This is a genomic window from uncultured Capnocytophaga sp. (assembly GCF_938029845.1).
Classification (GTDB): domain Bacteria; phylum Bacteroidota; class Bacteroidia; order Flavobacteriales; family Flavobacteriaceae; genus Capnocytophaga.
Map to the genome: position 1 here is coordinate 1 of NZ_CALHGG010000031.1, position 55,167 is coordinate 55,167.

At 38.1% G+C, this 55,167-nt stretch carries 48 protein-coding genes and 1 tRNA gene; 31 read left to right on the forward strand and 18 right to left on the reverse strand.

All coding sequences use genetic code 11. From position 1 onward, the window contains the following. Positions 1–76: 76 nt before the first annotated feature. Positions 77–463 (forward strand): VOC family protein, encoded by a 387-nt coding sequence (locus Q0625_RS02320; protein WP_298823285.1) that lies wholly within the window; start codon positions 77–79, stop codon positions 461–463. A gap of 12 nt (positions 464–475) precedes the next feature. Further along, a complete protein-coding gene (gene dnaG / locus Q0625_RS02325; protein ID WP_298823286.1) occupies positions 476–2,440 on the forward strand; it encodes a DNA primase in 1,965 nt (654 codons plus the stop codon). A gap of 1 nt (position 2,441) precedes the next feature. Here the strand turns inward: dnaG and Q0625_RS02330 are convergent, their stop codons facing one another. Genes Q0625_RS02330 through Q0625_RS02345 form a run of 4 tightly spaced genes read right to left on the reverse strand, consistent with a single transcriptional unit; the run spans position 2,442 to position 7,441 of the window. Beyond that, positions 2,442–3,623 (reverse strand): aspartate aminotransferase family protein, encoded by a 1,182-nt coding sequence (locus Q0625_RS02330; RefSeq protein ID WP_298823287.1) that lies wholly within the window; start codon positions 3,621–3,623, stop codon positions 2,442–2,444. Between the two features lies 1 nt (position 3,624). After that, the gene (gene aat, locus Q0625_RS02335) at positions 3,625–4,302 is read right to left on the reverse strand and encodes a leucyl/phenylalanyl-tRNA--protein transferase (protein WP_298823288.1); all 678 of its coding nucleotides are present in this window, start codon (positions 4,300–4,302) and stop codon (positions 3,625–3,627) included. A 45-nt stretch (positions 4,303–4,347) separates the two neighbouring features. Then, the gene (locus Q0625_RS02340) at positions 4,348–6,279 is read right to left on the reverse strand and encodes a putative porin (protein ID WP_298823289.1); all 1,932 of its coding nucleotides are present in this window, start codon (positions 6,277–6,279) and stop codon (positions 4,348–4,350) included. A 58-nt stretch (positions 6,280–6,337) separates the two neighbouring features. After that, the gene (locus tag Q0625_RS02345; RefSeq protein ID WP_298823290.1) at positions 6,338–7,441 is read right to left on the reverse strand and encodes a formimidoylglutamase; all 1,104 of its coding nucleotides are present in this window, start codon (positions 7,439–7,441) and stop codon (positions 6,338–6,340) included. A gap of 256 nt (positions 7,442–7,697) precedes the next feature. Between Q0625_RS02345 and Q0625_RS02350 the strand changes: the two genes are divergently transcribed. The 4 genes from Q0625_RS02350 (at position 7,698) to Q0625_RS02365 (ending at position 12,281) form a co-directional block, all read left to right on the forward strand. Further along, entirely contained in the window at positions 7,698–8,519 is an 822-nt protein-coding gene (locus Q0625_RS02350; protein WP_298823291.1) for a universal stress protein, read from the forward strand. A 225-nt stretch (positions 8,520–8,744) separates the two neighbouring features. Further along, positions 8,745–9,920 (forward strand): porin, encoded by a 1,176-nt coding sequence (locus tag Q0625_RS02355; RefSeq protein WP_298823292.1) that lies wholly within the window; start codon positions 8,745–8,747, stop codon positions 9,918–9,920. A 19-nt stretch (positions 9,921–9,939) separates the two neighbouring features. Continuing rightward, on the forward strand, positions 9,940–11,103 hold the full coding sequence (locus Q0625_RS02360; RefSeq protein ID WP_298823293.1) for a porin: 1,164 nt from the start codon (positions 9,940–9,942) through the stop codon (positions 11,101–11,103). A 26-nt stretch (positions 11,104–11,129) separates the two neighbouring features. After that, the gene (locus tag Q0625_RS02365; protein WP_298823294.1) at positions 11,130–12,281 is read left to right on the forward strand and encodes a THUMP domain-containing protein; all 1,152 of its coding nucleotides are present in this window, start codon (positions 11,130–11,132) and stop codon (positions 12,279–12,281) included. Positions 12,282–12,283: 2 nt separating this feature from the next. Here Q0625_RS02365 and Q0625_RS02370 read toward each other — a convergent pair whose 3' ends face one another. Genes Q0625_RS02370 through Q0625_RS02380 form a run of 3 tightly spaced genes read right to left on the reverse strand, consistent with a single transcriptional unit; the run spans position 12,284 to position 15,109 of the window. After that, positions 12,284–12,994, reverse strand: a complete 711-nt coding sequence (locus Q0625_RS02370) for a class I SAM-dependent methyltransferase (protein WP_298823295.1) — start codon at positions 12,992–12,994, stop codon at positions 12,284–12,286. A gap of 12 nt (positions 12,995–13,006) precedes the next feature. Beyond that, positions 13,007–14,437, reverse strand: a complete 1,431-nt coding sequence (locus Q0625_RS02375; RefSeq protein ID WP_298823296.1) for an LptF/LptG family permease — start codon at positions 14,435–14,437, stop codon at positions 13,007–13,009. A 30-nt stretch (positions 14,438–14,467) separates the two neighbouring features. Beyond that, positions 14,468–15,109: an outer membrane lipoprotein carrier protein LolA gene (locus Q0625_RS02380; RefSeq protein WP_298823297.1), complete on the reverse strand. Its 642-nt coding sequence runs from the start codon at positions 15,107–15,109 to the stop codon at positions 14,468–14,470. A 359-nt stretch (positions 15,110–15,468) separates the two neighbouring features. On the opposite strand from Q0625_RS02380, the gene Q0625_RS02385 reads away from it, so the two are divergent. The 6 genes from Q0625_RS02385 to Q0625_RS02410 all read left to right on the forward strand — a co-directional run bounded on the left by Q0625_RS02385 (position 15,469) and on the right by Q0625_RS02410 (position 24,328). Further along, positions 15,469–16,188, forward strand: a complete 720-nt coding sequence (locus tag Q0625_RS02385) for an ABC transporter permease (RefSeq protein ID WP_298823298.1) — start codon at positions 15,469–15,471, stop codon at positions 16,186–16,188. Continuing rightward, positions 16,185–17,846 carry a gliding motility-associated ABC transporter substrate-binding protein GldG gene (gene gldG / locus Q0625_RS02390; RefSeq protein WP_298823299.1) on the forward strand — a complete coding sequence of 554 codons (1,662 nt, stop codon included), beginning with the start codon at positions 16,185–16,187 and terminating at the stop codon, positions 17,844–17,846. The genes Q0625_RS02385 and gldG overlap by 4 nt, the downstream gene beginning before the upstream one ends. A 75-nt stretch (positions 17,847–17,921) precedes the next feature. Further along, a complete protein-coding gene (gene dnaN, locus Q0625_RS02395) occupies positions 17,922–19,049 on the forward strand; it encodes a DNA polymerase III subunit beta (protein WP_298823300.1) in 1,128 nt (375 codons plus the stop codon). Positions 19,050–19,125: 76 nt separating this feature from the next. Beyond that, the gene (locus tag Q0625_RS02400) at positions 19,126–20,382 is read left to right on the forward strand and encodes an aspartate kinase (protein WP_298823301.1); all 1,257 of its coding nucleotides are present in this window, start codon (positions 19,126–19,128) and stop codon (positions 20,380–20,382) included. A 133-nt stretch (positions 20,383–20,515) separates the two neighbouring features. Continuing rightward, a complete protein-coding gene (gene gyrA / locus Q0625_RS02405; RefSeq protein ID WP_298823302.1) occupies positions 20,516–23,032 on the forward strand; it encodes a DNA gyrase subunit A in 2,517 nt (838 codons plus the stop codon). A gap of 33 nt (positions 23,033–23,065) precedes the next feature. Then, on the forward strand, positions 23,066–24,328 hold the full coding sequence (locus tag Q0625_RS02410) for a tetratricopeptide repeat protein (RefSeq protein WP_298823303.1): 1,263 nt from the start codon (positions 23,066–23,068) through the stop codon (positions 24,326–24,328). A gap of 145 nt (positions 24,329–24,473) precedes the next feature. Here Q0625_RS02410 and Q0625_RS02415 read toward each other — a convergent pair. Then, positions 24,474–24,558, reverse strand: a tRNA-Ser gene (locus tag Q0625_RS02415). Between the two features lie 218 nt (positions 24,559–24,776). Here Q0625_RS02415 and pncB point away from each other — a divergent pair. From pncB to Q0625_RS02440, 5 genes are all read left to right on the forward strand, one after another. Next, on the forward strand, positions 24,777–25,964 hold the full coding sequence (pncB, locus tag Q0625_RS02420) for a nicotinate phosphoribosyltransferase (protein ID WP_298823304.1): 1,188 nt from the start codon (positions 24,777–24,779) through the stop codon (positions 25,962–25,964). 9 nt (positions 25,965–25,973) lie between these two features. Beyond that, positions 25,974–26,165: a hypothetical protein gene (locus Q0625_RS02425; protein WP_298823305.1), complete on the forward strand. Its 192-nt coding sequence runs from the start codon at positions 25,974–25,976 to the stop codon at positions 26,163–26,165. Positions 26,166–26,202: 37 nt separating this feature from the next. Next, positions 26,203–27,204, forward strand: coding sequence for a type I glyceraldehyde-3-phosphate dehydrogenase (gene gap, locus Q0625_RS02430; RefSeq protein ID WP_298823306.1), 1,002 nt, complete (start codon positions 26,203–26,205; stop codon positions 27,202–27,204). A gap of 84 nt (positions 27,205–27,288) precedes the next feature. After that, positions 27,289–28,143, forward strand: coding sequence for an N-acetylglucosamine kinase (locus Q0625_RS02435; RefSeq protein ID WP_298823307.1), 855 nt, complete (start codon positions 27,289–27,291; stop codon positions 28,141–28,143). Positions 28,144–28,164: 21 nt separating this feature from the next. Next, a complete protein-coding gene (locus Q0625_RS02440; RefSeq protein WP_298823308.1) occupies positions 28,165–29,214 on the forward strand; it encodes an FAD-dependent oxidoreductase in 1,050 nt (349 codons plus the stop codon). A gap of 60 nt (positions 29,215–29,274) precedes the next feature. On the opposite strand, the gene Q0625_RS02445 is transcribed toward Q0625_RS02440, so the two are convergent. Then, a complete protein-coding gene (locus Q0625_RS02445) occupies positions 29,275–29,577 on the reverse strand; it encodes a DUF1493 family protein (protein ID WP_298823309.1) in 303 nt (100 codons plus the stop codon). Between the two features lie 135 nt (positions 29,578–29,712). Between Q0625_RS02445 and Q0625_RS02450 the strand changes: the two genes are divergently transcribed. Further along, the gene (locus Q0625_RS02450) at positions 29,713–30,846 is read left to right on the forward strand and encodes a CapA family protein (protein ID WP_298823310.1); all 1,134 of its coding nucleotides are present in this window, start codon (positions 29,713–29,715) and stop codon (positions 30,844–30,846) included. Between the two features lie 36 nt (positions 30,847–30,882). Here the strand turns inward: Q0625_RS02450 and Q0625_RS02455 are convergent, their stop codons facing one another. The 3 genes from Q0625_RS02455 to Q0625_RS02465 are packed head-to-tail and all read right to left on the reverse strand — an operon-like array spanning position 30,883 to position 34,021. Next, complete coding sequence (locus Q0625_RS02455; protein WP_298823311.1) at positions 30,883–32,034, reverse strand: 8-amino-7-oxononanoate synthase; 1,152 nt, start codon at positions 32,032–32,034, stop codon at positions 30,883–30,885. Beyond that, positions 32,006–33,322 (reverse strand): branched-chain amino acid transport system II carrier protein, encoded by a 1,317-nt coding sequence (brnQ, locus tag Q0625_RS02460; RefSeq protein WP_298823312.1) that lies wholly within the window; start codon positions 33,320–33,322, stop codon positions 32,006–32,008. Before brnQ ends, Q0625_RS02455 begins: the two co-directional genes overlap by 29 nt. A gap of 21 nt (positions 33,323–33,343) precedes the next feature. Further along, positions 33,344–34,021 (reverse strand): DUF2461 domain-containing protein, encoded by a 678-nt coding sequence (locus Q0625_RS02465; protein ID WP_298823313.1) that lies wholly within the window; start codon positions 34,019–34,021, stop codon positions 33,344–33,346. Between the two features lie 118 nt (positions 34,022–34,139). On the opposite strand from Q0625_RS02465, the gene rbfA reads away from it, so the two are divergent. The 5 genes from rbfA to menD all read left to right on the forward strand — a co-directional run bounded on the left by rbfA (position 34,140) and on the right by menD (position 39,640). Further along, complete coding sequence (rbfA, locus tag Q0625_RS02470) at positions 34,140–34,532, forward strand: 30S ribosome-binding factor RbfA (RefSeq protein ID WP_298823314.1); 393 nt, start codon at positions 34,140–34,142, stop codon at positions 34,530–34,532. A gap of 4 nt (positions 34,533–34,536) precedes the next feature. Next, positions 34,537–35,745, forward strand: a complete 1,209-nt coding sequence (locus tag Q0625_RS02475) for an FtsX-like permease family protein (RefSeq protein WP_298823315.1) — start codon at positions 34,537–34,539, stop codon at positions 35,743–35,745. Between the two features lie 44 nt (positions 35,746–35,789). Next, entirely contained in the window at positions 35,790–37,187 is a 1,398-nt protein-coding gene (locus Q0625_RS02480) for a hypothetical protein (protein ID WP_298823316.1), read from the forward strand. 11 nt (positions 37,188–37,198) lie between these two features. Then, complete coding sequence (locus Q0625_RS02485; RefSeq protein ID WP_298823317.1) at positions 37,199–37,900, forward strand: DUF4197 domain-containing protein; 702 nt, start codon at positions 37,199–37,201, stop codon at positions 37,898–37,900. Positions 37,901–37,975: 75 nt separating this feature from the next. Continuing rightward, positions 37,976–39,640 (forward strand): 2-succinyl-5-enolpyruvyl-6-hydroxy-3-cyclohexene-1-carboxylic-acid synthase, encoded by a 1,665-nt coding sequence (gene menD / locus Q0625_RS02490; protein WP_298823318.1) that lies wholly within the window; start codon positions 37,976–37,978, stop codon positions 39,638–39,640. A gap of 169 nt (positions 39,641–39,809) precedes the next feature. Here menD and dusB read toward each other — a convergent pair whose 3' ends face one another. Genes dusB through Q0625_RS02510 form a run of 4 tightly spaced genes read right to left on the reverse strand, consistent with a single transcriptional unit; the run spans position 39,810 to position 44,559 of the window. After that, the gene (gene dusB, locus Q0625_RS02495) at positions 39,810–40,784 is read right to left on the reverse strand and encodes a tRNA dihydrouridine synthase DusB (protein ID WP_298823319.1); all 975 of its coding nucleotides are present in this window, start codon (positions 40,782–40,784) and stop codon (positions 39,810–39,812) included. 6 nt (positions 40,785–40,790) lie between these two features. After that, complete coding sequence (locus tag Q0625_RS02500; RefSeq protein WP_298823320.1) at positions 40,791–41,618, reverse strand: HAD family hydrolase; 828 nt, start codon at positions 41,616–41,618, stop codon at positions 40,791–40,793. Positions 41,619–41,640: 22 nt separating this feature from the next. Next, on the reverse strand, positions 41,641–43,050 hold the full coding sequence (locus Q0625_RS02505; RefSeq protein WP_298823321.1) for an alkaline phosphatase: 1,410 nt from the start codon (positions 43,048–43,050) through the stop codon (positions 41,641–41,643). A gap of 57 nt (positions 43,051–43,107) precedes the next feature. Continuing rightward, a complete protein-coding gene (locus Q0625_RS02510; protein WP_298823322.1) occupies positions 43,108–44,559 on the reverse strand; it encodes an ATP-binding protein in 1,452 nt (483 codons plus the stop codon). Between the two features lie 206 nt (positions 44,560–44,765). Here Q0625_RS02510 and Q0625_RS02515 point away from each other — a divergent pair, with 206 nt between their 5' ends. Continuing rightward, a complete protein-coding gene (locus Q0625_RS02515; protein WP_298823323.1) occupies positions 44,766–45,899 on the forward strand; it encodes a GTP cyclohydrolase in 1,134 nt (377 codons plus the stop codon). Positions 45,900–45,910: 11 nt separating this feature from the next. Here Q0625_RS02515 and Q0625_RS02520 read toward each other — a convergent pair whose 3' ends face one another. After that, a complete protein-coding gene (locus Q0625_RS02520; RefSeq protein ID WP_298823324.1) occupies positions 45,911–46,474 on the reverse strand; it encodes a hypothetical protein in 564 nt (187 codons plus the stop codon). A 17-nt stretch (positions 46,475–46,491) separates the two neighbouring features. After that, positions 46,492–48,033 (reverse strand): helicase HerA-like domain-containing protein, encoded by a 1,542-nt coding sequence (locus Q0625_RS02525; RefSeq protein WP_298823325.1) that lies wholly within the window; start codon positions 48,031–48,033, stop codon positions 46,492–46,494. A 176-nt stretch (positions 48,034–48,209) separates the two neighbouring features. Here Q0625_RS02525 and thiL point away from each other — a divergent pair, with 176 nt between their 5' ends. The 7 genes from thiL to Q0625_RS02560 all read left to right on the forward strand — a co-directional run bounded on the left by thiL (position 48,210) and on the right by Q0625_RS02560 (position 54,795). After that, positions 48,210–49,253, forward strand: a complete 1,044-nt coding sequence (gene thiL, locus Q0625_RS02530; RefSeq protein ID WP_298823326.1) for a thiamine-phosphate kinase — start codon at positions 48,210–48,212, stop codon at positions 49,251–49,253. Between the two features lie 93 nt (positions 49,254–49,346). Beyond that, positions 49,347–51,032, forward strand: coding sequence for an SPOR domain-containing protein (locus tag Q0625_RS02535; RefSeq protein ID WP_298823327.1), 1,686 nt, complete (start codon positions 49,347–49,349; stop codon positions 51,030–51,032). A 115-nt stretch (positions 51,033–51,147) separates the two neighbouring features. Continuing rightward, positions 51,148–51,912 (forward strand): alpha/beta hydrolase, encoded by a 765-nt coding sequence (locus tag Q0625_RS02540; RefSeq protein WP_298823328.1) that lies wholly within the window; start codon positions 51,148–51,150, stop codon positions 51,910–51,912. Positions 51,913–51,915: 3 nt separating this feature from the next. Further along, positions 51,916–52,515 carry a ribosome biogenesis GTP-binding protein YihA/YsxC gene (gene yihA / locus Q0625_RS02545; protein WP_298823329.1) on the forward strand — a complete coding sequence of 200 codons (600 nt, stop codon included), beginning with the start codon at positions 51,916–51,918 and terminating at the stop codon, positions 52,513–52,515. Between the two features lie 12 nt (positions 52,516–52,527). Then, entirely contained in the window at positions 52,528–53,829 is a 1,302-nt protein-coding gene (locus Q0625_RS02550) for an AMP-binding protein (RefSeq protein ID WP_298823330.1), read from the forward strand. Between the two features lie 133 nt (positions 53,830–53,962). Continuing rightward, a complete protein-coding gene (locus tag Q0625_RS02555) occupies positions 53,963–54,238 on the forward strand; it encodes a hypothetical protein (protein WP_298823331.1) in 276 nt (91 codons plus the stop codon). A gap of 26 nt (positions 54,239–54,264) precedes the next feature. Next, a complete protein-coding gene (locus Q0625_RS02560) occupies positions 54,265–54,795 on the forward strand; it encodes a hypothetical protein (protein ID WP_298823332.1) in 531 nt (176 codons plus the stop codon). Positions 54,796–55,167 lie beyond the last annotated feature (372 nt).

Here is a 55,167-nt window from a genome sequence, read left to right on the forward strand (position 1 = left end):
AATTTATTGCGTCTTAAAAAGTTAGCAAATAATATTTTAACTATTGATTCGAATTAATGATTAATGACAACTGAAAATGGAAATAGAAAAAATACACCATATCGCGATTATCTGTAGCAATTATGAGCTGTCAAAGCATTTCTATACAGAAATATTGCCTTTTAGCATACACGCGGAACATTATAGGGCAGAAAGGCAATCCTATAAGCTAGACTTGTGTCTCAATGGGGAATATGTATTAGAATTGTTTTCCTTTCCCTCGCCTGCTAAGCGTGTGAGCCGACCAGAGGCTTGTGGAGGTAGGCATTTGGCCTTAGCTGTGAGAGATTTGGAAAAATCCATAGCTTACATAGAAAGCCAAAAGGTAGCTTGTGAAGCCATACGACAAGATGAATATACAGGAAAGCGTTTTACTTTTTTGGAAGATCCCGACGGTTTTCCTATTGAATTATATGAAATATAACATCCAAAGAATGTGATTACTAAAGAGAGCATAGACAAAGTATATGATTCCATTCGTGTGGAGGAAGTCATAGGTGACTTTATCCAACTTAAGCGTTCAGGCTCTGGGTACAAAGGGCTGAGTCCCTTTACTAATGAGCGTACGCCTAGCTTTTCCGTATCTCCAGCCAAGCAAATATGGAAGGACTTTAGTAGCGGGAAAGGAGGCAATGCGATTGCTTTCCTTATGGAACACGAGCATTTTTCCTATATAGAGGCCATTCGTTATTTAGCAAAAAAATACAATATAGAGCTGGAAGAGACCCAGCAGAACGAAGAGGAAAAAAACAAAGCTAATGAGCGAGAGGGGTTATACTTAGTCAGCGAATTTGCTCGTGACTATTACCAACAAAACCTCCTATCTTCAGAAGAGGGCAAGGCCTTGGGACTTACCTACTTTAGGGAACGGGGCTTTACTGATGAGACTATCGCTACTTTCCAACTTGGTTATGCTCTTGATAGCTGGAGTGCACTAACCGATGAAGCCATAGCCAAGGGAATGAACATCACTTACTTAGAGAAAACGGGGCTTACTATCGCTACAGAAAAAGGTCGTAAGATAGATCGTTTCAAGGGACGAGTAATGTTCCCTATTCTCTCCATGAGTGGGCGGGTATTGGGCTTTGGAGGACGTATACTTTCCAAAGAGAAACAAAAAGAAGCCAAATACCTCAATTCCCCTGAGAGTGATATTTATCATAAAAGTAATGTATTATATGGCATCTTCCAAGCGAAACCCTTTATAGCCAAGGAAGACAATTGTTACCTTGTAGAGGGCTATACTGATGTAATACAGCTCTATCAAAGAGGCATCAAGAATGTAGTGGCCTCCAGTGGTACTGCTCTTACCCAGGAGCAGATACGCCTTATACGCCGGCTCACCCCAAATATTACCATTCTATACGATGGGGATGCAGCAGGGCTAAGAGCAGCTATTCGTGGGGTAGATTTGATCCTTGCAGAAGGAATGAATGTACGTATCTGTACCTTTCCTGAGGGCGAAGACCCCGATAGCTTTGCCAAAAGTAATTCCCTAGAAGAAATAGAAGTCTATTTCAAAGAACATACTCAGGATTTTATCCGTTTCAAGGCTACTTCACTGATACAGGAAGCACAGGAGGACCCTATGAAGCGCGCCGATACCATTCGTAATATGATTGAGAGTATTTCCAAAATTTCTGACCCTATCAAGAGAGAAATCTACGTGAGGGAATGTGCTAAAATTATGGAAATATCCGAGGAGGTACTTTTTGCTTCTCTTGCTCAAATGAATCAGCAACAGCTACTTAAGGCTGAACAAGAGTTAAAAAAGACAAAAAAGGAAGCTCCCATGACAGTGGTAAAAGCTCCTGAGCGGCTCTCCCCTATTGTATATTTAGAAAAAGACCTTATCAAGTACCTGTTACTCTATGGACCAAAGGAATGCGTATTCGAAGACAAATTCCTATACTATGACCCTGATACAGGAGAGGAAAAGGTACAAGAAATTACCCAAAAGGTAAAGGTATTTGAAAAACTATTCCTTGAACTCCAAGCCGATGAAATAGAGCTTTCTACGGCAGAGTTCAAGGAGATATATACTTTCTTTATAGACAAATATCAAAAAGGACTCGAGGATATCTCAACCATTATCAACGAACTTCCTGTCTCTATGGCCTCTATCATTGCCACTTTCCAAGCACAGGAGGAAGAAATCCGCCTACATAATTGGAGCAAAAAAGGAGTGGAGGTAAAACCCAAGGAGGCGGATCTATCTTATGCTATCAATGGAATCGTACTAAATCTTCGAAAGATGCTTATTGACAGAAAGATAGAAGAGCTTCGCTCAGAAATAGCCCAATTGGAAAGCCAAGATGGTGACCCTTCTTGGGCTATTCAAGAGGTAATGGAGTATAATGTACTGAAAAATACTATTTCTCGCCGTTTAGACTCCAATTAGTCTATTCTTTGTAATGATCGATGGCTTCTAATATAATTGCACAAGCCTTTTCTATCTCCTCCTTACTAATGGTAAGTGGAGGAGAGATTCTCACCGCTCTAAGTTCAAAGAGTAACCAAAAGAAGATATACCCTCTTTGGTGTGCATAAAGGATTATGTGATTGGCCAAGTCCTCACTCTCCATAATAGCCGCTAGCATGAGTCCCTTACCATTGACCGATTTTATCTTAGGGTGTTTGAGAAGCTTGCGGAAGAGCTGTTCCTTCTCAAGGGTCTCCTGCATAAGAGAAGTGGTAAGCAGCTCGTTAAGAGTAGCCAAAGAGGCGGCAGCCACCACAGGATTTCCTCCAAAGGTGGTGATATGGGACATTTTAGGATTATCGGCTAAAAGATGCATTAGCTCATAGGAAGCCACGAAAGCACCACAAGGCAATCCGCTAGCCATCCCCTTACCAATAGCAATAATATCGGGTACTACATTATAGTTCTGAAAACCAAAGAGCTTTCCCGTACGACCAAAACCAGGTTGTATCTCATCCAAGATAAGTAAGGCGCCTACCTCTTGGCAGCGTTGTTTTACCTTTGCCAAATAGTCATTCTCAGGAGTAATAAAGCCAGCTCCACCTTGGATTGTCTCCAAGACTACTCCTGCGGTTCGGGTGGTGATCTTCTCTAGTTCTGATTCATTGTTGAACTCAATCCATGCCACATCAGGCAAAAGTGGGCGAAAAGGCTGCTTGCGTAGTTCATAATCCATGATACTGAGAGAGCCTTGCGTATTCCCATGGTAGGCCTTGCGTGCAGCAATAATCTGTGAGCGTCCTGTAGCACGCTTAGCTAGCTTGATACTTCCTTCTATAGCCTCTGTACCAGAATTAACTAAATAAGTCGTTTCCAGAGGGTCGGGCAGGTTTTCTGCCAATCGCTTACAATATGTTATTGCTGGTGATTGGGCATACTCCCCATATACCATCACATGCATATACTTAGCGGCTTGTTCTTGTATAGCCTTAACCACCTTGGGGTGACAATGCCCTAAAGTACAGGCTGATACTCCTGCCACCAAATCCAAATAAGCCTTCCCTTGGGTATCATAGATATAAGACCCTTCGGCACGAGCCACCTCCAACCCTAAGGGATACAAGGAGGTAGGGGCTTGATAATGTAAAAAGTCTTCTTTCATTTTATAAAGCTTTCATTTTCTTAATTCTAAGGAGTATATTTCCTTGTAAAAGATATTTCATGTATTCAGAGCGAAGAATTTCATAGGCTCCTAAGCTCTCCAAATGTTCGTTATATACTTGGCAATCCAATAGCAGATAATTTTTTTCCTTAAGATCCTGCAAGAGAGTATAGAAAGCTACTTTGCTAGCATTGGATACCTTGGAGAACATACTTTCACCACAGAAGATACCATTGCCTATATCCACGCCATAGAGTCCTCCTACCAATTTTTTATTTTGCCATACCTCTACCGAACGGGCCAACCCCATCTCATACAGTTTGGTATATGCTTCCACTATTTCATCACTGATCCAAGTACCTTGTTGGTCTTTGCGATAGATATTTTTGCAGGTAGTAATCACCTGATAGAAATCTTTGTTAAAAGTCACATCAAATTCTCCTCTATTGAAGATATTGCGCATACTTTTATGCATTTTATAATATTTGGGTACCACTACCATGCGCTTTTGGGGAGCCCACCAAAGTATAGGTTCATCCTCGTTGTACCAAGGGAACACTCCACTCTTATAAGCTAGCAGCAAACGTGGTATGGAGAGGTCTCCTCCTATGGCAAGTATTCCCGTTTTGTCGGCTTGCTCCACTGGAGGAAAATAAAGATTTTGGGTTAATATATACATTGATAATGATGGTTAAGGGAATAAAAGTTTTTTAAAGGTATATTTCTATTTGAAGAAATACCATATAATACCTAAGCGTACTTTCCAGTCGCGATAAGGTTGGGAAGGAGCTGCGTAATAATTGTTATTACCGAGCAAAGCCTCAAGGTGTTCTACAGTAAAGAAGATACGCATAGTCCTCACCTTTGCATTAAGAAAGAAATCAGTTACCGAATAGTTTCCTATCTTTTCATCGGTCTGTACCTGAAAATCCGCAAGTAACGGATTATACTCGTTGGCATAATAGTTGGTAAAATATTTAAATGTAAATCCTGTCTGCAAATACATTGCTTTTTTGAACATATAAGAACTGAAATAGAGTGTATTGCGGGTAGTGAAGGTAGGAACATTGAAAATGTGCTGATTGTCTTGTAGCACTTGCTGATACATCAGTGTATTGTCCAAACCCCAGTACCCTAAGCGAAACTCTTTCTCACCTACAAGTTTTAAGTACTGTATGTTACCACTATATTGTTCAGGTTTAGGTTGTTTTTTTGTTCCATTGATATTGGTTTTAAGTTCAAAATAAGTATAGTTGTTAATATTAGTAATATCCAAAGAGAGATTTCCCCACTGAGAACGGATACCTCCAAAAATGGTTTGAATATTTTCTTTAGAAAAATCATCAAAGTGATACCAATTATAATTTTTGTAATCACTCTGATACAGTAAAAAATTAAAATTAGGTAGCTTAGAGGTGATATTGAGCCCTGCAAATAGCTTATTTTGCTCATCAAAGTTGTAATATAAGTCTCCTTGAAGCTTGGTACCTAGTATTTTTCCCAAAATCATTTGTTCTCCTTCAGCATTGATAAAGAATCCCTTGTAATTCTTTTTCCATTGGAGTCCCAGTCCATAATCAGTTCCCTTTATTTGGTGAGGGATAAAGCTACCTGATGTATCTATGAAAATTCCCTTACCAAAATAATTATAGAAATAAGATTTCCCATATACAAATGTTTTTCCTAGATAAGGTAAGGAAAGTTCTGCTCCCAACTTGTTAGTCAGTGTCCTAAGGGATAACTTATCATGGAGATTCTTAAGGGTAAAACTCTCTCCAAAAAAGCTATTGGAGGCAACTGCATTCTGGGTATAATAATAATTTTCTGTTTGATATTCAAATAAATGCTTTAAGAGTATTTCCGAACCTCCATCCTTGGATGGTCTTAGAAAATTATATTGTTGTTGCAAGAAATAACGCTTTAGGTTCTGCTGGGAAGTTACATCCGAAAGGGCTATATCCAATCGAGCACGATTGCGAAACTGCTCATTTCCTCCATGAAATTGCTCAGGGTATAGCAATCCCCCATTCTCTTGGCGATCAATCTCCTCATTGGCATAATGAGACATCACTAGGTACTTTCCATTCTTTGACAAATAAGAAAATCCCACAAAGAAATTTCCTATAGAGGAAAGAATATTCTTATAATCTCCTAAAGAACGTAAGGCATTATAGCGCACAAAAAAGTTAAATTCAGGCGAGAGATTCGCCGAGAAAAAGGACTGCAACATCTGCCCTTGCGAGAGTCCCGACTTAAAAGAGAACTCTGTCATAGGAGTGGGCACTCTATAATATAAAATATCCTCACCCGCTGAAAAATAAAAACTATTTCCTCGCATTCCCAATCTGGGGGAAAGTTCCGTCCGCTTGAAATCATAGGCAAGAGTAGTATAGGTCTGCCCCATATTTTGGAAAGGCACATAGGCAAACATATCCTTTCGTACAGGATTTTGTTTATACATGGCCTTAAGGGTAAGGGTGGTATCTATCTCAATGGTATCACGGGATATGGAAATATATTTGTAATCCCTTGAAGAGAGTATAATACTATCTTTTTTCTTTGGTAAGGGTCTTATAGATTTGAAACGGATACTATCCTGAGCTACTGCTCCTACGGATAGGAATAGGGCTATAAAGAAAAGTAGTTTTTTGAGCATACTTTTTATCAGTTGTTAATGGTTAGTGATTATTCACTATTCATTTTTCACTCTTCACTTAATTTAAGGATCTTTGATGGAGATTCCACCAACGCAGAGGAATTTCTCCTTCAAGAGCTTTCTGGTAATCTCGCTCAGTACAAGGAAGCATAAATGCCCCTTTGGAAGACTCACTGGGGAGTATCCACCAGCGTCCTGTACGATTGCTCTTATAGAACTCTATAGTGAAATCGTCCAAGAGTACAATATACTTGGTATAGTTTTTATCCTCAATGGAAGGAAATTCTTTTATGCGATAATTAATACCTTCTATAAAGTACCAAAGTACTTCTCCCACAAGCATCTTACCACGCTCGGAAGTAGGTGGATTGAAGATTCCCAATACAGTAGTCTGTGAACTAAGCCCCGCATAACGGCTTATTGCACAGATTTCTCTCGCGGTAAATCCATTGACAAATCCTTTAGGCATATCAATATCACAGGCTTGTACTGAAGTCATATCAATACTTACTAGATCTGTATTACGCAATATAGGTTCTACCTGCTCTATATAACTGGTAATCTCCCCCAATCGGTAACTTTCAAAGAACATTTTCTGAAGCAAATCAATAGACTCTTGCGGATTATAATAAGTCTGATAACCAATATTAGTAAAATGGTTCAATAATGTAGGAGTCTCCATAAGGATACGGCTCATGTAGCTATCTTCCGCAAAAATCTCATACTCATCAGAAAAACCAAAGAGTGCATTCACGCAGGCAAGATTTACCATTTGCTCCATAGTGTCAAATGCACGATAGAGAGCATAAGTATTCTCCACTCCCTCGGCCAAAAGTATAGGGATAATCCCTTGTTTAAGTAAATGAGTTGTGACCTCTTTTATCGCTACAAAGGTATCTTCTCGGGTTGTTCCTTCAGGAATATTCCCTAAATCAGCTAATACTATATCCCAATTACCATAATAAAGGCTGTAAAAAGCATCTCTGAAAGAGTTCTTTAGAATGTTTTCGCTATTGGAAAGTGAAAAAATAGCCACTTGTACCCCTTCAAGGTCTGGTAACCCCTCTTTTCGAGTATGTTTTCTTATCTTTCCACCAATAGTTTGGGATAGATATTTCTTCTGAACAAAAAAATCTTCTATAGGATATAAAAAATCTAACACTATTCTAAAAAATTAGGAAGCAGACGAAAAATTGTCCTCTGATTAAATCTTGTGCAAAAATACATATTAAAAACTGTACTATAACAAAATTAGGAGAGTTTGTGAATAACCTCTCTTTATTTTTGTCTATTTTAATGTTTGTTTCTCTATTTTTTTAAAATTTTTCACATACAATGTTTGTTTTTTATCTTGAAAAAACGTAATTTTACAGCGTAGAAATAAAAACATATTGTCTAACATATAACCTTCAATTACCATGAAAAACATTCTTGTACCTATCGATTTTTCAGAACATTCCAATTATGCAGTAGAGGTGGCCGTAGATTTAGCAAAGAAAAATGGAGCCACTATTCTATTGTTACACTGTGTAGAATTACCAAGACGTTTTGTTACTGAATCCACCTCTGCACTGCCTGAAGAACTTTTCTTCATGCGTGAAGCAGGTCTTAATGTAAAGAAACTCTCGGAAGAACTTAAAAGTAGAGGTGTTGCTGTAAAGACAGTAGTAGAAACCACAGCTCTTACTTATGCGGTAAAGCACTTACTTGAAGATGAGTCAGTGGACTTTATCGTAATGGGTTCCACAGGAGCCACAGGCTCTAAAGAACTTTTCTTAGGCTCCAATGCAGAGAAAATTGTACGTACTTCCTCTGTACCTGTTTTGGTTATCAAGGACAAAACAGACATTTCCAAAGTGAAAAAACTCACCTTTGCTTGCGACTTCTCTCAGAAATATATTGATGCTTTTCAAAAGGCTGTGGCTTTTGCCAATGTCTTAGATGCTAAGATTGATTTCGTATATATCAACACCCCTTATCACTTTAATTCCAGCAGAGAGATAAAGGTACTGATAGATAATTTTTCTAAAGAACATAAGGAAATACTCTCACATAACATCCATATGTATAGTGATTTCTCTATTGAGGAAGGTATTATTCACTTTACAGAAGACCATCAGAGCGATCTTATATGTATGTTCCCAACTAAGCAAAGTGCTCTTATGCACATCTTCAATGGAAGTATCAGTGAGGACATTGTAAATCACTCTGAAAAACCTGTACTTACGATTAAGTTATAATTTACGGTTTCATTTTTTTAATTTTTAAGGAGATGTTCCTATGCAGTGGTGGATAACTATTCATCACTGCATAGGTCTTTTCAGGCCTTTCTATATTTTATTACTTTAAATAGTCCTATATAGCACATATTGAGCTGATTAATACTCGCAAATTATGGTTTGAAAAAATATAGGTTTTACTTTAGCAAATATTAAAATAAATTCTTATTTTTGCAAAAAAATATTATGAAAAAAATCTTCTTCTTCTTATTACTTCTCCTAATGGCAGAGAATATCTATGGAGAAGCACCTTTCTTCATAGAGAAAGACACCCTTGCATTGACCAAATCAGCACAATCAACCAATATTGATTTCTACTTCAATAGCAGTTTTTCTGCCTATAAAACAAAGATTGCCCCTGCTTCAACAGGGTTCCGCCTAGAGGATGCAAGAATCTATCTTTATGGGAATTACAACAAAGATTTGTCTTATAATGTTCGTTTTCGCCTAAATCGTCCCTTTACACCCTCCTCACAAGACAATGCTTCGGTTGCCTTGGATATGGCTTTTCTTACCTATCGCTTTGGTAAGGATCGCCAATGGGACTTGAGATTAGGTAAGGCTTATGCGATGATAGGCTCTTATGAGATAGATATTCACCCCTTGTATGAATATATCTATGGAGATTATTTTAGTTATATCGTCAATCCCTTCCTTACAGTACTTCAATTAGATTATATGGTCAATGAACATCACAAAGTGGGAATACAAGGACATAATACCCTCAATGCTAAGTTTTCTGACCACTTGGAGAGCAATGGTTTTATCTCTGGAGATTACTTACCCTCCAAAGCACCTATCGGGGGCTATGTCTATTGGTCTGGTTCCTTCTTTGATGGTGCATTGCATACAAATTATTCCTATAATGTATCTCAGTTTGCCCAAGACTATTACACACATACATTTTCTCTTGGACATCAGCTAAAGATAGGAAAAAATTCCGCTTACTTAGATCTCATGTACTCTCATATGGGAGCAGACTATGCCCTAGTAGCTTCCAATATACTTAATCTCTATGAAGGACGTCCCAATAAAGTTATGTATAAAAATATCGTTTATAAAGGTATCATATCTCGCTATGAATACCAATTTGATGACCACTGGAGTACCTCTGCCAAATTAGCAGTAGAGTTTGCTGGAAGTAAGAACCTGCTCAGTGAACACTTTCGCCAAAATTACAGTTATTTCCTTGCCATACAATATGAACCTTTGAAAACACAAGATTTCCGTTTCTATGGGGCTTATGTAGGCAATACTATTAATTATGCAGAAGCTCTCAATAGACCTTATGAGCAATTCCACAAAATAGCCATAGGAGCAGCTTACACCTTACCAATTTTAAAAAAACATTCAGCTCTCTAAATAGAAAATCATAATAGCCATGTTAGGAAAAATAAAATTAATCATTACCTTAAGTATTTTAACACAGAATTTCATTCTCGCACAGAAAGACACTCTTACAGAACCTATTTCAGCAGAAAAGCTAAAAATAGAATTTTACTTCAGAGGAGGGTTTCTCTCGGACCATCATAGCCAAGAGACACTCTCTTCCTCCCGTTTTCAGATAGATAATGCACGTATAAATATTCAGGGGGATTACAACAAAGCTCTTTCTTACAGGGTACGCTTTCGTATGAACAAACCCTTTGCAGCCACTTCACTAGATAATGGATCCGCAGCTTTGGATTATGCCTATATCACCTATCGCTTTGGAGCAAAAAGACAATGGGAAACCACTTTAGGCAAACAGCTTTCAGCAATGGGTTCTTTTGAGAAAGATATTAATCCGTTGTATGAATACATTTTTACTGATTATCTCAATGGAGTATATACTAATGTCTTTCTAGCAGGAGCACAGCTCTCCTACAAATTCAATCCCGAACACATAGTAGGAATACAGCTACACAATACACTGAATGAATCTTTTGCCAAACACCTAGAGAACAATCATTTCACAACTGACAACTATTCAGCTTCCAAGGCTCCCATAGGGGGCTATCTGTATTGGAATGGAATTTTCTTTGATGGAATGTTTAGGACTAAGTATTCCTACAACTTATCACAATTTGCCAAGGAATATTACACCCATTCGGTTTCTTTGGGCAACAAGTTACAAATAGGTAAGCATACTGCTTATTTGGACTTGGTGTATTCCCATATGGGAGCGGACTTTGGACTTACTTCCTCAAGGCTACTGAGTATCCATGAAGGTCTGTCGGAAGGAGCCTTTATCATACATAAGAATATAGTATACAAATGTGCTGTATCCCGCTATGATTATCAGATTGATAATAGGTGGAGTCTCTCCGCCAAGCTAGGTATAGAGACTACAGGAAGTAAAAATACACTCAATGAACAACTAAGAACTAACTATATTTACTTTCTTGCAGGACAATATGCTCCTTTTGTCAGTCAAGACTTGCGCTTCTATGTAGCTTATGTAGGCAATCAGATTACTTATACTGAAGCTCTAAAGAAACCCAACGAACAATTGCATCGTATAGCAGTAGGAGCCTATTATACCTTGCCTGTTTTCAAACGATAATTACGAATTAAATCATTTCCTTTTGTATGGAAAATTTCCAGATGGTAGCCAAAACCTTTTTTGGTTTTGAAGATATTTTAGAAAAAGAACTACGAACATTAGGTGCCATGAATGTAAAAAAAGGGGTACGAAGTGTTTCTTTTTCAGGTGATAAAGGCTTTATGTATAAGGCTAACCTATCCCTACGTACTGCCTTGAAGATTCTCAAGCCTATCTACTCCTTTGAAGTACGCAATGAGAAGGATTACTATCAAAAACTCTATCAGTATGATTGGAGTCGCTTATTCTCCCCTACACAGACTTTTGCTGTGGAGGTAACCTTGGCTACTGACCTCTTCAATCATACTCAATACATGGCATTGAGGGCTAAAGATGCTATCGTAGACAAGTTCCGCGCTCAGCAGGGAAAGCGCCCCAATATAGACACACTTCACCCTGATATTCAACTATTTGTACACATACAAAAAGATAATAAAGTTGTTGTCTCCTTAGATACTTCAGGGGAATCACTACACCATCGTGGTTACCGTACCCAGACCAATATAGCCCCTATCAACGAAGTGCTTGCTGCAGGTATATTGTTGCTCAGTGGTTGGGAAGGACAAAGTGATTTCCTAGATCCTATGTGTGGGAGTGGTACCTTCTTGGTCGAGGCAGCTATGATTGCTTGTAATATTCCAGCCTCTCTGCATCGCAAGGAATTTGCCTTTGAAAAATGGACTGATTATGATGTGGATTTGTTTGAAACTATCTTTGATAGTTCTCTTGCAAAAGCCAAAGAGTTTTCTCACCAGATATATGGTTATGATAAGGCACCTTCGGCAGTGATGAAGGCAAAGGAAAATGTAAAAAATGCACAACTCAGCGAGTATATCACTATTCGCCAACAGGATTTTTTTAAGTCTAAAAAGGAGAATGACAGACCTCTCTTTATGGTATTCAATCCTCCTTATGGCGAACGATTGGAAATAAACCCTCAGGTATTCTACCAGCAAATAGGTGATACCCTTAAGCACGGCTATACCAACACTCAAGCCTGGTTTATCACCTCCAACCTTGAAGCCCTTAAGTCGGTAGGATTACGCCCTTCTCGTAAGATAAAACTATTCAACGGAAAGTTAGAGAGCCGATTGGTAAATTACGCTATCTATGAAGGAAGTAAAAAAGTAAAGCAGTAATGCTAATCATCTATCTGTAGCTTGGCTAAGTAGTTGAAGGCATCACCTTCTTCTAGCAATTCACAGCTAAGGCCATTGTGATAGGCAGCATTCTGAAAAGTATTATAATCCAAGAAGAGCCAAGGGAAGGAGTCTTTCTTTCCCTTGTAGCTTATAGTATAAGTAAGTTCACCATAATAATCAGCATCTTCTGCTATAGGAACTATGTACCCTCCATCTTCATCTTGATCAAACATATAGATAATATCAGTAGAAGTAGCCAAAATCTGCCCCGTTGGAGTTAGGAGTGATTTCAATTTTTGTAAATATATGTCTATTTTTGCAAGCTTCTGACAAATACCTATCCCATTCATCAACATAAGAATTGTATCAAACTTACCATTATATTCAAGCACATCGGCACATACAGTTTGTTTCACGCCCCTACATTTACATACCTCAATGGCTGAAGGAGATACATCAAGAGCAACTACATCTAAACCTTTTTCTTGTAAGTATAGAACATGAGATCCTGTACCTGCCCCTACATCCAATATCCGTCCTTTTGCCATGGTAAGAGCGGATTGTTCTAAAGGAATCATTTGGGGAAAAGTACGGAAAAAGTGAGAGCGAAAAAGAATTTCTTTCTCTGAAATATTTGTTTCTACATATACATCTTCCAATCGGTCACCCTTTTGATAATCCAAGAGTGCGTTTCCTAACAAATCCAACATGTAATTAAGAATTTATTTTTTAATGAAGCGTTTCTTTATTTTATGTACTAATTCACCAAAGTTTCCTACAGATTTGTCTTCATTGACAAAGATAGTGAGATATACTCCTAAAGGTAATAAGAAAAAAGTAGGAATCCAAGGTGCTATATAAGGGTTTATATTCCCATTGGTAGCCATGTTCTTTGTGAGTAATCCAGAGAAATAATAAGCCAAAAAAAGCCCTATGGCTACTACCAAAGGCATGCCTACTCCCCCCTTACGGATCACAGCCCCTAGCGGAGCCGCTACGAAAAAGAGCACAAAGCAGGTAATGGCCAATGCAATCTTATCACTTAAGGTCAAGCGGTAGACATTGATTAGTTTCTGTTGGTACTCCATATTCTCCTTGTTGTTATCTATATTATTGATAAGGGAAGAGATATTATCTTTGGCCAAACTATATATCTGAGAGCGCTCACTATCAGCCTTGTACCTGTCTATCAAATCAGCTACACTTTTGACTTTTTCTTTTACTGATGTTTTTTCAATAGATTGATTTTCAGAAATATAATTCATTCCTGTTCGTCTATAGAAGTTTTCTCCGAAATCCTTCACTTCCTGCCTATAATCACCAACAATAGAGTCTAAGGTATAAGACAATTGACTTATATTCATCGTCCTATAATAATCTTTTTCTGCATTCTCATTATAATTAATGTCCTCATTAAGTGAACTAATATCTATGTTGAGGATATGCGTCTTGAATTTAGCTTTTACAAAGGGAAAATTAGCATTCTGCTCATTATCCACATCTTCGTAGTAAGAACCATCTTTGAGCACCAATTGTAGAATATCTGAACCTTTCTTATGTCCTGAGAGTGTTCCGTTTTTTGCCTTTATAACAGTACGACTTTGATCTTTAACATTGATTTTATGGATAACTATATCATGGAGGAATTCTCCATTTTCTCCTGTTTTTCTTCCTACTTTTATAGAAAAATTCTGTACATTATTGAATATTCCTTGACTTATAGCCAGTGAAGGTTGTTTGTTCCTAATACTTTCCCTAAGTGCTACCACTTTTCTATTAGACCAAGGTTGTAGGTTATTAAAGGTAAAAAAGACTGCAATACTGAGTAATAACATAAAGACAATAAGCGTACGAGAAGCTTTCAGCAAAGACACTCCCGACGCTTTCATGGCAGCCAACTCATAACTCTCTCCCAAGGCTCCCAATGTCATAATGGACGACAATACCACTGTAAGTGGCAGGATAAGAGGGATAAGATTAGGTAGCATAAGGGCTATGAATTTTATTACAACAAATATACTCAAGCCTTTACCTACTAGCTCGTCTATATAAAGCCAAATTGTTTGGAAAATAAAAATCAGTGTAATAATAAAAAGAGAAGCTATGAAATTGTAGATAAAGCGAGATAATATGTAACGATCTAATATTTTCATAAAAGAGGATTTGCCTTATGACCTAAGTGCTTATTTATTAATGTAATATCCCATTTTTTTGTATTTGGCTTCATTGAAGACAAACTCATTGCCACTCAAGGGTTGATTGGTCTTAAATTCGTTGATCGTAATGGTTGTTTTAGCCTCATTCTTGCCTACCTGTATAAGGTTATAAATATGCTTGGTAGTGGTATCTATTCCAAGTAAAATCAGCTTAATATCGGAAGATGGTTTAGTTGGTTTTAGTTCTATATACTGTATCTTACGTCCTTTTACTTGCTGTACAATATCCCATTTGTAGGAAAAATCTTTTTTGTAGAAAGTCAGCATTTCAGAGGGCTTAATCATCTGGTCATCTTTGTTTTCAGTATCCTCTATAGTTACCTCCTCATTTTCAGGAACAATAGAATATATCTTTTTACCATCAAAGATTTTAGTAACTCCCATATAGTTAAGCAGATACTTCTGTCCACTAAGGGTTACATCACCTCTGGTATCCTGCTTGATACGCTCTTTTGCGTTCTCAAAAGAATAGCGAAAGTCAATATAAATATTATTATAAGAAGTTACTTTTTTATAGACTTCATCTAAAAGGGCCTTAGCCTTAGTGGCATTCTGTGCTTGGGAAAGGGATGCCATAAGAGCAAAAACTAGTAAAAATATTCTTTTCATCTTTGTAATAATAAATGCCCACTATACAGCAATAATTATGCCATTTTTTGAGAGAAAGATAAAAAGCAAAAGTAATAGTAAGGTAAATGATAGGTAGGAAAAAACAAAACAACCTAACAATATGATAATAAACAAATTACATCTTGATAAAAGTAATAATTCAGACCACTCTCAATCTAGGTAAAACCTTAGGTAGAGATGCAAATTATTACACCCTACTCAGTTAGGAATTACAAATTTTCTGACTATTGATTCGTATTACTAATTGATATTATTATGTCAAAATTCAAAACTATTTTTTTGTCTGAGTGAAAAAATAATTGTAATTTTGACCCAAATTTTATTAGCTCAATCATAGCATGAATGCTTTGTTCAAAAAAGAAATTCGTTACTTCTTTACCTCAGCTATTGGCTATGTTGTTATAGGCGCTTTTATGCTCTTTAGTAGCCTTTTCCTTTGGGTACTATCAGGAGAATACAATATTTTCCAGACGGGTTTTGCTTCCTTACAACCTTTCTTTTTACTTTCTGCATGGATTTTTGTATTTCTTATCCCTGCTCTTACGATGCGTATTATCTCTGAGGAAAAACGCAGTGGTATGCTTCCCCTACTTTTTACTTATCCTATATCGGTATGGCGTATCATTCTTGCCAAATACCTCTCAATACTTACTATTCTGCTCATTCTTTTGGCATTCTCAGGTATATATGTATATATAGTATGGCAAGTAGGCGCTCCTAAAGGAAATATAGATATGGCCAGTACCATAGGCTCTTATATTGCCCTTTTCTTATTGGGAGCTACCTTTGTTGCAGTAGGTATGTTTGCTTCTGCTATGAGTCAGAATCAGATTATTGCTTTTGTAATTGCTACTTTTCTGAATTTCTTTTTGTTTTTTGGATTAGATGAACTTGTAGGACTCTTTACCTCCAATTCACTTTTTTCTTTTGGCTTCAAGGTACATTTTGAAGACATTAGTCGTGGCGTAATCGATACAAGAAACATTGTTTATTTCTCTTGTTTTGCTTTCTTTTTTTTATATTTAACCGAACTTTCTTTGCAGACTGAAAAAAAATGAAATCCATAAAGAAACCTCTTTTTTCCATTTGCTTATTACTACTCCTCTTAAGTGGAATTATTGGAGTGAGTCAGCTGCTATATAAGCGGTTTGACCTCACTGTGGACAAGCGCTATACTCTATCCCCTACAACCCAACAACTACTCGCCCAGATCAAGGGGCCGATAGACATTAAGGTATTGCTCAAGGGAAATATACCCGCTGAATACAAACGCCTGCAGACAGAAACGCTACAACTATTGGAAGAATATAAGGCAGCCAATAAAAATATCCATTTTGATTTTGTCAATCCCTTGGAAGGAAAAGATGTGGATAGCGAGTTACAAGCTCTTAGTGCAGAAGGTTTTACCCCTCTTATGATTACCTCTACCATTCAGGGAAAAACCTCTGAGGAATATATCCTACCTTGGGCTATTATTACAAGAGGAGACAAACAGGAGAGAGTACCCTTACTACGCAACAAGCTAGGGGCTTCCTCTCAAGAAAAAATAGAATTTTCCGTACAAAATCTGGAATATGCCTTCTCCGATGCACTGTATAAGATACTCTTAGAAAAACAAAAAAACATAGCCATTATCAGAAGTAATGGCACCTTATCCGATATCCAGATTGCTGACTTTTTACGTTTGGAACAGAATTACTATCACTTGGCACCTTTTGTCTTGGACTCAGTAGCTACCGCTCCAGAGAAAACTCTAAAACAGCTCTCTACTTTTCAGCTATGTATCATCGCTAAGCCTACTGAACCCTTTACTGATGAGCAAAAACAAGTCCTTGATCAATATATCATGAATGGAGGGCGGGTATTATGGTTATTAGACCCTGTCGCTGCCTCCATGGACGAACTATTCCGTCAGCAAGGACGTACCATGGCTATGCCACAAGACCTTAATTTGACAGATATGCTCTTTAAGTATGGGGTACGCCTAAATTATGATCTTATCAATGACTGGTACTTTACCCAAATTGTAGTAGCTCAAGGCAGTGGTAGCCAAACCCAATACACCCCTATCCCTTGGGTATACTCCCCTATGATCCTATCGGCTAACAACCACATGATCAATAAAAACTTAGACGGCATCCGACTACAATTCGTCAGTAGTATAGATACACTAAGTAATGGTATCAAGAAATCCATTCTGCTATCCTCCTCTCCCCTTTCTAAGCAAGAGGGTACCCCTAAGGAACTTATACTTGATTTTCCAGAGAAAACAACTGAAGGCTATGAAAAAGGAAATTTCCCAGTAGCAGTACTGCTAGAGGGGAGCTTTACCTCTGCTTTTAAGAATAGGGTAAAGCCTATCGCCCAACTCCAGAGCAAAGACCAAAGCGAACCTAACAAAATGATTGTTATCTCCGATGGTGATATTATCCGCAACGATATTCAGCAGGGAGAACCCTTAGAATTGGGGTATGACAAATGGACAAACCAGTACTTTGACAACAAAGCTTTTCTGCAAAACTGTGTCAATTATCTCTTGGATGATACTGCATTCTTGAGCCTACGTAACAAAAAGGTTTCTTTGGCCTTCTTAGATAAGAAAGCATTAGAAAAAGATATAACCTACTGGAAATTAATTGCTTTTGTAGTACCTTTGCTGAGTCTTGCCATACTAGGTTTAGGGATAAGATTCTGGTACAAAAAACGATTTTCTTAATATTTAGTCAAAAATTTTATAGTTCCCTTTTTTTGAAATACCTTTGCACATATTTTAAACGCATAAAAGCATATCATGAGATTTATCGTATCTAGTTCGTATTTATTGAAAAAGCTCCAAATTATAGGAGGTGTAATCAATAGCAACAACACTATGTCTATCTTGGAGAATTTCTTATTTGAATTATCTGAAAATAAACTGACTGTATCAGCCTCTGACCTTGAAACCACTATCAAAGGAGTAATAGAAGTAGAAAGTACAGATACTGCAAGTATCGTTGTCCCATATAAGATTTTGATTGATACCCTCAAGACCTTTACCGAACAGGCTCTTACCTTTATTATCAATGACAACAATACTATAGATATCGTCTCTAACAACGGGAAATATACCCTTGCCTACTTGGATAGCCAAGAGTTTCCTACTGTTGTAGAAATAGAAAATGCCAACCGCGTAACCCTTATGGGTGATATTTTGGCTACCGCTATACAGAGTACCTTTTTCGCTACGGGGAATGATGACCTACGCCCTATTATGAATGGGGTATTCTTCAATTTTACAGAAGAAGCGCTTATTTTTGCCGCTACTGATGCCCATAAGTTGGTAAAATATGAGCGTCAGGATATAAAATCCGAGCAACCTGCGTCTTTTGTAATTCCTAAAAAACCACTAAACCTTCTCAAAGGAATCCTCTCTGGAAGCGAGACAGAGGTAACTATCGAGTACAACGAAAGCAATGCTAAGTTCTCTTTTGATCAATTGGATTACGTATGTCGCCTCATTGACGGAACCTATCCTAACTATGAAGCGGTAATCCCTAGAGAAAATCCCAATAAGTTGATCGTCAATCGTACCTTATTACTCAATTCTACCAAGCGTATCTCTAACTTTGCTAGCAAGGCTACTCACCAGATGCGTGTAAAGATTACAGGTAATTCTTTGCAAATCTTTGCTGAAGATATAGAATACAACAATCGTGCTAATGAAACGATTCCTTGTAACTACGAGGGTGATGACATGGAGATAGGATTTAACTCTAAATTCTTCATGGAGATGCTCAGCAATCTATCCTCCGATGATATCCTCCTTGAGATGTCTTACTCCAATCGCCCTGGTATCCTAACTCCAGCTGATGGATTGGACGAAGGAGAAAAGATCTATATGCTCGTAATGCCTACGATGCTATCAAGTGAAAATGTTTAATTTTAATTTTTAATAGAGTCAAAAAGCTATCTCTTGAAGATGGCTTTTTTAATTATTATCATTCTAAAGTTCCCTTATGCAAATTTACAAATTCGGAGGAGCCTCCGTCAAAGATGCCCAAAGCGTACGCAATGTGGCCTCAATACTTGAAAATACTCCCCATAGAGATATATTGATCGTTATCTCTGCTATGGGTAAGACAACCAATGCGTTGGAAGAAGTAGTAACCAATTACTTCAATGAAGATAAAAATGCTTTGGATGAAAGTATCCAAAGAGTAAAGGATTTCCATTACCAAATCATCAGCGAGCTATTTGAGAACAAGAACCACCCTATTTATTGGAAAATAGACGGTTTATTTGGAGAAATTTCCTCTTTCTTAGAGCGAAACAAATCTCCCAAACATAGTTTTGTATATGACCAAATCGTAAGTTTTGGAGAGCTAATTTCCACTCATATCATCAGTCACTACCTCAATGACAAAGGCATTCGCAATACTTGGCTTGATGCGCGCAATCTTGTGAAAACCAATAGTAACTATCGAGAAGGCGAAGTGGATTGGGAGGAAACCAATCGCAATATCACCGAGAATATCAATCCGTCCCTTATGTACATCACTCAAGGTTTCATAGGGAGCGACCCGAACTACTTCACTACCACTCTTGGTAGAGAAGGTTCAGACTACTCTGCCGCTATCTTCGCCTATTGTCTTGATGCTGAGAATGTAACTATTTGGAAAGACGTAGCAGGAGTACTCAATGCAGATCCAAGATATTTCTCTGACACCCAGCTACTTGAAAAAATTCCTTATCAAGAAGCTATTGAACTTGCCTTCTATGGGGCTTCAGTAATTCACCCCAAGACCTTGCAACCCCTCCAAAAAATGAATATTCCGCTGAATGTACGTTCTTTCCTTAATCCCAATGAAGCAGGAAGTTCTGTTTGTGATGTTAAGGAATTATCTCCTAAAATTCCTTGCTACATACGCAAACAAAATCAGCACTTATTATCTCTCTCTTCTTTAGATTTTTCTTTTATTGCAGAGGAGAATATTAGTTTCATTTTCAATCTTTTAGCTACTTATCAGATTAAGGTGAGTTTGCTGCAAAATTCCGCCATCAGTTTCAACCTGTGTATAGAAGACAAATACAAGAATCTTTCATTCCTATTGGAGGACTTAAGCAAGCGCTTCAAGGTGAGTTGCATAGAAGGAGTAATCCTCTATACTGTACGTCATGCCCAACAAGATAGCTTTAACTTCCTAAGTGATGATAAAGAAGTACTCTTAGAACAATTTGCCTTAAATACACAACAGAAGATTGTTAGACAGTAGATAGTGATTATATACCTAACCAACAATTAACAAAACGTTAAAAACGCATTTTAAGCCTAATTTTTTCAATTTTATTTTCTTATCTCAAAAAAAGGTCGTAAATTAGCACCTTGAAATAAAAAGAAACTTTACAATGGTTGAAGGAGAAAAACTCATTCCTATTAACATAGAAGACCAGATGAAGACGGCTTACATTGACTACTCAATGTCAGTAATCGTCTCTAGGGCTTTGCCTGATGTACGTGATGGACTTAAGCCTGTACATAGGCGTGTACTCTTTGGAATGCATGAGCTTGGTGTACGTAGTAATACAGCTCATAAGAAATCCGCTCGTATTGTAGGGGAAGTACTCGGTAAGTACCACCCACATGGAGATTCCTCTGTATATGACACTATGGTACGTATGGCACAATGGTGGAACATGCGTTACATGCTTGTAGATGGGCAAGGTAACTTCGGTTCTATCGATGGAGACTCTCCTGCAGCTATGCGTTATACTGAGGCAAGAATGCGCAAAATGGCTGAAGATATGCTCATTGACATTGACAAGGAGACCGTAGATCACAGCCTTAACTTTGATGACACACTTGAGGAGCCTACTGTATTACCTACCCGTATTCCAAACCTTTTGGTCAATGGATCTTCAGGGATTGCCGTAGGTATGGCTACCAATATGCCTCCTCACAATCTTGCTGAAGTAGTTGATGGTACTATTGCATACCTTGAAAATCAAGATATTACTATAGATGAACTCATGGAGTACATCAAGGCTCCTGACTTCCCAACAGGTGGTATTATCTATGGTTATGATGGTGTACGTGAGGCCTTCAAAACAGGACGCGGACGAGTAATTGTACGCGCCAAAACACACTTTGAGGAAATAAACAACCGCGACTATATCGTAGTTACTGAAGTTCCCTATCAGGTAAATCCTGAGACCATGCGCGAACAAACCTCCAATTTGGTCAAAGAGGGTAAACTTGAAGGATTGGCTGACATTGTGGATCAGACAGGTAAGGGAGGTATGCGTATCGTATACGAACTTAAGAAAGATGCTATTCCTAATGTAGTACTCAATAACCTATTCAAGCATACTGCGCTACAATCTTCTTTTAGTGTTAATAATATTGCCTTGGTCAATGGTCGTCCTGAACAACTAAACCTTAAGGACTTAATATACCACTTTGTAGAACATCGTCATGATGTGGTATATAGACGTACCCAATATGAGCTAAAAAAAGCTAAGGAACGCATTCATATCTTGGAAGGGTTCATGAAGGTAATGGCTACCGAAGATACTATGGGAAAGGCTATTGAAATTATTCGTTTTCATGACAGACCCAAAGAAGACCTAATCACTGAGTTTGAACTTACAGAAATACAAGCTGAAGCTATCTTAGCGCTACAATTGCGCCGTATTAACAAACTCCTTATTCTACAAACTAAGGAGGAATATGAGCAATTATTAACTCAAATTATTGATTTGGAAGATATCCTTGCTCGCAAAGAACGTCGTACTGAGATTATCAAAGAAGAACTCTTGGAAATAAAAGCCAAATATGGAGATGAACGCCGCTCTGTAATCGAATATGCAGGTGGTGATATCTCCATAGAAGATATTATCCCTGATGAGCAAGTGGTGATCACCATCTCCAATGCTGGCTATATCAAGCGTACTTCTGTCAATGAATACAAAACCCAAGCTCGTGGAGGAGTAGGACAAAAGGCCTCTGCTACACGTGATAAGGACTTCATAGAGCACCTATTTATAGGTACCAACCACCAATATATGCTTTTCTTCACCGAGAAAGGAAAATGTTTCTGGCTCAGAGTCTATGAAATTCCTGAAGGGGGTAAGAATACCAAGGGACGTGCCATTCAGAACCTTATCAATATAGCTCCTGATGACCTTGTAAAAGCTGTCATCTGTACACATGATCTTAAGGAACAGGATTATATCAATAGCCATTACGTAATTATGGCTACCAAAAAAGGTATTATCAAAAAGACCTGCTTAGAACAATACTCTCGTCCTCGCCAAAATGGTATTGTTGCCATTACCATCAAGGAAGATGATGAGCTACTGGAAGCTCGCCTTACCTCTGGAAATAGCCAAGTGATGCTTGCTGTCAAATCAGGAAAGGCCATTCGTTTCCCTGAAGAAAAAGTACGAGCTGTAGGTCGTAGTGGATCTGGAGTACGTGGTATCTCTTTTGATAATGCTAATGACGAGGTAATTGGTATGATAGCCATTGAAAACCCTAAGGAAGAAACCGTACTAGTAGTCTCTGAAAATGGTTACGGTAAGCGTACCTTTATTGATGATCCTGAAACAGGTGAGGCTGTTTATCGTATCACCAACCGTGGTGGTAAAGGGGTAAAAACTATCTCAGTAACTGAAAAAACAGGAAACCTAGTGGCTATCAAATCTGTATTGGAAGAAGAAGATCTGATGATTATCAACAAGTCTGGTATGGCCATTCGCCTACCTGTAAGTGATCTGCGTGTTATGGGACGTGCTACCCAAGGAGTACGCCTTATCAATATCAAAGGAAACGACTCTATCGCAGCCGTAGCCAAGGTAATGAAAGAGGAGGAAGATCTCTCTGAAGGAGAAAACATGGAAGATTCTACACTGATAAATGAATAAATAATTATAAGTTAAATATAAAACTAAATTACAATGAAAAAAAGTATTCTATTAATAACGGCGCTTGCTTTCTCTGCCGTTTCTTTTGCTCAGAAGAAAGAACTAAAAGAAATAAAGAAAGCTATTGAGAAAAATGAACTCCCTCAAGCAGAAAGACTTTTAGAAAACGTAAAAAGCATGGCACTTGCTGACAGAAAATCCTCTGCTGAATATTACTTCCTAAAAGGAGAATTGGGACTAAAGAAAGCAATTGCAGGAAAAGATGTGATTAACTCATTGTCAGAGGCCTCTGTTGCCTTAGCAGAAGCTAAGAAAGCTGGAGGTAAGAGTTCTTCTGACATAGAAGCTCTTAAGGCAGAAGGAGCAAGAATTGCCGTAGAAAAAGGACAAGATTCTTATCAAAAGAATAATTTCAAGGAAGCTGCTCTTGCTTTTGAACAAGTATATCGCCTTAGCCCAAGAGATACCTTATTCCTCTACAATGCTGCTGTTTCAGCTTCTCAAAGTAAGGAAAACGAAATGGCACTAAACTATTTCTTAGAGTTGAAAGACTTGAAATATGATGGTACAGAAATTCTTTATTCTGCTAAAAATAAAGAAACAGGTCTAATAGAGAAATCGGCGGATAAGAATACTCGTGACATGAAAATGAAAACGGGAAATTATTCCAACCCTAGTCAGGAAAAAACGCCTTCCAAAAGAGGAGAAATCATCCGTAACATTGCCTACCTATATGTAGATCAAGGAAAGAAAGAAGAAGCTCTTAAGGCTTTTGAATTTGCTAGAAAGAACTATCCTAAGGATGGAGAGCTTATCATGCAAGAGGCCAATGTATATTACCAATTGGGTAATATGGGAAAATTTGAATCCTTAATGAAGGAAGCTACTGACCTACAACCTGATAACGCAGATGCCCAATATAATATTGGAGTGATGAACCTACAAAGAGGTAACAATGCTGAGGCTAGAAAATATTTCCAAAAAGCACTCAAAATAGCTCCAGATAATGCTAACGCTGCTATGAACTGTGCTACTACCTATGCTAATGAAGGAGATGCCCTTGTAGATCAGATGAATGCCTTGGGAAATACAGCTAGTGACATCAAAAAATTTGATGAACTTAAAAATAGCAAAGATTCTTCTTACCGATTGGCTGCTGAAGTGTTGAATGAATATGTAAAGAATAATCCTAAAAATCCCAATAAAGACGTATTGGAATACCTCTCTAATATTTACTTATCTCTTAATGATATGACCAACTATAAGAGAATCAAAGCCCTTTTGAACAAAAACTAAGATTTGCATAATTAATAAAAATGCCTTCCCTATTTGGGAAGGCGTTTTTTTGTATTATCCTTTCCTTACAAAGAATAGATAAAATAAAAAAGGCTTAAGAATTTTCCTTAAGCCTTCTAACTAAACCTTAAAAATCAATGTATTGCGGAGAAAGAGGGATTCGAACCCCCGGAGGTGTTACCCTCAACGGTTTTCAAGACCGCCGCATTCGACCGCTCTGCCATTTCTCCAGAAAAGAACTCTCATTGAATTCGGGTGCAAAGGTATAACTTTTTTTTTATTCTGCAAAGAAAAAAATACATTTTTTCATCTATTTTTAAACTAATTCTTTTAACCACTGTATTTCAATTAGTTATGAAGCTATTATAATAAATTTGAAAAATATCTTTGTTTTCTAGTTTTTTTTTTTTACCTTTGTGTGATTTTAAAAGAAACGTAGTTTATAATTATGCCTGTACATATATCTCCTATATTTACTTCTATTTTAGATAATGATTTCTACAAATTCACTATGCAGTGCGCTGTGGTGAAACTCTTTCCCGCTGTCAAAGGACGTTATGAGTTTATCAATCGTGGAAAACACGAATTCCCGGAAGGCTTCGCCCAAACTATGCAAAAGGCAGTAAATGAAATGGGACAACTGAGACTATCCAAAGAAGAAAAAAACTTCCTGAAGAGTTCTTGTCCTTATCTGAATCCTGCTTATATTGACTTTTTAGAAGGTTATCGTTATGACCCTAGTGAGGTACATATCTCTCAAGAAGGGACAGAGTTGAAAGTAAGTGTAGAAGGTTATTGGTATAGAACAATTCTGTGGGAAGTACCCTTATTAGCAACCATCAGTGAATTGTACTACAAGCTCACTGGAGCAGTGGCATGGGATGATGAACAAATCATAGCCAACACCTCCCATAAGATATATGACTATGAAGCCCTTGATGTTATTTTTGCTGAGTTCGGTACCCGAAGAAGGCATTCCTATCGCGTACATGACCTTGTAATGCAAACCCTTACCAAGTCCCATCGCTATAACTTCACAGGGACAAGCAATGTTCACTTTGCTATGAAATATCAAGTAAAGCCCATAGGAACACATGCTCACGAATGGTTTATGTTTCATGCTGCAGAATATGGCTTCAAAATGTCCAACGCCATGTCCTTAGAGCATTGGGTAGATGTCTATAGAGGGGACTTAGGTGTTGCGCTTTCCGATACTTATACAACAGATGTTTTTTTCAAACAATTCGATACCAAGTTTGCCAAACTATTTGATGGGGTACGCCATGACAGTGGAGATCCTATTGAGTTTGCCAACAAAACTATAGAACATTATAAAAAATTTGGTATCAATCCTCTTTCCAAATATATCATCTTCTCCGATGGGCTAACTCCTGAAAAAGTGGAAGCTATCACCAAATACTGCCGTGGTAAAATAGGTTTTTCTTTTGGTATAGGAACCAACCTTACTAATGATGTAGGGTTACGTCCTATGAATATTGTCATGAAACTCACTGAAGTACTTACCTCTGACCACGAATGGGTGAAAACAGTTAAGCTCTCTGATGAGCCTAACAAACACACAGGAGACCCCCGAATGATAGAATTGTCAAAGGAATTATTACGTATTCACTCTTAAAAGACGACAATGAGTATATTAAAGAAAACAAATATAGTGGCCTATACCCTTATGATAGTGGGGGTACTGTTGCTCTACCTGCAATCTAACAAAGAATATAGGTATTTTCAAGAGCAATATGTACTAATGGCAGGACTTGTATTGGTAGTGGTGGGTATCTATATGCTTTCTAAAAAATTACCCTCACGTGAACACAAATAACTTAAGTATTATACAAATAATTTAAAAACAAAATTTTATGTCAGCATTAAAAATTGGAATCAACGGATTCGGACGTATTGGTCGTTTGGCTTTCAGAGCTATTTCAAAACGTGCCAATGTAGAGGTAGTAGGTATCAACGATCTACAAGATGTAGAGTATATCGCCTATTTGCTAAAATATGACTCTGTCCATGGAACTTTCCCTTTGGATGTAAAAGCAGAAAATGGACACCTCGTAGTAGATGGAAAAACCATTCGTATCACAGCTGAAAAAGATCCTAACAACCTTAAATGGAATGAAATCGGAGTAGATGTAGTGCTTGAATGTACTGGTATCTTCACTACTTTGGAAAAAGCACAAGCTCACCTTAACGCAGGTGCTAAGAAGGTAGTTATCTCTGCTCCTTCTGCTGATGCTCCTATGTTCGTAATGGGTGTAAATCACAAGAGCGTGAAACCTACCGATACAATCGTATCCAACGCTTCTTGTACTACTAACTGCTTGGCTCCTATTGCTAAGGTTATCAATGATAACTTTGGTATAGACGAAGCCCTTATGACTACTGTACACGCCACTACAGCTACTCAGCTTACTGTAGATGGTCCTTCTAAAAAGGACTGGAGAGGTGGACGTTCTGCACTAATCAACATCATTCCTTCCTCTACTGGAGCTGCTAAAGCAGTAGGTAAGGTAATCCCTGAACTTAACGGCAAACTCACAGGTATGGCTTTCCGTGTACCGACAGCCGATGTTTCTGTAGTGGATTTGACTGTTAAGACTAAAAAAGCTACTTCTCTTAAAGAAATCAACGAAGCTATGAAGAAAGCTTCTGAAGGAGAACTTAAAAATATCCTAGCTTATACTGATGAGCTTGTAGTATCTCAAGACTTTGTAGGCTGCACCAATACTTCTATCTATGATGCAAAAGCAGGTATCGAACTTAACGATCACTTCTTCAAGGTAGTTTCTTGGTATGATAATGAAGCTGGCTACTCCAACAAATTGGTTGATTTAGCACAACATGTAGCTTCTCTTTAATCTTTTTAAATGATGAAAAAAAGACGTGTGATTTTTTAAACCATACGTCTTTTTTCAAATACATTCACTTAACACCTTAAAATTATGATTTTTATAGTAGATAGTGGTGCGACCAAAGCCGATTGGACTGCACTGAACGAAAAAGGAATGAAAGAATTCGGTACTCAGACCCTTGGTCTTAACCCTGAGGTGCTTACGGAGGAGATTGCCATGGAACGTCTAACAACCAATGAACAACTCAATGAGAATCGCAAGCGTGCACGCCATGTATATTTCTACGGAGCAGGTTGTGGAACAGAACGTCTTCGAGTATTCTTACATGCTATCCTACAGCGATTCTTCTCCAATGCTACCATAGTTGTAAAAGAAGATACCTATGCCGCTGTACATGCTACTACCGCCAATGGTGAAAGAGCAATCGTAGGGATCCTTGGTACAGGGGCTAACTGTTCTTACTGGGACGGAAAAAAACTACACCAAGCCGTAGATTCTTTGGGTTACTCACTTATGGATGAATGTAGTGGTAATTTCTTTGGAAAAAGGCTTATTGTAGATTACTACTTCAAAATAATGCCCGAACACCTAAGAAACAAATTTGAACATGAATATGAACTTAATTCCGATGTGATTAAGTCTCACCTATACAAATTGCCTAACCCTAACAGTTACTTGGCTACTTTTGCACGCTTTTTGGTGGAAAATAAGAATGATGCCTATTGCAATCACATTATCCGAGAAGGGGTACAACTCTTCATTGACCACTGGATAGTACAATATGAAGCTCGTAATGAAGTACCTATTAATTTCGTGGGTAGTATTGCTTTTTATTTGCAAGATGTTGTCAAAGAAGTATTTGCCGAAAACAATCTAAAAGTAGGTAAGGTAATACGTAAGCCTATTGATGGATTGGTAGAGTATCACCTACTTCACAAGAAATAAACTTATAGCCCAAAATCAATAATGAAAGATTATATTATCGTAGGTTTTGGCTTTGCGGGGTGTAGCTTGGTACATCTATTGGAAAAACACCAAAAGTCCTTTGTAGTTTTTAGTGATGATCCTACCCCTGTTACTACAGTAGCAGGAGCCATGTTCAACCCTATCATTCTCAAACGGTTTACCCCTGTATGGAGGGTAGAAGAGCAAATGGCCTTACTGCTTCCTTTCTTTGGAGAAATAGAACACAAGTTAGCCACTTCTTTCATCTATAAGACTCGGGTATTTAGGAAATTTACCTCAGTGGAGGAAAAGAACAACTGGTTTGTAGCCTCGGATAAGCCTATTCTGTCCCAATACCTCTGTTCAGAGGTACGCAATAGTCTCTCCCCTTATATAGAAACACCTTTTGGCGTAGGAGAAGTACTACATACGGGGCTGATTAATACACGTGTACTCATTCCTGCTTACCAAGAAAAACTACAGAAAGAGGGGGTGTATTTCCAAGAGAGATTGGATTATGATGCCTTGGAGATAAAAGACAATAGTGTGTGCTATAAAGGTATCTCAGCCAAGCGAATTGTATTCTGTGAAGGCTATGGTATGGTGCATAATCCTTTTTTCAATTACCTTCCTATGGTAGGAAGCAAGGGCGAATTACTTAGCTTTGAGGCTAATGACTTACAGCTGGACGGTGTACTCAAGTCTGATGGTTTTATCGCCCCCTTAGGTGGCAATACCTTCAAAATAGGTACTACCTATGACAATGACGACAAGAATCCCTCCCCTACTGCTCATGGTAGGCAGACGCTTATAGAGAAGCTTGAACGACTGATCAGCTATCCCTATCGTATCACAGGACAAATGGCAGGAATTCGTCCTACAGTGAAAGACCGTCGTCCTTTGGTAGGTGTGCACCCAAAGTATAAAAACTTATTCATCCTCAATGGATTGGGCACCCATGGTGCACTCTTAGCCCCCTATACAGCCACTTCACTCTATGATTTTATAGAAAATAGAAAAACGATAGACAAAGAAATGAACATTACACGTCATTCCAGATTTTTCCAGTAAAATTTAGTAACTATCAAACTATAAGAGGTAAATCGTGAAATTTACCTCTTTTTAGTTTTATTAATCCCATTTCTTTTTATCAATAGCTTCCATAAGTTGGTGGATTGTCAGAGGTTTCTTAGCTTTTTTGAATTTTTTGAGAAACCAAATCATAGAAAGCTCCCCCTCATTATAGAAATATTCATCAAAAGGGAAATGAGTTATATCCACTTGAAAGAGTATAACAAACTCATTAAGAAAATCAATAGCATCATCTCCCTCTATACATAAATCCTTATTAATAGAGGTCTCCAAGGTGATATGCTCCCTATAAGTATATTTAAAGATTAGTGCTCTTAGCTTTTCTTGAATAGAAGTATCCATAAGTTGTTTTTTCTGTTGCAAATATACTTGAATTTCGTAAATTTGCACTCATAAAACGTGGCTCTAAAAATTGTTTTTAGTCGGAACAAAATTGAGACATTTTTCTTATATATGCAATAGAAAAAATTATAATTTATGAAGATACCCTACATCTTTTCCGCAGCTATTTCATTGGCTTTCGCCAGTTTTACTTATGGGCAGGTAGTAACTACTAAAGATACGCTGTCCGTTGTAAAAGATTCACTCCCCCCCACTAAGGATACGCTCTCTATTGTCAAAGATACTCTTTCTCCTGTCAAGGATACTCTTTCTATAGTAGCAGTTGGCGATGTGATGATTGGTTCAGGCTTTCCTGCTGGAAAACTCCCCAAAGATGATGCTATAGAGAGCTTCAAGGCGGTTAAGCCTTATCTAAATGGGGACATTGTCTTTGGGAACCTAGAAGGAGCTATTCTGGATTCAGGTAATTCAGAAAAATGTAAAAACTCTAAGGAGGGTACTTGTTATGCTTTCCGTATGCCTGATCGCTATGGAAAAATTCTCAAGGAAGCAGGCTTTAGCCTAATGAGTACCGCCAATAACCATGCTAATGACTTTGGAGAAAAAGGAAGACGCAATACTGCTCGTGTACTTGATGAAGTAGGAATCTATCATGCAGGCCCTGTGGAAAACAAGTCGGTAGTATTTGAGAAAGACGGAATCAAATATGGCTTTTGTGCTTTCTCTCCTAATAGTAACATGCTCTCTGTAAATGATTTAGATCAAGCAGTCAGTTTAGTAGAACAATTACGCTCAGAGGTCGATATCGTGATTGTTTCTTTCCATGGAGGCGCAGAGGGTGCTAAGCATACCCATGTGCCTCGTAGCAATGAATTTTTCTTTGGAGAAAACCGTGGAAATGTATACAAGTTTGCCCATACTGTTATAGATGCAGGTGCAGATATTGTTTTGGGGCATGGCCCTCATGTAACTCGTGCAGTAGAGGTATATAAGAATAAATTTATAGCTTATAGCATGGGGAACTTCAACACCTATGGTACTTTCAATCTTGATGGTCCTAATGGAATAGCTCCCCTTTTGGATATCAAGCTTGATCGTAAGGGTAACTTCCTATACGCAAAGGTCATCTCTACCAAACAAAGCAAGACCAATGGCTTAGAACTTGACCCCAGTTCTAAAGTATTTGAGGAAATGAAACGCCTTACTAAGACTGATTTCCCTGAAACTCCTTTAGTTTTTGAAGAAAATAGTATTCTCTTAAGAAAATAAAGAAAAGTGAAGAATTTTCATTCTTCACTTTTCTTTTTACTCTTCACTTATCGTTTGGAATAGGAGATTTATTTCCTCTTTTGTATTATAGCTATGCAGACATATTCTTAGGCGCTCTTCTCCTTTAGGTACAGTAGGAGAGAGAATTGGTTTTATTCCCATTCCTTGAGCTTGTAGGCGAGCAGCCACTTGTTTTACTTTTTGGCTATCAGGAATAATAAGCCCTTGTATTGCAGAAGAGGAATCAATAAAGGTAATTCCTTTCTCCTTTGCTAGTGTCTGCGCCTTCTCACGGAAAAAGGCAATATTCTCATGTAAGAGGTCTCGTTCCTTAAGCTCAGGCAAGAGCATATAAGAGGCTAGCAAAGTGGCTATACTCTCTGGAGCAGCCGCAGTAGTATAGATAAATGAACGAGCAAAATTAACCAAATAGTCTATTACTTCTGCTTGTGCAACAACCAAAGCTCCATGTGCTCCTATCCCTTTACCAAAGGTAATAAGGCGTAAAAAGATATCTTCCTCTATCCCTAACGCTTGACAAAGTCCTTCCCCTTTATTACCAAATATACCTACTGAATGAGCTTCATCTATAATAATATAAGCATTGTATTGCTTAGCAAGTGCTACCATGGCAGGTAAGTCAGGCGTATCACCGTCCATGGAAAAGACCGCCTCGGTAGCTATATAAAGTGTAGTAGCAGAGGGCGCAAAGCGCTTGAGTTTCTCCTCTAGATCTGTAAGGGAATTGTGCTTGAACTTGAAATTTTGAGCCTTATTCAGTTGCAAACCATCACGAATGGAGGCATGTATATACTGATCATATAGCACCACATCACCTTTTTGTGGAATGGACGAGAAGATACCCACATTGGCATCATACCCTGAATTGAATAAAAGCCCTTTTTCAGCTCCATGAAAAGCAGCCAAGTAGCCCTCCGCCTTCCTAATCAGGGGATAATTTCCTGATAACAGGCGAGAACCTGTACTCCCATTCTGCAGAGGATATTCTCCAAGTAAAGAGTGTGCCTTTGTACGAACAGCTGCATTCTTGGCAAGCCCTATATAGTCATTCGAATAGAAGTCGATAAGGTAACTCTCTTCCGATAAATGGCGGAGTGTACCTGCTGTTTCACGCTCTTGAAGTGCTTTCTGAAGCTGTTTAGGAATGGGATTCTTTTTTATCTCCATTTGCTGGTTTAGAAGTTTTTATAATCATTTTCTCTATGAGTAAGGTCGTAATCCATGCCCAAAGAGCAGGGAATATCCATGATAGCCTATATTCGTGCAATGGAAGTGGTACCTCAAAGTATTCATATCCCAATTGTTCTAAGAAAATAGGAATAGTAGAGAGAAAAGTTACCGCAGCTACTACCTTAAAGACATTATTAGAAGCCAATTTAGAAGGAAGTAGATGTAAAAATACCAAAGCAATCACCGTAGGGTAGAAAAGCACTAATACAGGGTAGGCTATCTCTATGATATAATCCACTCCGAAGGGCGCTACGATAAGGCAATATATACAAAGAATGGTCACAAATACTTTGTAAGTATGTTCGTTTCCTTTGATGAGGTTCTTAAAAAATTCTGCTCCACCTGTGATGATTCCCACTGCAGTAGTAAAACAGGAGATACTCACAGCTATGCTAAGGAGTACCCCTCCAAATCCTCCTAATACATGTTTGGTTATCAAAGCCAAGAGAAGTACGCGCTGGTCTACCTCTGGAAAATAGCTTCCTTGGGATGCTCCTGTATAGATAAAACCTGCATAAGTAATGAAAAGTAAGATACCACTACCTATACCGGCATAGATTGTTAAGCGCTTTACTTGACGCTTATCAAAGGAATTATCTAAGGCCAAAGAGGCTACAATTACCCCTCCTATAATAATAGACGACATGGCATCATAGGTTTGGTAACCCTCCAAAAGACCTTCCGCAATGGGATTTTCAAAGGAAGATATTGTTATATCTCCTTGATTGAAGATAGCTACAATAATAAGCAAAAGAATAATTCCCACCATAAGAGGGGTTAGGTATTTGCCTAATACGTCTAATATCTTATTGCGCTGAAAACACAAATATCCTACCAAAAAGAAATAGAATACATAGAAAGTATACATTACCCATGCAGGAAGATTGGGAGCGAAAGTCGCTGAAATCATCTCATAACTTACTGAGGCAGTACGCGGCATAGGAAAAGCCAAGCACATACCATAGAGCAAACAACCTAATAAAATCGATACAAAGGAGCTAACCTTTTTACCAAAATCCAATACAGAACCTTGTAGGCGTGCCTGTACGACTACTCCCAAAATAGGAATAAGTACTGCTGAAAGACAAAAGGCTATAGAAACCAATAGCCAATGCTCACCTGCCGCTCTTCCTAAAAAAGCAGGTAATATAAAGTTCCCTGCTCCAAAGAAGATTGAGAACATCGCAAAGGATGTTACAATGATACGTGAAAGAGTTATTTTCATTCTATAAAAATTAAAAAATTACTAATCAAATAAAGATTCTCCATTAAGATCAGTGGTTAGAGCCCCTGTCATAAAGTCATAAAAAGGACGCATACTCAAGAAAGAAACTACCACTTCATCAAAAAACTGTTCTTCAAGGACTGCCTGTGGGGCAAAATCTCTCTTGAGTAAGAATTGTTTCTTTCTCAAGTAAGCTATCATGGGATCATCTTTGCTAAACCCTTTAGGAGCAGTTTTTACCTCATCTCCGAAGAGTTGCCCCCCAAAGTACTTTATCATAGGAGCAGAGGTCATTATCTGGGAAAAGACTTCTGGCTCAGCAGCTATCTCCTGGCGTATACGCAAGAGATCCTTAGGTTCTGGATTAAAAAATCCTCCCCCTACAAAACTCTCCTGAGGACTTAGGTGTAGGTAATACCCTCCACGGTAGTGAGGTTGTAAGCGAGGAAAGTAAAGTCCAAAATGTGTTTTGTAAGGAGGCTTATCCTTAGCAAATCGTAGATCATTATATATGCGGTATATCTTTATTGGACCTAGATGATCCTTCTCACTGAGCTTATTATATACTGAATGAAAGAAAGCATCTGCTTTATTTTTTGCTTGTTCATACTCTTTTTTGTGATCCAAGAACCATTCACGATTATTATTCTCTCCTAATGCAGATAAGAAAAAAAATATATTGTTTGTTAATTTAGTCATTATTATTAAACGTATAAATAAAATTATTTATTAAAGTGCAAAGATACAATTTTTTTGATATAAACTACAATTATTGAAAAAATATTTCTATCTTTGCAACGTTTATAATTTTTGTAGTATGGAAACTAATCGCCAAAAGAAAATAGCAGGCCTCCTACAAGAGGATTTAGGAGATCTTTTAGGTAGAGCTGTACAATCAGGCGGATTGACCAATCTTATTATATCGGTTACCAAGGTAGCTATCACTGTAGATTTGACTCAAGCCAAAGTATACATCAGTGTATTTCCTAGCGAACAAGGTAAAGAAATACTCTCGGCTATACAATCCAATAGTGCTCAGATAAAGCATGAAGTAGCTCAGCGAGTACGCCATCAACTTAGAAAAATGCCTGATCTGACTTTCTTTTTAGATGATTCCTTGGAGTATCTCTCCCAAATAGAACACTCCCTCAAGGGAGAAGAAAACCCCATAGAAAACCCTGAATTGCTTATCAAACGTAAAAAATCTTAGTCTGTTGAAAGCCATTTTCTTCATAGCTTGGCGTTATGTACGCTCCAAGAGTTCGCAGAATGTGATTAATATCATCAATCGTATGTCCATCTTCGTACTTATCGTAGGAGGTGCTTCATTGATGATTGTCTTAGCGGGCTTTTCGGGCTTGAGGACTTTTAGTATGTCTTTTTCTAACTTCTTCGACCCTGACTTGAAAGTATTTCCAAAAACAGGGAAGACTTTATCACTTTCACCCATGCAAGAGACTGCTCTTAAGGAAAGTGGGGTAGTAGCCTCCTACACTAAGGTATTAGAGGAGCGGGTATTTCTCAATAGTCGGGGCAAGAACTATATTGCTTATATCAAGGGAGTAGATGAAAATTACCCAAAAGTAAATGCGGTGGATAGTATCCTTGTCATCAGCCCCAAAGAATGGCTTCTTAGCGAGGATTATGTAGTGGTAGGGAATATCATCGCAGAGACCTTGAATTTGGGACTCTTCACCAGTACTACTCCCCTACAAATCATTGTTCCTAAAGCTGGCAAAGGAAGTATCACCAGTTCTTCCACTCCTTATAGAGAAGAAACGGTCTTACTATCGGACTATTACCAAGTTACAGAAGATTTAGATAGTAAGTATGTCTTTGCAACCCTCTCCTTAGCCCAACGCCTGACAGGAGTACAGTCCAATGAGGTAAGTGCCATAGAAGTGAAGGTCTCCAAAGGTATTTCCGCTACTGAAGGAAAGAAACGCCTACAAAAGGTATTAGGAGATTCTTTTGTAATAAAGGATCGAATGGCACTCAATGAAGACCTCTATAAGATGTTCCAAACAGAAAATTTGGCTACTTACCTTATCTTTACCTTAGTACTTATCGTGGCGTTGTTTAATTTGGTAGGGGCTATTATTATGATGATTTTGGACAAGCGGAAAAACCTATATACGCTCTTTGCTTTGGGAATGACCCAAAGGCAGATACGCGCCATCTTCTTCCTTCAAGGGGTGATTGTCTCCCTACTCGGGGCTGTCTTTGGTGTAGGCTTAGGGATTGGTATTGCTTGGTTACAAAAGACATATCCTATGCTATATATTAATCCCAATGCTACTGTACCTATTGCCTACCCTATGGATATTCGGCTTTTAGAAATTGTAGTGGTGTTCTTTACTATATTTGTATTAGGGATTTTAGCCTCTGCCATAGGTGCTAGCAGAACAAAGATTAATGATTAATAGCAGATTATCAAGTAAACAGTCTATACAAATGAATTATAAACATGTTTATAGAAGACTTAAAACTCAAAATTCTACTTGCTATTTTACTTCTATTAGGAGCTTGTAATAAGCCCATAGACCTTTCAGAGATAGAAATAGGAAGTAAAGCGGAGAATTACAATCTCAATAGCAATCTTTTTACTAAAAAGGAATGCCTTGATTATCTCTATAAAATAGATAATGATAGTATTTACAAGAGAATACAAATGATCGATAAGGATACTGAAGAGGGGGCTAGCTATTATTCTTATTTTCTCTCAGATATGGCTATATCCAAGTTTCGATTCGGAAAGTTTACTCCACGAGAAGGACATGTGAATGTATATAATGGGAATATAAGCGCCATAGATGTTTCTTTTCCTCAGGAGCAATTGCCGGAATTTGTAAAATACCTATATAAAACCTTAGGGACGCCCTATACTCAAGAGATGGAGACCTACCAAAGGGAATATGATTATAAACCCGAATCCTATTATACAGGACTTAATACCTTTGAGATTCTTGAAAAGACATTTCCTGAATGTATGAAGGATAAAAATACTATACACTGTCCTGTGTATCTCTACTGGAAAAAAGCAGAGGTATATTACCGATTGGAAACATTCTTTATCCCCTCCCCTCATTCAGCCCAGATCAGTAATCACCTGATTTGCATGAAAAAAAATACTTTATCTACCCCAATCAAGTATGATTTTGAACAAGTGAAAATTGGTAGTCCTGAGGATAGTTATCCTTTTGAGCAGAATGAGGATATCCAATCCCAACATCATTTTGCTTGGGATTTCTATGAGCTTACACGTTACTCTTACCAAAAAGGAGATGAAAACATCTATACTATAGATGATATAAAACCCTATAAAATAGGAATAAAAGATAATGATGATTTTTCAGAATATAGCCTTTATCCTAATAAAAACGAAGGGTATCTTTTTGCAGGATTTGAAATAGAAAGAGCTAAGGTAATTGCCTACAAAAATAAAATAGTTGCTATCTATGTGAAGACCCATTCCAATGACTTTCCTAAGGTATATGAGTATCTGTGTAAGCGGTTAGGTACACCTTTTTTTATAAAGAAAGTAAATATATACAAAGAAAATTATGAACCAGCTACACTTGAGGCTCTCAAGAAGATCTTTCCTGAATATGTGGAGGTATTTCATATAGATTTTGAAAAAGAAGACGCTGAATATATAGAGGCTTTTGGATATGAGGACAAAAAACTTACTGCTCCAGAACATATTCTATGGAAACATGACAATGTTTTTTGTAAGTTTCAAGTACTTGGAAAACCTTTTGTGAATAAATCTGGAAAATTTGAAATAAATAACTCTATTCTCTTTGTTATTCCAAAAGATACTCTTAACCCCCATTTTCTATACCAAGCAAAAAATAATCCTTAAATATATTACAAATGAAGAAAATCGTTTTATTAGTAAGCAGTTTTTTCTGCCTAAGTAGTTGTGCTGATTTACAAAGTATTATGAACAGCACTCAACAAAGTGGAGCTCTTTCCTCTGTGGATATTTCCAATGGGCTCAAACAAGCCTTAGAGTTGGGTATTTCTCAAGGTGTAGATTTACTTAGCCAAAAGGACGGCTATTATGGTAGTTCTTTGGCGAAGATTCTTTTCCCTGAACCCTTACAAAAAGTAGATAATACCCTAAGAAGTATTGGCTTAGGAAGCCTTTCCGATGAGGGTGTAAAGCTCCTAAATCGTGCTGCTGAAGATGCTGTAACTGAAGCCAAACCTATCTTTATCAATGCAGTAAAGAACCTTTCTTTCTCTGATGCTACTGCTATCCTTACTGGAGGTAAGAATGCTGCTACAGACTATCTAAAGAAAACCACCACCCAATCCTTGATTCAGGCTTTCTCTCCCAAAATACAAGCCTCTTTGGGTAAAGTAGGTGCCGATCAGGTATGGTCAAGCATTATTGATAAGTACAATGCTGTTCCCTTGGTAACCAAAGTAAATCCAGACCTAACAAGCTATGTAACTGAAAAAGCAATAGATGGTCTATTCCTACAAATTGCCCAAAAAGAGGAAGATATACGTACTAACGTTGCCTCAAGAACAACTCCTCTGTTACAGAAAGTTTTTGCCAAACAATAAATATAAAGAAAAGCGAAGGGTGAAAAGTGAAGAATTTTTCACTCTTCACTCTTCATTTTTACTAAATTATTCGTTTTGTTTCCTCAGATTCCCTTAGCCCAACAGATACTACTTGCCTGCAAGGCAAAAGGTATCCAACATATAGTCCTCTCACCAGGGTCACGTAATGCACCGCTGACTATTGGTTTTGCCAGTGACTCCTTTTTCACCGCTTATAGCATTGTTGATGAGCGTTGTGCTGCTTTTTTTGCCTTAGGCTTAGCCCAACAACTTAGGCAACCCGTCGTAGTGATCTGCACCTCTGGTTCTGCGCTATTGAACTACTATCCTGCAGTGAGTGAGGCTTATTACAGTAATATTCCCTTAGTGGTAATCAGTGCCGACCGCCCTGCTTCCAAGATAGATATAGGAGACGGGCAGACCATTCATCAGCGACATGCCTTAGCCTTGCATACTGCTTACAATGCTAATCTCTCCGAGGAGAATAGTGATCTTGCATATAACGAATATTTGCTCAATGAGGCTCTGAATACAGCGGCTCTAAAGTGCTTGCCTGTACATATCAATGCACCTTTCGAAGAGCCCCTATACCAAACACTTTCCTCCCCTACTGTCGGCTTTGACAACGAAGTGGTAGTGAAGTCACAAGTGCCATTGTCTCCCGAAAGACTTATCCAATTTGTAAAAGATTGGATTTACCCTAAGAAAATGGTGCTTATAGGTGTTTTACCGCCTCATGCTATTGCCCAAAAATGGATTACATGGCTTGAGGAAGACCCTTCTATATTAGTGCTTACAGAAAGTACTGCCAATGTAGTGGCTGACACCTTTATTGGTATGATAGACACTTTCCTTTCTCCCATAGAAAAAAGAAATCTACAAGAGCTCCTCCGTCCCGATGTACTTATCTCGGTTGGAGGTATGGTTGTTTCCAAGAAAGTGAAAGAGCTACTTCGTCGATACCCTCCTAAAGCCCATTATTATATAGATGAACAAGTGGGATACGATACTTTTTTCACTCTGACACACCACTTCAAAACTGATATCAATACATTCTTAGAAACTGTTACCCCTGAATTACCTCCTGTTAGCTTTGATTATAAGGGGATTTGGCTACCTTTGTATAAGGAAACTCTTGAGAAGCGCGCCTCTTTCTTAGCAGAAGTTCCCTTCTCTGATATGGCTGTTTATAAAGCTATTCTTGAGCGTATTCCTACCCCTTACCATATACAGATCAGTAACAGTGCTCCTATTCGCTATGCACAGCTCTTTCCCTGCAAAGCAGGTTGGCAAGTATATTGCAATCGAGGTACTAGCGGAATAGATGGAAGTACTTCTACTGCTATAGGAGCTAGTGTTGTACAATCCTTACCTACACTACTTATTACAGGAGATTTGAGTTTCTTCTACAATAGCAATGCATTGTGGTGCAACTATATCCCAAAAAATTTCAAGATCATAGTCATCAACAATGCCGGAGGAGGTATATTCCGTATCTTACCTACTGATAAGGGTACTCCTTTCTTTGAAACTTTCCAAGAGACTACCCATTCCCTTACCGCCGAACATCTATGTACTATGTACGGTCTCACCTATCTCTGTGCACAAAGCAAAGAAGAACTAACTGAAGCCTTGGAGATACTCTTCTCCAAAGACAAAAGACCTATGCTCTTGGAAGTATTTACCCCAAGAGAACTTAATGATACCATACTCAAAGATTATTTTCAAGCTTTACTATGAACAACTATAAAAACCATGTTCTAGAGGGAGAAAATACCATTATTACTCATATATCCAATGACAGAACACCCTCTTCTTACAAAATATATAAGTAACTGTATGTGATATACAAAATACCCTCCTATATAGGAGGGTATTTTGTATAACTAAGTAAGAATAAAGAAGAACCTTATTCTTCTTTCTTTAGTTCTGTAAGTATTTCCTTAAGAGCATCCAAGTCATCAAGGGTAACGAGTTGCTGTTTGTATTCCTTGAAGTGTGGAATACCTTTGAAATAGTTACTATAATGCCGGCGCGTTTCGAGTATTCCCAAGCGTTCACCTTTCCATTCTACTGCCCAGAGTAGGTGTTGTAGGGCGGCTTCTGCTCTTTGAGCAAGAGAAGGAGGAGCCAGCAGCTCTCCTGTGGCAAAGTAGTGCTTAATCTCTTGAAAAATCCAAGGATAGCCAATGGCTGCACGACCTATCATAATCCCATCTACCCCATACCTATTTTTATACTCCAAAGCTTTCTCGGGAGAGTCTATATCTCCATTACCAAAAATAGGAATATGGATACGAGGGTTATTCTTTACCTTAGCAATATAAGACCAATCTGAATGCCCCTTGTACATCTGTACACGAGTACGAGCGTGTATAGAAAGAGCTTGTATACCTACATCTTGCAATCGTTCAGCTACTTCCTCTATGTTGATTGTATCGCTATCCCAGCCCAAACGTGTCTTGACCGTTACAGGTAAGTGGGTACTCCTTACGACCGCTTGAGTAAGACGTACCATTAAGTCTATATCCTTAAGGACTGCCGCCCCAGCTCCTTTGGCTACTACTTTTTTGACAGGACAGCCAAAGTTGATATCTACTACATCAGGGGAGACGGTCTCCACAATACGAGCTGAGAGCGCCATAGCTTCCTCATCACCCCCAAATATCTGTATGCCTACGGGACGTTCATCATCAAAGATATCCAATTTCTTTCGGCTTTTTATAGCATCACGTATAAGACCCTCGGAGGAAATAAATTCACTATAAAGCATATCCGCCCCATGCTTTTTACAAAGTCTGCGAAAAGGTGGATCGCTAACATCTTCCATAGGGGCTAAGAGCAAAGGAAATTCACCCAAAGTAACCGAACCTATTTTTACCATATTGTCTTATAATTCTATATCAAACATCTGAGCCAAGTAGCGTGCTACTCCATCTTCCTTGTGATGGTGAGTAGTATCATTGGCTACTGCCTTCACTTCATCACGGGCATTGGCTACTGCTACCCCAAGACCTACTGCCTCAAGCATCTCTCGGTCATTGTAATTATCTCCGAAAGCGATGGCATCAGCAAGGGAGATTTCCTTATGATGAGCTAAAAAGGCTTCTATTCCTGTGAGCTTAGATACATTCTGTAAGGTGATTTCTATATAAGTATTTTTTGCTCTATAAAGTTGTAGCTGACCGGTCATTTGTGTTTGCAAAGCCTGCCACATAGCCTCTACTAGCACCTCCTCTCCCATAAGCATAAGCTTATGAGCACCTTTGTTTTGAGATTTCCAAAGGGAAAGCACCTCTTGGTTACTCTTTACTATTGGAGTGGTAGCCGTATTACGCTCTTCACGTTGTGCCCATTGGTCAAATGCTGGAACATACCACTCATTGAAGTTATAAAAGCTGATATGTAGCTTTCCTTCTGTATATTGCTGGTTAAGAGCAACTATTTGCTCACAAAGGGTATGAGGTATTTCTACTGAGTGGAGCACAGCCCCTCCTTTGTCCAATACTAAAGCCCCATTATAAGCTATCAGAGGCATACCCAAGATACCTGCTTTCTCTTGGAGGTAGTACATTTGTACAGGCATGCGTGAGGACACCAGCACAATAGGTAAGCGGTTTCTAAGCTCAGATAATACTTTCGTAGTCTTTTGGGAGAGGGTACGTTCTGCATCGAGCAAGGTACCATCTATATCCGAAAAAAGAATTTTATAAGACATAAAAAGATTGATTTTTTCACATTTAATATTTCTCCAACATATCTACTTCAGCAGCAGTAAGTAGGAAGTTATGCATCTTATAGTTTTCTATAAAAGGAGGTAGGTTTTGGCTACCAGGACCATACATAGCCAGTTCTGTATAATCAGAAGAGTGATCCATACTGATCCAACCCACAGAAGTGTGTTTCTTCTGTATCTCAGCCAATAGACTATAAGGAAGGTTCTTATAATTATAGAGTCCGTTTTCTTGTTTACCTTCGGTATAGAAAGAGAGAATTTGCTTGGCTTCTTCCTCAGAGAAAGGAATCTTACCAAAATTATGAATGAGCAAATCTCTCACTTGAGAAGCAGAATCAGTTAGATTAATGCTCTGCAGCGTAAAATCATTAGAATGACGGAAGTACGCCAAGTTATCAAAGTTTTGATTACACTCCTTACCATAGATAAGACCTGGATTGGCATTACCATGATCGGAAGTTACCACAACCAAGGTATTACCGTCCTTTTTAGCGAAATCTATAGCTACTTGTATGGCATCATCAAAAGCCAATTGGTCAAAAAGTAGCGCTCCTATATCGTTTCCATGGGCAGCCCAATCCACCTTACCTCCTTCCACTTGAAGTACAAAACCCTGTTTGTGGTCTGCCATCATATCAATTGCCTTTTTGGTCATTTGAGCCAAGGTAGGAATTACAGCATTCTTAGTGGTACTATTCTCATCAATAGTATAAGGCAAGGCATTGCTATCAAACACTCCAAGTAGTGGTATATTCTTAGGAGCTGCATTCATTTGGGTTACATTTTTAACCACTGTAAAGCCTTTTTCTACATACTTAGCGTACATATCTTGCTTATCCTTACGCTTCTCTGCACTGAAATAATTATCCCCTCCCCCCATCATAACATCAAAGCGAAGATCAAGATAGTTTTCAGCGATTTTAGGTTGAGCACCTCGTTCCTTACTATTGGTAGAGAAACCTGCTGGGGTAGCATGAGTAATAGGCACTGTAGTTACACAACCCACTTTCTTGCCTGCTTTCTTAAATTTTTGTAAAATAGGAGTATATTTTTCTCCATTGACCCCGATATTGATCATACCGTTAATGATGCGGTGCCCACAGCCCCAAGAAGAGCTAGCAGCAGAAGAGTCAGTAACCACTGAGCTTGCTGACTGCATATCCATAGAGGACTTCACCGCCAATTTCTGCTCATAGAGACTAAACCAAGCACTACTACGTCCTAATATTCGTTTGCTATAAAGATCAGCCATTACCAAGGTACCGATACTCATACCATCGCTGACCATATAAATAATGTTTTTTGCCTTCTTACGAGCGAAAGACTCTGAGGCTTGTGCTTGAGCTACAGACGGAAGTAGGAGAGATCCTAATCCCGCAAATACAGAGTTTTTTAAGAAACTTCTTCTTTCCATTGGTATTTATTTTGATAGTGAATAATGAAAAGTGAATAATTATTCACTTTTCCATTTTTATTTAATTTTAAGTTCTACTGTAAAGGTTGCTCCTTTATTTACCTCCGAGGAGAGGGTAATTGTACCCCCATGGGCGTTAATAATATGCTTAACCATGGTAAGTCCCAGTCCAGAGCCTGCGGTGTTCTTTGTGGTAAATTTAGGTTCAAAAATACGCTCTTGCAATTCCAAAGGCACTCCTAAACCATTGTCCTCAACTACTATATAAGCAAAATCACCTACTACATAAGTAGAGACCCTTATAAGAGGATCTGAAATAGTATCTGTTGCATAAATAGCATTCTTGAGCAGATTTGTAAGCATGCGATTCATCTGATTTTTATCTACCCAAAGGTATATCTGTTCTTGCTTACTCTCAAAATGAATATAAGGTAGGTCAAAGATAGCTATGGCATGGCGGATAATTGTATTAAGTTCAGCCTGCTCTTTCTTCTGTGGCGGCATAGAAACAAAGGAAGAAAAAGCATCGGAGATATCCGAAAGTGTATCAATATGCTGAAGGAGCATTTGAGTAAAATCGGCCACTTTCTCTTTACATTGAGGATCTTCTGGAGTGAATTTCCGCTGAAAATTCTGCACACTCAGCCGCATAGGAGTTAGAGGATTCTTTATCTCATGAGCTATTTGCTTTGCCATATCTTTCCACATCTTCTCCCGCTCTATTTTGGCGAGTGCTTTCTTACTTTTTTCTATCTCATCCACCATCTCATTATAGGAAAATATAAGTTCTCCTATCTCAGTAGTAGTGTTCTTGACATCAATTTTTTCATTTTTCCCTAAGAAATGGGTAGTCCTTAATCGCTGCTGTATCTCCTTAAGAGAGTGGGTAATATAGCGAGAAATGAAAAAAGCTACCCCTATGGTTAGTAGTAAGATAGCCATATAGGCACCTCCTAAGTTATACAGAGAGTTTTGTAGGAAGACCTCATTGAAAGTATCATTTTCAAAATGAGGTATATGTACAATTAGCAGGGGCTTATATTGTAGGTCATTGACATAGGAATAGGAATATTGGAAATTATCCTTTTCAATAGTTGTCTGGAAAACCAATCGCTTATCTACTGAGTTGGATAGATTGGTAAGAATGGTATCCGAAATACAATGCAATTCCTTATTATCTCTCAGTCCTGCTTGTGAGCTAATAAGAAAAGTCCCATTGATACTATATAAGTTAAAATTGATATTTTCAATATCAGCAATACGATATATATCCTCACGGAAGATCAAGGGAATATACTTATCCTCCACAGGGAATGTTGTTTGTGACAATACATAACGTATCTGCATGGCAAGCTGCTGCTCTTTATGCAACAAGCGTTCGTTATGATAGGTCTGTGATTGCTTGCGATACTGGTATATGGTTACTAACGCAATGGTAATAAAGGAAAGTATTGTAATACCTATAAGGCTCACAAAGATACGAAACCGTAAAGAATGGAAAGCACTCATTATCAGTGATCAGTCTCTAGTGATTAGTGATTAATTACTAAAAAAACTATTCACTTTTCACTTAATTCGCTGCAAAGGTACAAAAAAAAATAAGGTGACATTCAATCACTATCATTTTTAATACCTCCCAACATGTTAATTAATTACTAATCATAATTTAATTAGTCTTTATTTTGTATATTTGCAAGCGATTAACACACATATAAATGATTACTATAAAAAAAGTAGAAGATAAAAAGGGAATGCTTGATTTTGTTAAGTTTCCTTTTTCCTTATATAAAGGCAGTAAAACATGGGTACCACCTTTGATTGCTGACGAGTTAGACACCCTTGACCCTGAGAAGAATCCTGCCTTTGAGAATTGTGAGGCTACTTTTTACTTGGCTTACGATGAACATCAAACCATTGTAGGTCGTATTGCAGTGATTATCAACCACTATGAAATTAGCCGTGGAGTACATAAGGTGCGTTTTGGCTGGTTGGATATGGTAGACAATATAGCCGTTACCGACGCCCTTTTACAAAAGGCCTTGGATAAGGCTCGGGAATTGGGACTCGCATATGCGGAAGGACCTATGGGCTTTTCCAATATGGATAAAGTAGGAGTACAAACCTACGGATTTGATCATATTGGGGGAATGATTACATGGACTAACTATCCTTACTATGTTACTCACTTTGAGAAACTTGGATGGATAAAAGAAAAAGGGTATATAGAGTCCTTTTTCTACCTCAAAGATGTAAATTTTGACACTTATAAGAAAGCAGGAGATGTGGTAGAACGCCGCTATGGGCTTACCTATGCTCCTATCAAGACCAATAAGGATATCATTCCCTATGTAGATGAGATGTTTGATCTATTCAACACCTCCTATGCCAATCTTTCTTCCTTTATTCCTGTCTCCGAAAGGCAAAAAGAATACTTCAAGAAAAAATATATTCCCTTTGTACTACCTGAATTTATCAAATTCATTTTGGACAAAGAAGGTAAGATTATCTGTTTTGCTATTGTAATTCCTTCTTTTTCAAAGGCCTTGCAAAAAGCTAATGGAAAACTCTTCCCCTTTGGTTTCTATCACCTATGGAAAGCCCGAAAGAATCCTAAGACAGTAGAGTTCTATCTTATTGGTATCAGTCCTGAATACCAATCCAAGGGAGTACCTGCTATGCTGTTTAGAGATTGTTACCTACTATTCAAAGAAAAGGGAGTTGAAGAATGTATCATCACTCCAGAATTGGAGGACAACATGGCTGTACAAAAACTATGGAAGAACTTCAATCCTACGGATTTTGGGCGTAGGGCTACCTATAAGAAATATGTAAATGAAGGGGAGCAATAATGCTCCCCTTTTTAGTTCCAATTAATCATCAATCTTTTCACTTTGGCTGTATCAGGAATACTCTCCAAAGTGTAAGCATCGTCTACCGCTGGTAAGAGATCTTCCTTTGCAAAAGCAAAGTAAAGACTACTCCCCTTAGGCATAACAATAACTGTGGAAAGTAACTGTTCAAAATCAAAATCCTTATATACTTTCTTAATATCAGCAAAAGTACTATTGAGTGAAATATGTTGAGCAGTAGCGAAACGCTCATCCATGATTTGTACTCCCTGAATATGCTGAGTTTCTCCCTCAAGAGGGATAGAAGGGGTAAGTTCTAAAAGTTGTTTGCCCTCACCTCCCTTTTCATAAACTAAAAATCGCTCATCACTTATGTACCTAAATTCTCCTTCAAGTGATGTTTTTACCAATGAATCATTTTTATACAGAGAATCCAACTGAGAGAGCTTGACTTCTTTAGTCAAGTTCCCTACACTAGTATCCGTTATCAAGAATTTTTTATCAGATCGGGAGCAGCCAATACCCAATAAGGCACTACTTACTCCACATAAGAGTAATTTTGCTGTATTTTTCATTTTAGTCTTAGGCGTTTCTATTTCTTCATTAGTTTACTCAACACTCCAAATACCCCACGAATAAAAGTAGCACTAGTGAGTAGTTTTACAACAGGGTTTTGAGCTGTACTCCTCTTAGGGGCAGGGACCTTAGGCTCTGTTGTTTTTGTTGTAGTACTACGAGTGGTTGTACTTTTTGTATCCTGCTCTTTAGCTGCTGCTTCAGCAGCATTGGCTATCTTAGCATTGAGTATCTCATAAGCACTTTCACGATCTATCTCCTCATTATATTTCTTTTTCAGAGCAGATTTTGCCAGTACCTGTGCTATTTCACTCTCAGAGAGTATATCCATACGGCTCATAGGAGCTCGCATCATAGTTGCTACCAGTGGTGTAGGACGACCTTTAGCATCCAAAGCTGTTACGAAAGCCTCTCCTGTTCCCAATGAGGTAAGGTTTTCAGCTACATTATAGAAAGTTGTTTCAGGATAGTTCTGAGCAGTGAGCTTAATGGCTTGGCGATCTTTGGCTGTAAAGGCACGTAAGGCATGTTGTATCTTCATACCCAATTGAGAGAGTACTGAATCAGGTACATCGGTAGGAGTTTGAGTACAGAAAATAAGACCGACCCCCTTGGAACGAATAAGCTTGACAATATTTTCTAACTGATTAAGTAAGGCCTTGGAAGCTTGATTGAAAATCAAGTGAGCTTCATCTATAAAAATCACTAACTTAGGCTTATCTTGGTCTCCTATTTCAGGAAATGTATTATAAATTTCGGCTAAGAGACAAAGCATAAAAGTAGAAAACATCTTAGGACGGTCTTGTATATCAGTAAGTCGGATAATGTTCACCGTTCCCCTCCCTTTTTCATCGGTTCGGAGTAAATCCTCAGTTTCAAAACTACGCTCCCCAAAGAAAAGCTCCGCCCCTTGGTTCTCCAATTCCACTATTTTACGTAAGATAGCACTAGTAGAAGAAGAAGCCACTCGACCATATTCTGCCTCGAATTCACTTTTCCCTTCTTCGGTGGCATATTGGAGTACCTTTTTGAGGTCTTTAAGGTCAAGTAATGGGTATTGGTGGTCATCACAATACTTAAAAATCACCGCAAGTACCCCTTCTTGTACATCAGAAAGGTCTAAGATGCGAGAGAGTAACACTGAACCAAACTCAGAAACAGTAGCACGTAAGCGCACTCCATCTTGTTTAGAGATAGTAAGTAATTCCACAGGAAAAGCTTCAGGTGTGTAAGGCAGATTCATCTGGGCATGACGCTCTTTGATAAATGATTTTTCCTCCCCTATGGCCGCAATACCACTGAGGTCTCCCTTGAGGTCCATAAGCAAGGTAGGCACCCCTGCTTTGGAAAGGTTTTCAGTAAGTGCTTGTAGCGTTTTGGTCTTCCCTGTTCCTGTAGCCCCTGCAATAAGACCGTGGCGGTTAAGGTTCTTCAGTGGAATATTTACCAATAAATCCTTGATAACTGCTCCTTCATACATAGCACCTCCTAAGGTAATATAAGCTCCTTGGGCAGGATAACCTGCTGCGATAGTTTCTTTGAATTTTTCTACACTCATAATTTTATTGTATTATTGTAGTGGGTGCAAATATAACTCTTTTATATGAGAACAGTTATGATTTAACGAAAAATTATTTTCAAATTTGATATAGCTAAAAACAACGTTAATTAATCATTAATAATGAATAGTTAATCATTTTTATTGTACATTTGTGCCAAATATTTTAAGATAAGATGTTAGAGGACAAAAATACCCATAGAACCCATCTTTCCGAGTTGGGAGAGTTTGGCTTAATAGACCTTCTGACCAAGGACTTCCCCATAGTGAACCCCTCCACTCTCAAGGGGGTAGGTGATGATGGGGCTGTTATTGATTTTGGAAGTCAGAAAGCAGTTATATCCAGTGATCTACTAATAGAAGGTATACACTTTAACCTTTCTTATGTCCCCCTAAAACACTTGGGTTACAAATCTATCATGGTCAATCTCTCTGATATCTATGCAATGAATGCTATTGCCACCCAAGTAGTAGTGTCCATCGCTGTCTCCAATCGCTTCCCAGTAGAGGCATTGGAAGAACTTTATGAAGGTATTCGCTTGGCTTGCGATATTTATAAAGTAGATTTGGTTGGAGGTGATACTACTTCCTCTACAAGAGGGCTTATCATTTCGGTTACCGCCATTGGTATGGCACCCCAAGAGAAAATTGTTTATCGCAATGGTGCCAAAGAAAACGACCTGATTGTAGTGAGTGGCGATTTGGGAAGTGCTTATATGGGGTTACAGGTATTGGAGCGAGAAAATGAGGTTTTCAAAGTTAATCCTAATGTACAGCCCGACTTAGAAAGCTATCAATACCTTATAGAAAGACAACTCAAACCTGAAGCTCGTAAAGATATCGTCCTACTACTCGAAAAATTGGGGGTACAACCTACTGCCATGATGGACATAAGTGATGGACTTTCCTCGGAACTTCTACATATTTGCAAGCAATCCCATGTAGGCTGTCGCCTTATAGAAGAGAAGATACCACTTGATCCTACCCTTATGAATGTCTGTGAGGAATTTACTCTAAGTAGTACTATGGTTGCTCTCAGTGGAGGAGAAGATTATGAGCTACTCTTTACCATAGCCCCCTCAGACTATGACAAAATAAAAGGAAATCCCAACCTGAGTGTAATTGGTTATATTACAGAACCTTCCCAAGGATGTAATCTTATTACTCGTGCTAATGAAGCCATTCCTATCAAGGCTAGAGGATGGAATGCTTTCTCTTAAAAAAGATATTCGCTATTTTTTCAAGAAATCATATTTTTTTACGTACATTTATCACGTAATCCATTAATTCACAAATAAAACCTAAAAGTACATATGAAGATTATTTTTAGCCTACTTATCTCTCTGACAGCTGCAAGCTATCTATATGCACAGGAGAGTGATACCCTAACCACTCGTTATAAAGTATTATCCAAAGGAAATATTTTCATTACAGGAAATAATATCCTAAACCGAAAGGAAGGAAAAGCTGATGCCAATACCCCCTACAATGATCTTATAGGAGGTCTCAAGCTAAATGACTCTCAAGTAATGGAATATATAGATGTAGATAAGGATAAGAAAACTTTCTCATCCAGCACTGCCAATGTATCCCTGCCTAAAAATAGTAAAATTCTATTTGCAGGACTCTATTGGGCAGCCACTTACCCTTACGAGCAAGGACAAGTAATAGCCCAAAAGTCAGTAGCTAAAGATGCCAAACGTGAATCCGTAGAGGAAGTATTGCTAAAAATGCCCAAGGAAAAATATATACCTGTAAAAGGTGAGTATGTATTTGATGGTAATACCGATTCCCGTTATATGGGGAAGAATGCTCCCTACATCATGTTCGCCGATGTTACCAAACTCGTTCAAAACAATAAACGCATTGACGGGGAGTACACCGTTGCCAATGTAAGAGCGGCTAGAGGAAGCGTAGTCGGAGGTTCTTGTGCAGGATGGACACTTGTTATCGCCTATGAAAACGCTTCCGATCCTTTTAGAAAATTGGACATTAAGGACGGATTCATAGAAGTAAAAGGAAAGAAAAATATTGCTTTCTCGAATTATAAGATTCCTTCCGTAAAAGAGGCTTTTCCTCGATTAGTTGGTGCTGTATTGGATGCTGATTTCAACCAAGGAGAGAACCAGGTAGGGGTATTCTCTGATAAAGTAGGTTTCTATTTGGAGACAAAAACGAGAAAGATAAAGAACTTCTTCAACAGCTCCATTACCTATGCTGAGGACTATAACAAACAAAGAAAACCTAATAGTAAAAACACCTTAGGATTTGATATATTCTCTGTAGAGCTTCCCAACTATGATTTTGAAGTATTCCCAGTGGGCAATGAATACCTACGTGTAAACCTTTCCTCCACAAGTGATTCTTATTATGCTTTCCTAATGGGACTAGCTATCAACACAGAAGAAAGTACCTCCTTGCGCGATGAAGATGTAGATAGGCTCTTAGGAAAGAAAACGACCCCGAAACCTGCCCCTACAGGGCAAACTGTGGTCAATGCCAACCAAACACCTACAACCACCCAAGGACAAAATACCGCTCAAGCAGCTACTAACACTGGGGTAAAGGCTACTTCACAGACAAACACCAACCAGACTAATGCTACTTCGGGGACAAAAACACCTGTACAACAAACCACTACTGGACAAACCACTACCACTGGACAAGTAGGACAGACTGCTACTGCTGGACAAACAGAACAGATTCCTGATAATGTACGTAGAATTACCTCTGCAAGTGTTAAAAAAGGATTTTACCTTATACTAGGAGTCTATTCTAGCAAAGAAAATGCAGAAAAATATATGTTTGGATTACGACAGAAAGGTATGCGTGCTGAGGGCAGCTTCTTCTATACTGAAAAGAACTTATATTACGCTTATTCACTCTACGCACCTACCTATGCAGAGGCGTTCAAAAAACAACAAGAAATCAACACAGCTCGAAGTCTCAACCCTGATTTGCAAAAAGTAAAAGATGTTTGGATACTATATGTGGAATAAATACTTATAAATTAATTGTTTATAAAAATTTATTTTCCTAAAAAATTTTTCAAGAACAATGACTACTATTTGATAAAAAATTCTTATCTTTGTAGCTACAAGAAATAGATGTAAAATGATAAATCTTTTTCGTAAAAAAGAAGACAAATTTTCCTATATTGAAAAAGGCGAAGGCACTCCTATAATCCTCTTGCACGGGCTTATGGGAGGGCTTAGTAACTTTGATAGTACTATTGAGTTTTTTTCAAAAAAATATAAGGTAATAGCTCCAGAACTACCTATCTATGACTTACCTTTGCTCTCCAGTACGGTAAAGAGTTTGACCAATTGGCTTACACGCTTTATCACTTATAAGGAGCTAGAGCAGTTTATCCTTTTGGGTAATTCCTTGGGAGGACATATTGCATTGCTTTATACTAAGCTACATCCTAAAAAGGTAAAAGGACTTATCCTTACAGGAAGTTCTGGCCTTTATGAGAGCGCTATGGGTGATAGTTATCCCAAACGCGGAAGCTATGAGTTCATCAAAAAGAAGTGTGAGGATGTATTCTATGATCCCAAAACAGCTACCAAAGAGCTGGTAGATGAGGTTTTTGCCATTGTCAATGACCGAACTAAAGTGATAAAAACACTCTCCATTGCTAAGAGTGCTATTCGTCACAATATGGCGAAGGATTTACCAAATATGAAAACTCCTACTTGCCTTATATGGGGAAAGAATGACCCTGTCACTCCACCAAAAGTAGCAGAGGAGTTCAGCGAACTACTCCCTAATGCTTCTCTTTACTGGATAGATAAGTGTGGTCATGCTCCTATGATGGAACACCCTGATACTTTCAATGAACTGCTAAATAACTGGCTAACGACTAATAAGTTATAAAATATGGAGATCAAACAAGCCTCCTTTGTGGTGAGCAATACTCAAGTGGCGAAATGCCCTACGCATAAGCTACCTGAGTATGCTTTTATTGGGCGATCCAATGTGGGGAAATCGTCCCTTATCAATATGCTAACCAATCACAAAGGACTTGCTAAGACCTCTTCCAAACCTGGAAAAACACAGCTAATCAATCATTTTCTTATCAACAAGGACTGGTATTTGGTAGATTTGCCAGGATATGGTTATGCACAAGTATCCAAGCAATCTAAGAAAACCTTCCAGCAGTTCATTACTGACTACTTCAAGAAACGCAAGGAATTGGTCTGTGCCTTTGTGCTCGTGGATATACGCCACGAACCACAGAAAATAGACTTGGAATTTATGCAGTGGCTGGGAGAGAATGCTATTCCCTTTGCTATCATTTTTACCAAAGCCGATAAGCTAGCTCCAAAACTTATTGAGCAGCATGTACTTACTTACCAGAAAATCCTCTTAGAAACATGGGAGGAAATGCCCCCATACTTTATTACTTCTTCTGAGAACCGATTAGGAAAAGAAGAGGTACTTGGCTATATAGAAAATATCAATCATTCACTCAACTGATTAAGGCCTGCTATGATACCTGAGATAGAACGGCAAGACCCCAAAAAAATACAACAATTCCAAGAGGAGAAGCTCCAAGAACTTTTGCAATATCTTAGTATACATTCTCCTTACTATCAGCGTATATTCAAGGAGTATCACATTGATATAAAGGAAATAAAAACCTTAAAGGATCTCCAAAAGTTACCCACTACAACCAAAAATGATCTCCAATGCTATAATGATGATTTCCTGTGTGTTCCCAAAACAGCTATAATAGATTATGCTTCTACCTCTGGTACTTTGGGAAGACCTGTCACATTCGGACTTACTGACAAGGACTTAGACCGTTTGGCCTACAATGAGGCTATTTCTCTCTCTTGTGCAGGTATTCAAAAAGGAGATGTAGTACAACTGATGACTACCATTGACCGTAGGTTCATGGCAGGACTAGCCTATTTTTTAGGAATCCGAAGACTTGGAGCCAGTATTGTACGTGTAGGAGCCGGAATTCCTGAACTCCAGTGGGATTCCATACATTCTTACCAACCTAAATGGCTCATTGCCGTACCTTCTTTTTTGCTTAAGCTTATAGAGTTTGCCGAGAAAAGTGGTATAGACTATCGTAAATCATCGGTTAAGGGAGTAATATGTATAGGAGAGACACTCCGTAAGCAAGATTTCTCTCTCAATCTGCTCACCCAGAAAATCATGGAAAAATGGCCTGAATTAGCGTTATATTCTACTTATGCCTCTACCGAGATGAGCACCACCTTTACCGAATGTAAATATATGCATGGCGGACATCATCACCCTGAACTTATCATCACTGAAGTATTGGATGATGAGGGAAAGGTACTTCCAGAGGGCAGTTTAGGTGAACTGACTATCACAACTCTTGGTATAGAAGGAATGCCCTTATTGCGCTTTCGTACAGGAGATATGGTTACTCTACATCAAGAACCTTGTTCATGTGGGAGAAATACACTAAGAGTCAGCCCTGTCGTAGGAAGAAAACAACAAATGATAAAGTACAAAGGGACAACCCTATACCCACCTGTGCTTATGGATTTACTCACTGAATTTGCCCAAGTGGAGAACTACATCATAGAAATCAGTAATAATGAAATCCTCACCGATGAGATCCTTATCAAAATAGGAACTTCTACACCTTCCGATATCCTCCGAGAAGAGATTATCAATCATTTCCGTGCCAAAATGCGCGTAGTCCCCAAAATAGAATTCCATCCTGTGGAAACTATTGAACAACAACTCTACCCCAAGGGGAGCCGCAAACCTGTAAAATTTATAGACCACAGAACTTCAATAAAGTAATGTGAGTTCGACATAAGCAAAATTATATCTTTTCTCCCACAGGTTTTCATGGAGAGAATAATACAACTAAGCGTAACTCTCTAATTTTCACTATATCGAACTCACGTTATTATAAAAACATAAACAATATACCATGAGGAACAAAGGGAAAAATACCAAGCTAAACAAAACAAGAAAAGGCTTTTGGGGTAAATTATTTCAGCCACTAAAAATAAACACTATGAGATTATCATTCTTATTCCTGTTATTATTAAGTATTACTTGTAAGGGACAACCCGTAGAAAGAGAAAAATTTGATTTTGAATTATATAAAAAATATGAAGAAAATGGGTATCATTACATAAGAGAGAATGGAAATATTATTATAACTATGGGAAAAGACACAACTTTCAAAAAAAAGGTGTTATAGAAGAAACATATTTTCAGAAAGAACTTGTGCACAAATATCCTTATTATGCAATTTATAAAGAATTCTATGAGGATGGATATATAAAAAAACAAATGATGTCTGTGGGCACATATACTCATATAGGAAAAACGTTACTTTATGATAGAAAGGGCTCTCTCACTATCATAGATGAAGATAAAAAATTTGGGAAGATAAAGATCGATTATGTGATGAATTTTTTGCAGAAGAAAGGGATTATTGATTTAAAAACAGGAGCTGGCTGGTATGATAGTGAGTTTGATTTAAATTATAGCTTAGAATTTGAAAAAGAGAAGGGAAAAAAATATTGGATTGTTACTAAAAAGAAGGGAGAACGTTTTGATCCAGAAAAGCACAAACTTCCTGAAGTACTTGAAGGTGTTATAATTACTCCTAAAGAATATATTCCTTATGTATGGTACATAGATGCAAAAACTGGACAGGTTTATGTGGAAGAGGAACTTTATAAAAATCGTAAGAAACTGAAAAATTCCATAAGACAAAACCTACTTCCAAGAAAGGAGGATAAAGATCTTTGAAGGAAAACCAAAGGGAGAATATCCAATTAAGCAGAAATTGTATAAACATATACTTTTAACAAAAAGGAACAATACAAAGCGGTAGAGAATGCAGAAAAAGTCAATATTTTTACATTCCTTCCTGCAAAAACGGATAATATTATGGATTATAAGGAAAATGATAAAGAGGAATTATTTACCAATTGTGGAAAACCCAACTATCCTAAGATAGATGCTTCCTTTGAGCGATTTTGATACTTCTTTATATAAGTATTTAGATAAGCATGACAACTTTGTTCCTATGGTTCCTATGTGGAGGTAGGAGAAACTTCTAAAGGAGAGTATTTTTAATAAAAATATAATATGATAAGAATTCTTATACTTTTCGTTTTA

What these genes read in the sequence shown, in the direction of transcription:
- Q0625_RS02320 (WP_298823285.1), top strand. Translation starts at nt 77, where the DNA reads ATGGAAATAGAAAAAATACACCATATCGCGATTATCTGTAGCAATTAT.
- Q0625_RS02330 (WP_298823287.1), bottom strand. Translation starts at nt 3,623, where the DNA reads ATGAAAGAAGACTTTTTACATTATCAAGCCCCTACCTCCTTGTATCCC.
- aat (WP_298823288.1), bottom strand. Translation starts at nt 4,302, where the DNA reads ATGTATATATTAACCCAAAATCTTTATTTTCCTCCAGTGGAGCAAGCC.
- Q0625_RS02340 (WP_298823289.1), bottom strand. Translation starts at nt 6,279, where the DNA reads ATGCTCAAAAAACTACTTTTCTTTATAGCCCTATTCCTATCCGTAGGA.
- Q0625_RS02350 (WP_298823291.1), top strand. Translation starts at nt 7,698, where the DNA reads ATGAAAAACATTCTTGTACCTATCGATTTTTCAGAACATTCCAATTAT.
- Q0625_RS02355 (WP_298823292.1), top strand. Translation starts at nt 8,745, where the DNA reads ATGAAAAAAATCTTCTTCTTCTTATTACTTCTCCTAATGGCAGAGAAT.
- Q0625_RS02360 (WP_298823293.1), top strand. Translation starts at nt 9,940, where the DNA reads ATGTTAGGAAAAATAAAATTAATCATTACCTTAAGTATTTTAACACAG.
- Q0625_RS02365 (WP_298823294.1), top strand. Translation starts at nt 11,130, where the DNA reads ATGGAAAATTTCCAGATGGTAGCCAAAACCTTTTTTGGTTTTGAAGAT.
- Q0625_RS02370 (WP_298823295.1), bottom strand. Translation starts at nt 12,994, where the DNA reads ATGTTGGATTTGTTAGGAAACGCACTCTTGGATTATCAAAAGGGTGAC.
- Q0625_RS02375 (WP_298823296.1), bottom strand. Translation starts at nt 14,437, where the DNA reads ATGAAAATATTAGATCGTTACATATTATCTCGCTTTATCTACAATTTC.
- Q0625_RS02380 (WP_298823297.1), bottom strand. Translation starts at nt 15,109, where the DNA reads ATGAAAAGAATATTTTTACTAGTTTTTGCTCTTATGGCATCCCTTTCC.
- Q0625_RS02385 (WP_298823298.1), top strand. Translation starts at nt 15,469, where the DNA reads ATGAATGCTTTGTTCAAAAAAGAAATTCGTTACTTCTTTACCTCAGCT.
- gldG (WP_298823299.1), top strand. Translation starts at nt 16,185, where the DNA reads ATGAAATCCATAAAGAAACCTCTTTTTTCCATTTGCTTATTACTACTC.
- dnaN (WP_298823300.1), top strand. Translation starts at nt 17,922, where the DNA reads ATGAGATTTATCGTATCTAGTTCGTATTTATTGAAAAAGCTCCAAATT.
- Q0625_RS02400 (WP_298823301.1), top strand. Translation starts at nt 19,126, where the DNA reads ATGCAAATTTACAAATTCGGAGGAGCCTCCGTCAAAGATGCCCAAAGC.
- gyrA (WP_298823302.1), top strand. Translation starts at nt 20,516, where the DNA reads ATGGTTGAAGGAGAAAAACTCATTCCTATTAACATAGAAGACCAGATG.
- Q0625_RS02410 (WP_298823303.1), top strand. Translation starts at nt 23,066, where the DNA reads ATGAAAAAAAGTATTCTATTAATAACGGCGCTTGCTTTCTCTGCCGTT.
- pncB (WP_298823304.1), top strand. Translation starts at nt 24,777, where the DNA reads ATGCCTGTACATATATCTCCTATATTTACTTCTATTTTAGATAATGAT.
- Q0625_RS02425 (WP_298823305.1), top strand. Translation starts at nt 25,974, where the DNA reads ATGAGTATATTAAAGAAAACAAATATAGTGGCCTATACCCTTATGATA.
- gap (WP_298823306.1), top strand. Translation starts at nt 26,203, where the DNA reads ATGTCAGCATTAAAAATTGGAATCAACGGATTCGGACGTATTGGTCGT.
- Q0625_RS02435 (WP_298823307.1), top strand. Translation starts at nt 27,289, where the DNA reads ATGATTTTTATAGTAGATAGTGGTGCGACCAAAGCCGATTGGACTGCA.
- Q0625_RS02440 (WP_298823308.1), top strand. Translation starts at nt 28,165, where the DNA reads ATGAAAGATTATATTATCGTAGGTTTTGGCTTTGCGGGGTGTAGCTTG.
- Q0625_RS02445 (WP_298823309.1), bottom strand. Translation starts at nt 29,577, where the DNA reads ATGGATACTTCTATTCAAGAAAAGCTAAGAGCACTAATCTTTAAATAT.
- Q0625_RS02450 (WP_298823310.1), top strand. Translation starts at nt 29,713, where the DNA reads ATGAAGATACCCTACATCTTTTCCGCAGCTATTTCATTGGCTTTCGCC.
- Q0625_RS02455 (WP_298823311.1), bottom strand. Translation starts at nt 32,034, where the DNA reads ATGGAGATAAAAAAGAATCCCATTCCTAAACAGCTTCAGAAAGCACTT.
- brnQ (WP_298823312.1), bottom strand. Translation starts at nt 33,322, where the DNA reads ATGAAAATAACTCTTTCACGTATCATTGTAACATCCTTTGCGATGTTC.
- Q0625_RS02465 (WP_298823313.1), bottom strand. Translation starts at nt 34,021, where the DNA reads ATGACTAAATTAACAAACAATATATTTTTTTTCTTATCTGCATTAGGA.
- rbfA (WP_298823314.1), top strand. Translation starts at nt 34,140, where the DNA reads ATGGAAACTAATCGCCAAAAGAAAATAGCAGGCCTCCTACAAGAGGAT.
- Q0625_RS02480 (WP_298823316.1), top strand. Translation starts at nt 35,790, where the DNA reads ATGTTTATAGAAGACTTAAAACTCAAAATTCTACTTGCTATTTTACTT.
- Q0625_RS02485 (WP_298823317.1), top strand. Translation starts at nt 37,199, where the DNA reads ATGAAGAAAATCGTTTTATTAGTAAGCAGTTTTTTCTGCCTAAGTAGT.
- dusB (WP_298823319.1), bottom strand. Translation starts at nt 40,784, where the DNA reads ATGGTAAAAATAGGTTCGGTTACTTTGGGTGAATTTCCTTTGCTCTTA.
- Q0625_RS02500 (WP_298823320.1), bottom strand. Translation starts at nt 41,618, where the DNA reads ATGTCTTATAAAATTCTTTTTTCGGATATAGATGGTACCTTGCTCGAT.
- Q0625_RS02505 (WP_298823321.1), bottom strand. Translation starts at nt 43,050, where the DNA reads ATGGAAAGAAGAAGTTTCTTAAAAAACTCTGTATTTGCGGGATTAGGA.
- Q0625_RS02510 (WP_298823322.1), bottom strand. Translation starts at nt 44,559, where the DNA reads ATGAGTGCTTTCCATTCTTTACGGTTTCGTATCTTTGTGAGCCTTATA.
- Q0625_RS02515 (WP_298823323.1), top strand. Translation starts at nt 44,766, where the DNA reads ATGATTACTATAAAAAAAGTAGAAGATAAAAAGGGAATGCTTGATTTT.
- Q0625_RS02520 (WP_298823324.1), bottom strand. Translation starts at nt 46,474, where the DNA reads ATGAAAAATACAGCAAAATTACTCTTATGTGGAGTAAGTAGTGCCTTA.
- Q0625_RS02525 (WP_298823325.1), bottom strand. Translation starts at nt 48,033, where the DNA reads ATGAGTGTAGAAAAATTCAAAGAAACTATCGCAGCAGGTTATCCTGCC.
- thiL (WP_298823326.1), top strand. Translation starts at nt 48,210, where the DNA reads ATGTTAGAGGACAAAAATACCCATAGAACCCATCTTTCCGAGTTGGGA.
- Q0625_RS02535 (WP_298823327.1), top strand. Translation starts at nt 49,347, where the DNA reads ATGAAGATTATTTTTAGCCTACTTATCTCTCTGACAGCTGCAAGCTAT.
- Q0625_RS02540 (WP_298823328.1), top strand. Translation starts at nt 51,148, where the DNA reads ATGATAAATCTTTTTCGTAAAAAAGAAGACAAATTTTCCTATATTGAA.
- yihA (WP_298823329.1), top strand. Translation starts at nt 51,916, where the DNA reads ATGGAGATCAAACAAGCCTCCTTTGTGGTGAGCAATACTCAAGTGGCG.
- Q0625_RS02550 (WP_298823330.1), top strand. Translation starts at nt 52,528, where the DNA reads ATGATACCTGAGATAGAACGGCAAGACCCCAAAAAAATACAACAATTC.
- Q0625_RS02555 (WP_298823331.1), top strand. Translation starts at nt 53,963, where the DNA reads ATGAGGAACAAAGGGAAAAATACCAAGCTAAACAAAACAAGAAAAGGC.